60 protein-coding genes (2 of these 60 cut by a window edge) are annotated in these 57671 nt (G+C 31.7%); 29 read left to right on the top strand and 31 right to left on the bottom strand.

All coding sequences use genetic code 11. The features are described from left to right. Positions 1–1459, bottom strand: partial view of an amidohydrolase family protein gene (locus tag MUN68_RS11720; RefSeq protein WP_249996091.1) — the 5' portion only. Its footprint begins 1517 nt before the window's first position; 1459 of the gene's 2976 nt are visible here — the first part of the coding sequence; its start codon is at positions 1457–1459; its stop codon lies off the left edge, out of view. A gap of 87 nt (positions 1460–1546) precedes the next feature. Continuing rightward, positions 1547–2551 (bottom strand): DUF3810 domain-containing protein, encoded by a 1005-nt coding sequence (locus MUN68_RS11715; protein WP_317134777.1) that lies wholly within the window; start codon positions 2549–2551, stop codon positions 1547–1549. Between the two features lie 118 nt (positions 2552–2669). On the opposite strand from MUN68_RS11715, the gene MUN68_RS11710 reads away from it, so the two are divergent. Beyond that, positions 2670–4133, top strand: a complete 1464-nt coding sequence (locus MUN68_RS11710; protein ID WP_249996093.1) for an aminoacyl-histidine dipeptidase — start codon at positions 2670–2672, stop codon at positions 4131–4133. Between the two features lie 182 nt (positions 4134–4315). Here MUN68_RS11710 and MUN68_RS11705 read toward each other — a convergent pair whose 3' ends face one another. From MUN68_RS11705 to MUN68_RS11695, 3 genes are read right to left on the bottom strand one after another with little or no spacing between them, the layout of a single operon-like run. Then, entirely contained in the window at positions 4316–5539 is a 1224-nt protein-coding gene (locus MUN68_RS11705) for a peptidylprolyl isomerase (protein ID WP_249996094.1), read from the bottom strand. A gap of 7 nt (positions 5540–5546) precedes the next feature. Continuing rightward, positions 5547–6083 (bottom strand): gliding motility-associated peptidyl-prolyl isomerase GldI, encoded by a 537-nt coding sequence (gene gldI / locus MUN68_RS11700; protein WP_249996095.1) that lies wholly within the window; start codon positions 6081–6083, stop codon positions 5547–5549. Further along, positions 6083–7099: a DHH family phosphoesterase gene (locus tag MUN68_RS11695; RefSeq protein ID WP_249996096.1), complete on the bottom strand. Its 1017-nt coding sequence runs from the start codon at positions 7097–7099 to the stop codon at positions 6083–6085. The genes gldI and MUN68_RS11695 overlap by 1 nt, the downstream gene beginning before the upstream one ends. A gap of 89 nt (positions 7100–7188) precedes the next feature. Between MUN68_RS11695 and MUN68_RS11690 the strand changes: the two genes are divergently transcribed. The 8 genes from MUN68_RS11690 to MUN68_RS11655 all read left to right on the top strand — a co-directional run bounded on the left by MUN68_RS11690 (position 7189) and on the right by MUN68_RS11655 (position 11989). Continuing rightward, positions 7189–7608 (top strand): nucleoside-diphosphate kinase, encoded by a 420-nt coding sequence (locus tag MUN68_RS11690; RefSeq protein WP_249996097.1) that lies wholly within the window; start codon positions 7189–7191, stop codon positions 7606–7608. A gap of 172 nt (positions 7609–7780) precedes the next feature. Beyond that, positions 7781–8206: a DUF2141 domain-containing protein gene (locus tag MUN68_RS11685; RefSeq protein WP_249996098.1), complete on the top strand. Its 426-nt coding sequence runs from the start codon at positions 7781–7783 to the stop codon at positions 8204–8206. Positions 8207–8219: 13 nt separating this feature from the next. Beyond that, the gene (locus MUN68_RS11680; RefSeq protein WP_249996099.1) at positions 8220–8843 is read left to right on the top strand and encodes a tetratricopeptide repeat protein; all 624 of its coding nucleotides are present in this window, start codon (positions 8220–8222) and stop codon (positions 8841–8843) included. Positions 8844–8849: 6 nt separating this feature from the next. Further along, positions 8850–10196 carry a histidine kinase gene (locus tag MUN68_RS11675; protein ID WP_249996100.1) on the top strand — a complete coding sequence of 449 codons (1347 nt, stop codon included), beginning with the start codon at positions 8850–8852 and terminating at the stop codon, positions 10194–10196. After that, positions 10168–10539 carry a 2TM domain-containing protein gene (locus MUN68_RS11670; protein WP_249996101.1) on the top strand — a complete coding sequence of 124 codons (372 nt, stop codon included), beginning with the start codon at positions 10168–10170 and terminating at the stop codon, positions 10537–10539. Before MUN68_RS11675 ends, MUN68_RS11670 begins: the two co-directional genes overlap by 29 nt. A gap of 6 nt (positions 10540–10545) precedes the next feature. Then, the gene (locus tag MUN68_RS11665; RefSeq protein WP_249996102.1) at positions 10546–10884 is read left to right on the top strand and encodes a 2TM domain-containing protein; all 339 of its coding nucleotides are present in this window, start codon (positions 10546–10548) and stop codon (positions 10882–10884) included. Continuing rightward, the gene (locus MUN68_RS11660; RefSeq protein WP_249996103.1) at positions 10884–11207 is read left to right on the top strand and encodes a 2TM domain-containing protein; all 324 of its coding nucleotides are present in this window, start codon (positions 10884–10886) and stop codon (positions 11205–11207) included. The genes MUN68_RS11665 and MUN68_RS11660 overlap by 1 nt, the downstream gene beginning before the upstream one ends. Positions 11208–11233: 26 nt before the next feature. Continuing rightward, positions 11234–11989: a LytR/AlgR family response regulator transcription factor gene (locus tag MUN68_RS11655; protein WP_249996105.1), complete on the top strand. Its 756-nt coding sequence runs from the start codon at positions 11234–11236 to the stop codon at positions 11987–11989. 40 nt (positions 11990–12029) lie between these two features. On the opposite strand, the gene MUN68_RS11650 is transcribed toward MUN68_RS11655, so the two are convergent. Beyond that, the gene (locus MUN68_RS11650; RefSeq protein WP_249996106.1) at positions 12030–13052 is read right to left on the bottom strand and encodes a hypothetical protein; all 1023 of its coding nucleotides are present in this window, start codon (positions 13050–13052) and stop codon (positions 12030–12032) included. Between the two features lie 70 nt (positions 13053–13122). Continuing rightward, positions 13123–14307 carry an LETM1-related biofilm-associated protein gene (locus MUN68_RS11645; RefSeq protein WP_249996107.1) on the bottom strand — a complete coding sequence of 395 codons (1185 nt, stop codon included), beginning with the start codon at positions 14305–14307 and terminating at the stop codon, positions 13123–13125. 151 nt (positions 14308–14458) lie between these two features. Between MUN68_RS11645 and MUN68_RS11640 the strand changes: the two genes are divergently transcribed. The 4 genes from MUN68_RS11640 (at position 14459) to MUN68_RS11625 (ending at position 17626) form a co-directional block, all read left to right on the top strand. Continuing rightward, the gene (locus MUN68_RS11640; RefSeq protein ID WP_272792368.1) at positions 14459–15151 is read left to right on the top strand and encodes a DUF4331 family protein; all 693 of its coding nucleotides are present in this window, start codon (positions 14459–14461) and stop codon (positions 15149–15151) included. 28 nt (positions 15152–15179) lie between these two features. After that, positions 15180–15752, top strand: coding sequence for a DUF4331 family protein (locus MUN68_RS11635; RefSeq protein WP_272792367.1), 573 nt, complete (start codon positions 15180–15182; stop codon positions 15750–15752). A gap of 86 nt (positions 15753–15838) precedes the next feature. Then, positions 15839–17137, top strand: coding sequence for a tetratricopeptide repeat protein (locus tag MUN68_RS11630; protein ID WP_249996108.1), 1299 nt, complete (start codon positions 15839–15841; stop codon positions 17135–17137). 3 nt (positions 17138–17140) lie between these two features. Then, positions 17141–17626, top strand: a complete 486-nt coding sequence (locus MUN68_RS11625; RefSeq protein ID WP_249996109.1) for a hypothetical protein — start codon at positions 17141–17143, stop codon at positions 17624–17626. 137 nt (positions 17627–17763) lie between these two features. On the opposite strand, the gene MUN68_RS11620 is transcribed toward MUN68_RS11625, so the two are convergent. The 11 genes from MUN68_RS11620 to MUN68_RS11570 all read right to left on the bottom strand — a co-directional run bounded on the left by MUN68_RS11620 (position 17764) and on the right by MUN68_RS11570 (position 26672). Then, entirely contained in the window at positions 17764–18561 is a 798-nt protein-coding gene (locus MUN68_RS11620; RefSeq protein WP_249996110.1) for an anti-sigma factor, read from the bottom strand. Position 18562: 1 nt separating this feature from the next. Beyond that, positions 18563–19093 carry an RNA polymerase sigma factor gene (locus MUN68_RS11615; RefSeq protein ID WP_249996111.1) on the bottom strand — a complete coding sequence of 177 codons (531 nt, stop codon included), beginning with the start codon at positions 19091–19093 and terminating at the stop codon, positions 18563–18565. 167 nt (positions 19094–19260) lie between these two features. Further along, complete coding sequence (locus MUN68_RS11610; RefSeq protein ID WP_249996112.1) at positions 19261–19698, bottom strand: hypothetical protein; 438 nt, start codon at positions 19696–19698, stop codon at positions 19261–19263. 35 nt (positions 19699–19733) lie between these two features. Beyond that, positions 19734–20237 (bottom strand): hypothetical protein, encoded by a 504-nt coding sequence (locus MUN68_RS11605; protein ID WP_249996114.1) that lies wholly within the window; start codon positions 20235–20237, stop codon positions 19734–19736. A 103-nt stretch (positions 20238–20340) separates the two neighbouring features. Beyond that, positions 20341–21882: a phospholipase D family protein gene (locus MUN68_RS11600; RefSeq protein WP_249996115.1), complete on the bottom strand. Its 1542-nt coding sequence runs from the start codon at positions 21880–21882 to the stop codon at positions 20341–20343. Next, on the bottom strand, positions 21879–22103 hold the full coding sequence (locus MUN68_RS11595; protein ID WP_249996116.1) for a hypothetical protein: 225 nt from the start codon (positions 22101–22103) through the stop codon (positions 21879–21881). The genes MUN68_RS11600 and MUN68_RS11595 overlap by 4 nt, the downstream gene beginning before the upstream one ends. A 401-nt stretch (positions 22104–22504) precedes the next feature. Further along, positions 22505–22960: a RidA family protein gene (locus MUN68_RS11590; protein WP_249996117.1), complete on the bottom strand. Its 456-nt coding sequence runs from the start codon at positions 22958–22960 to the stop codon at positions 22505–22507. 5 nt (positions 22961–22965) lie between these two features. Next, a complete protein-coding gene (gene mddA / locus MUN68_RS11585; RefSeq protein ID WP_249996118.1) occupies positions 22966–23703 on the bottom strand; it encodes a methanethiol S-methyltransferase in 738 nt (245 codons plus the stop codon). 103 nt (positions 23704–23806) lie between these two features. Beyond that, the gene (locus tag MUN68_RS11580; RefSeq protein WP_249996119.1) at positions 23807–24994 is read right to left on the bottom strand and encodes an alpha/beta fold hydrolase; all 1188 of its coding nucleotides are present in this window, start codon (positions 24992–24994) and stop codon (positions 23807–23809) included. Between the two features lie 189 nt (positions 24995–25183). Further along, on the bottom strand, positions 25184–25828 hold the full coding sequence (locus tag MUN68_RS11575) for a porin family protein (protein WP_249996120.1): 645 nt from the start codon (positions 25826–25828) through the stop codon (positions 25184–25186). Between the two features lie 202 nt (positions 25829–26030). Beyond that, a complete protein-coding gene (locus MUN68_RS11570) occupies positions 26031–26672 on the bottom strand; it encodes a superoxide dismutase family protein (RefSeq protein ID WP_249996122.1) in 642 nt (213 codons plus the stop codon). A 199-nt stretch (positions 26673–26871) separates the two neighbouring features. Between MUN68_RS11570 and MUN68_RS11565 the strand changes: the two genes are divergently transcribed. Next, positions 26872–27705 carry a universal stress protein gene (locus MUN68_RS11565; protein ID WP_249996123.1) on the top strand — a complete coding sequence of 278 codons (834 nt, stop codon included), beginning with the start codon at positions 26872–26874 and terminating at the stop codon, positions 27703–27705. Between the two features lie 68 nt (positions 27706–27773). Here the strand turns inward: MUN68_RS11565 and MUN68_RS11560 are convergent, their stop codons facing one another. Next, positions 27774–28193, bottom strand: coding sequence for a CBS domain-containing protein (locus MUN68_RS11560; RefSeq protein WP_249996124.1), 420 nt, complete (start codon positions 28191–28193; stop codon positions 27774–27776). Positions 28194–28309: 116 nt separating this feature from the next. Here MUN68_RS11560 and MUN68_RS11555 point away from each other — a divergent pair, with 116 nt between their 5' ends. Both MUN68_RS11555 and MUN68_RS11550 read left to right on the top strand, forming a co-directional pair. Next, positions 28310–30172 carry a CBS domain-containing protein gene (locus tag MUN68_RS11555; RefSeq protein WP_249996125.1) on the top strand — a complete coding sequence of 621 codons (1863 nt, stop codon included), beginning with the start codon at positions 28310–28312 and terminating at the stop codon, positions 30170–30172. A gap of 3 nt (positions 30173–30175) precedes the next feature. After that, a complete protein-coding gene (locus MUN68_RS11550) occupies positions 30176–31336 on the top strand; it encodes a M14 family metallopeptidase (protein WP_249996126.1) in 1161 nt (386 codons plus the stop codon). A 2-nt stretch (positions 31337–31338) separates the two neighbouring features. Here the strand turns inward: MUN68_RS11550 and MUN68_RS11545 are convergent, their stop codons facing one another. The 11 genes from MUN68_RS11545 to MUN68_RS11495 form a co-directional block, all read right to left on the bottom strand. Then, on the bottom strand, positions 31339–31788 hold the full coding sequence (locus MUN68_RS11545; RefSeq protein WP_249996127.1) for a pyridoxamine 5'-phosphate oxidase family protein: 450 nt from the start codon (positions 31786–31788) through the stop codon (positions 31339–31341). An 18-nt stretch (positions 31789–31806) separates the two neighbouring features. Continuing rightward, on the bottom strand, positions 31807–32634 hold the full coding sequence (locus tag MUN68_RS11540; protein WP_249996129.1) for a universal stress protein: 828 nt from the start codon (positions 32632–32634) through the stop codon (positions 31807–31809). Positions 32635–32721: 87 nt separating this feature from the next. Continuing rightward, positions 32722–33423, bottom strand: a complete 702-nt coding sequence (locus tag MUN68_RS11535) for a sulfite exporter TauE/SafE family protein (protein WP_249996130.1) — start codon at positions 33421–33423, stop codon at positions 32722–32724. A gap of 114 nt (positions 33424–33537) precedes the next feature. Beyond that, positions 33538–33984, bottom strand: coding sequence for a FixH family protein (locus MUN68_RS11530; RefSeq protein WP_249996131.1), 447 nt, complete (start codon positions 33982–33984; stop codon positions 33538–33540). Between the two features lie 236 nt (positions 33985–34220). After that, positions 34221–35645 carry a cytochrome c oxidase accessory protein CcoG gene (gene ccoG, locus MUN68_RS11525; RefSeq protein ID WP_249996132.1) on the bottom strand — a complete coding sequence of 475 codons (1425 nt, stop codon included), beginning with the start codon at positions 35643–35645 and terminating at the stop codon, positions 34221–34223. 49 nt (positions 35646–35694) lie between these two features. After that, a complete protein-coding gene (locus MUN68_RS11520; protein ID WP_249996133.1) occupies positions 35695–36633 on the bottom strand; it encodes a cbb3-type cytochrome c oxidase N-terminal domain-containing protein in 939 nt (312 codons plus the stop codon). Continuing rightward, positions 36630–36815: a CcoQ/FixQ family Cbb3-type cytochrome c oxidase assembly chaperone gene (locus tag MUN68_RS11515; protein WP_249996134.1), complete on the bottom strand. Its 186-nt coding sequence runs from the start codon at positions 36813–36815 to the stop codon at positions 36630–36632. Before MUN68_RS11515 ends, MUN68_RS11520 begins: the two co-directional genes overlap by 4 nt. Positions 36816–36821: 6 nt before the next feature. Continuing rightward, positions 36822–39011 carry a cytochrome-c oxidase, cbb3-type subunit I gene (gene ccoN, locus MUN68_RS11510; protein ID WP_249996135.1) on the bottom strand — a complete coding sequence of 730 codons (2190 nt, stop codon included), beginning with the start codon at positions 39009–39011 and terminating at the stop codon, positions 36822–36824. Between the two features lie 6 nt (positions 39012–39017). Then, entirely contained in the window at positions 39018–39206 is a 189-nt protein-coding gene (ccoS, locus tag MUN68_RS11505) for a cbb3-type cytochrome oxidase assembly protein CcoS (RefSeq protein ID WP_249996136.1), read from the bottom strand. A 76-nt stretch (positions 39207–39282) separates the two neighbouring features. Further along, complete coding sequence (hemN, locus tag MUN68_RS11500; RefSeq protein ID WP_249996137.1) at positions 39283–40647, bottom strand: oxygen-independent coproporphyrinogen III oxidase; 1365 nt, start codon at positions 40645–40647, stop codon at positions 39283–39285. Beyond that, entirely contained in the window at positions 40644–43022 is a 2379-nt protein-coding gene (locus tag MUN68_RS11495; RefSeq protein ID WP_249996139.1) for a heavy metal translocating P-type ATPase, read from the bottom strand. Before MUN68_RS11495 ends, hemN begins: the two co-directional genes overlap by 4 nt. Positions 43023–43127: 105 nt before the next feature. On the opposite strand from MUN68_RS11495, the gene MUN68_RS11490 reads away from it, so the two are divergent. Further along, entirely contained in the window at positions 43128–43805 is a 678-nt protein-coding gene (locus tag MUN68_RS11490) for a Crp/Fnr family transcriptional regulator (protein ID WP_249996140.1), read from the top strand. Positions 43806–43853: 48 nt separating this feature from the next. On the opposite strand, the gene MUN68_RS11485 is transcribed toward MUN68_RS11490, so the two are convergent. Beyond that, on the bottom strand, positions 43854–47099 hold the full coding sequence (locus MUN68_RS11485) for a WD40/YVTN/BNR-like repeat-containing protein (protein WP_249996141.1): 3246 nt from the start codon (positions 47097–47099) through the stop codon (positions 43854–43856). 199 nt (positions 47100–47298) lie between these two features. On the opposite strand from MUN68_RS11485, the gene MUN68_RS11480 reads away from it, so the two are divergent. From MUN68_RS11480 to MUN68_RS11425, 12 genes are all read left to right on the top strand, one after another. After that, positions 47299–47799, top strand: coding sequence for a c-type cytochrome (locus MUN68_RS11480; RefSeq protein WP_249996142.1), 501 nt, complete (start codon positions 47299–47301; stop codon positions 47797–47799). A gap of 23 nt (positions 47800–47822) precedes the next feature. Further along, positions 47823–48398 carry a fasciclin domain-containing protein gene (locus MUN68_RS11475; protein ID WP_249996143.1) on the top strand — a complete coding sequence of 192 codons (576 nt, stop codon included), beginning with the start codon at positions 47823–47825 and terminating at the stop codon, positions 48396–48398. 26 nt (positions 48399–48424) lie between these two features. Next, the gene (gene nosZ / locus MUN68_RS11470; RefSeq protein ID WP_249996144.1) at positions 48425–50395 is read left to right on the top strand and encodes a Sec-dependent nitrous-oxide reductase; all 1971 of its coding nucleotides are present in this window, start codon (positions 48425–48427) and stop codon (positions 50393–50395) included. Between the two features lie 114 nt (positions 50396–50509). Then, on the top strand, positions 50510–51109 hold the full coding sequence (locus MUN68_RS11465) for a hypothetical protein (protein ID WP_249996145.1): 600 nt from the start codon (positions 50510–50512) through the stop codon (positions 51107–51109). 30 nt (positions 51110–51139) lie between these two features. Next, positions 51140–51577, top strand: coding sequence for a nitrous oxide reductase accessory protein NosL (locus MUN68_RS11460; protein WP_249996147.1), 438 nt, complete (start codon positions 51140–51142; stop codon positions 51575–51577). A gap of 4 nt (positions 51578–51581) precedes the next feature. Further along, the gene (locus MUN68_RS11455; RefSeq protein WP_394357622.1) at positions 51582–52817 is read left to right on the top strand and encodes a nitrous oxide reductase family maturation protein NosD; all 1236 of its coding nucleotides are present in this window, start codon (positions 51582–51584) and stop codon (positions 52815–52817) included. Continuing rightward, the gene (locus MUN68_RS11450) at positions 52811–53518 is read left to right on the top strand and encodes an ABC transporter ATP-binding protein (RefSeq protein WP_249996148.1); all 708 of its coding nucleotides are present in this window, start codon (positions 52811–52813) and stop codon (positions 53516–53518) included. Before MUN68_RS11455 ends, MUN68_RS11450 begins: the two co-directional genes overlap by 7 nt. Positions 53519–53603: 85 nt before the next feature. Then, complete coding sequence (locus MUN68_RS11445) at positions 53604–54386, top strand: ABC transporter permease (protein ID WP_249996149.1); 783 nt, start codon at positions 53604–53606, stop codon at positions 54384–54386. A gap of 22 nt (positions 54387–54408) precedes the next feature. Next, positions 54409–54861, top strand: a complete 453-nt coding sequence (locus MUN68_RS11440; RefSeq protein WP_249996150.1) for a hypothetical protein — start codon at positions 54409–54411, stop codon at positions 54859–54861. A 44-nt stretch (positions 54862–54905) separates the two neighbouring features. Further along, complete coding sequence (locus MUN68_RS11435; protein WP_249996151.1) at positions 54906–55301, top strand: hypothetical protein; 396 nt, start codon at positions 54906–54908, stop codon at positions 55299–55301. Between the two features lie 103 nt (positions 55302–55404). Continuing rightward, positions 55405–56262 (top strand): hypothetical protein, encoded by an 858-nt coding sequence (locus tag MUN68_RS11430; protein ID WP_249996152.1) that lies wholly within the window; start codon positions 55405–55407, stop codon positions 56260–56262. 108 nt (positions 56263–56370) lie between these two features. Then, positions 56371–57671: the 5' portion of a TonB-copper family protein gene (locus MUN68_RS11425; RefSeq protein ID WP_249996153.1), read on the top strand. The gene runs 700 nt beyond the window's last position; only the first 1301 of its 2001 coding nucleotides appear in the window; the start codon lies at positions 56371–56373; the stop codon falls past the right edge of the window.

Below are 57671 nucleotides of genomic sequence, written 5' to 3'. Positions count from 1 at the left end.
TTGAGGTCATAGAAATAGATAACCAATTATTTTTATAACTCACTTTCGAACCTCGTTTCTTTCCGTTACTAGTAATATCAGCACTTAACTTACTCAATTCTCCTTTTAAAGTCATTTCATAAGATTCACGAGCAACTAAAAATGTATAGTCACCTCTTATATCTTTCGTGTTCATATCATTTATGACAGTTTGTGTGCCTTGAACCCAGTTTTCATAAACAGTTGTTTTCTTTTCAAAAATATCTCCAGAGGTAATTAAAAAGTTAGCATATGCTCCCTTATTAAGATTGCCAATTTCGGATTGTTTTCCTAATAGTTTTGCAGGAGTTGTTGTTAAGGCTGCTAATGCTTTTTCTTTAGAAAGTCCATATTCAATGGCCTTCATAAGTTTCGTTTTAAATTCTTTAGGAGATTTTAAATCATGTGCCGTAAATGCAAAAGTAATATTGTTATCTGCAAGAATTTTCGGATTTGAAGGCTCTTGATTCCAAGCTCTCATATCACTTAATGCTAAAGATTGTGTTAAGTACACATTTTCTACATCATAAGCATCTTGAAAGTTTATCGGAATAATATACGAAGCATTAGTAGCTTTAATTTCATTAATACGCTCGTATTCGTCACCTCCTCCAAGAATCACATATTGAACACCAACTTCATCACCAATTTTGTCTGCTCTCAATCCATTTGCACGACTTCCTGCAGAGAAAATTTGTACCAAGCTTTTATTCTTATTTAAGGCTTCAATTGATAAATCTTTGGTTTTACTGTTGCCTTTCGCATACCAATCTGCATCTAAATAGAGTTGACGTAATAAAGCCATACTTCCCATTATAGAACCAGGATATGATTGTCTAGAAGTAACACTCTTACTAAAAGAAAAATATTGCCCAGAGTTTTGCTCAAGGATAGCCATTTCATTCCCACCTTCAGTATTTAAGGCTACCAAAGTTCCAGTACCTCTTACAATACCGTCTTGTATATGTGTGTTCACTACTCCAAAACCTGCACTTAAAAGTTCTTTAGCTTTTTTGTTATCAAACTTAAATTTTGATAGCGCAGTGTTTTCTGGCATAACATGATCATTCCAATAGTATCCAGTTCGTGACGGATTGTATTGTGGACTTCTGCCACCTCCACTTTCACGTTTAGGTTTTTCTACGCCAAAGTTTGAATACATGTCAATAAATGAAGGGTAAATACTTTTACCTTCAATATTAACTATCGTTGTGTTTTTTGGAATGGTTACTTGTGTTCCAGATGCAACTACTTTTCCATCTTTAATAAGAAGGGTTCCGTTATCTATAACCTGACTTGGTGTAACGTGAATCTTTGCATTAGTAAATGCTGTGAAATTAGAATTAATGGTTTTTACACCATCATTTTTCGGAAAATACTCTTGAGCTAATACAGAAAAACTGCATAAAAAGAGTAAAACCCTTAGAGGAATTTTAGACATATAGTTAGTGGATTAAAATTATGTTTCTAAAGATAAAAATTAAAAGAAAACGATGTCGTATATATTAATATTTTAACGTTTCAGTCTTTAATCCATAGGATTTGATTTGTAGTAATTAACTAATAGAGCTACAATGTAACTATAGCTTTGCATGCCTGAAGATTGATTATTTGCTTTTAGAAAATTATTATACGTGCTTTTAAATATAGGCTCTGTCGGGTTTTCATATGCATTCCAAAAATCACTAACTTCCTTATAATTTTTTAAAACACCTATATTAAGTTTTGGAAGAATGGTTTTATAAACCTCTAAATCTCTTCTATAAATTTCATTTAGACAATGTCGTAAAGCAAAAGCATGTCCAGAGTATTTAAAATATAGATCTGGATGCTGCATAGCTGCCATACTACCAATAAAATTAGCTTCATTTTCAGCAGCGTATCCCAATTGATGTGCGACTTCATGGCTTCCAGTAGTAGGAAACTTGTAAGTAGGAATTAATCCATCTACTTGAGCCTCATTTGTAAACGGATTTAAGTAACCCGAAAATCCCATATAGGTTAATGGTAAACTATAAATAGATGTTTTAATGCTCCTAGGATGATAAGCTAAATATGGAAATGTTTTTGAAAGTTCATCATAGCCATCAGGTATCATCTTTAAGGCTTCAGCTTTTGTAAAAGGCATCTCTACTTTTAAAGAATCATGTGTTGTAATACTTAAATGAATGGTATTAACTTTAGTTATTAATTGTTCTGTTAAACTCACTAATTCTTCAGTCGTATAATCGTTGTCAATGTTTAAAGATTCATGAAGTGGTAACCTATAATAGTTAAAAGCCCACAAGATATGAAAGGCAAAATATCCAATTGATAGCGCCGAAAGTACATCTAAAAACCATTGTTTCGTTTCTTGTATGATTCGCTTTCTGTTAACGATAAACCATCTAATTACATATAAACCTAATAATGTATATAAGACATCACCAACCGAAATTGGCAACCAACCAAACGCATAACGCATCCCTTTAGAAATGTAAATGTAAATACCATGACTATAAATAGATTCTACAAATGTTGGATAGTTCGTCAAAATTTTTAGCAGGATAATCTGAGGAACAATAGAGAAGGCAATAAGGTTTTTTTTGTGTTTCAACATGACTCAAAAATACTAAAAAGATGTACCTTTGCGAAACTAAAAAACGAATAACATGAGCACAGAAATAAGAGGATTAGAACCTAAAGGACTTTGGAATAAATTTGCTGATTTAAATGCAGTTCCAAGACCATCTAAGAAGGAAGAACGTGTGATTCAATTCATGAAAGACTTCGGAACTAGTTTAGGTCTTGAAACGATTGAAGATGAAGTTGGAAATGTCATCATTAAAAAGCCTGCAACCTCAGGAATGGAAGATAGAAAGACCATCGTTATGCAATCCCATTTAGATATGGTGCATCAAAAGAATAACGATACTGATTTTGATTTCGATACACAAGGAATTGAGATGTATGTTGATGGTGATTGGGTTAGAGCTAAAGGAACAACCTTAGGTGCAGATAATGGTTTAGGTGTAGCAACGATTATGGCTATTTTAGAAAGTTCAGAGATTGAGCATCCAGCTATTGAAGCCTTATTCACGATTGATGAAGAAACAGGTATGACTGGCGCAATGGGCTTAAAAGGTGGATTGCTTTCTGGTGAGATTCTTTTAAATCTAGATACAGAAGAAGATGATGAAATAGGAGTAGGTTGTGCAGGTGGTGTTGATGTTACTGCTTTAAGAACGTATGAGCAAGAAGAAACTCCAGAGTTTAAAATTGGTTATAAAGTAACAGTTAAAGGTTTACAAGGTGGTCATTCAGGAATGCAAATTCACGAAGGTTTAGGTAATGCAAATAAAATGATGAATCGTATCTTATTTGACGGTTTTGAAAATTTTGGATTGCGTATTTCTGAAATTGATGGAGGAAGTTTACGTAATGCCATTCCAAGAGAAAGTAATGCTATTGTTGCTATCGATGCTTTGCACGAAGACGTGTTTGTGTCTGAAATGAACGATTTAGCAAACGAGATAAAAACAGAATATAAAACCATGGAACCTGATTTAGTAATCGAGGTTTCAAAAACGGAAACGCCCAAACAAATCATGGATTTAGGTGTTCAAGAAGGCTTAACAAGAGCATTATATGCAGCATTAAATGGCGTGTTTAGAATGAGTCCAGACATTCCGGAATTGGTAGAGACATCTAATAACATTGCTCGTGTTATTGTTAAAGACGGAAACATTAAAGTTGGATGTTTAACACGTAGTTCTGTTGAAAGTTCAAAATGGGATTTGGCAAATGGTTTAAGATCAACTTTTGAATTGACTGGTTGTGAAGTGGAGTTTGGAGGTGATTATCCAGGATGGGAACCAAATATGGATTCAGACATCTTAAAAGTGATGGTGCCTTTATATAAAGAATTAAACAATGATGAAGAACCTCATGTTGCTGCTTGTCACGCAGGATTAGAATGTGGTATACTTGGAACAAATTATCCAAATATGGATATGATTAGTTTTGGGCCAAATATTAAAGGAGCACATTCACCTGATGAGCGCGCACAAATTTCTTCAGCACAAAAATATTGGAACTTTGTTTTAGAGATTCTAAAACGCATTCCTAAGAAATAAAAAACAGTTATAAGTAGAATTATGTATGTCATTTCGAGCGTATATGAAAAATTTCAAGACTAATTTGAATGATTCTTAGTTTTACTCTGAATGACATAAATAAAAAAAGCCTTTCAAAATGAAAGGCTTTTTTTATTAACTAAAATTTTTATTGTCTATTCAATAAAGATTATAACAAGTGCTTATTCTGCTATTTCTGTCAGTTCTAATACGAATGTCAAATCAGTATTTGGAGGTATTCCTCCTCGACCACGTTCGCCATAAGCAAGATGTGCTGGAATATAGAAAAATGCTTTTTCACCAATCTCCATAGATGCAATAGCTTCTTTAAATCCAGCAATCATTTGTGCATCAGGTGTGATTTGCATTTTAGTTGGGCCATAAGCTCCAGCTGCTTGACGCTGTGGATTTAACATTCCATATTTTTCAGCAATGGTTTCTAAATTACTATCAAATAATTTACCATCAACAAAATAACCTTCATAAGCAATCATAGCATATTGACCTATTTTTGGTTTTATACCAGAACCTTCTTTAATAATATGTTTTTTAAGTCCAGAAGCTAGAGTTGTACTTTTAGAATTATAGTCTTCAAGTAGTGGTTTAGTATCTTCGGCAGCTGTAGCAATCTTTAATTCACGTTCTTTTTGTTCCTGTTCAGCCTTTCTTAATCCTTCTGCTTTAATTTCTTCGATACCAGCTTCTACTTTAGGTAAACCATCTTCAAAAACTTTAGCGGCATTAAATGCTTTTGCAGCAGATCCTTTTCTGATGATATTTAATTTTGTAATTACAACATCTACTTCAGGTTTATTACCTGCTCCAACTTTTACATTAGAAATAGAATCTTGAACCTCAATGCCTTTAACTAATTCACCAAAAACAGAATGACAACTCACTCTTGGTTGGTCACATGGTTTTAATGTGCCATCAGGATTGAAAGCATCTAAACTAGGATAAGGCACTTCAGTGATAAAAAACTGACTTCCATTAGTATTAAAGCCACCTCCATTTGCCATTGATAAAATACCAGGTTTGTCATGCTTTAACTCTGAACTAAAGTCTGCAGTAAAACGATATCCAGGAGTGCCAGAACCAGTAGCAGTATGATCACCACCTTGAATCATAAAGTTATTCATAACTCTATGAAATGTTAATCCATCATAATAAGGCTTGCCTTTAAATTCTTCGTCAACCATTGGATGTGTACCTTCAGCTAAAGCAACAAAATTTGCAACAGTAACAGGTACTTTGTCATAAAATAATTTTGCAATCATGGTATCTTTAGTTGTAATAAATTCAGCATAAAGACCATCTTCTAAATCAGGATGATCTTCTTTACATGAGGCTGCTGTAATAAGTAAAAACAGCATAGAAAGCTGTAGAGTTTTGCTAATCAATTTCATAAGTGTATTATTGGTTTTGTTTAATTGTATTTACGGTTACTTTGCAAATTAAAGGAATATTTGTGCCAATACGATTGGTATCTCCATAATAGCCATAGGCTTTTTGAGATGGAAATAAAAAGGTCACGACTTCACCAGGTTTCATGAGTTTTAATCCTTCACGAAGCCCTGTAAATAATTCCTCTTTATCCATGACATAATTTTGAGTTCTTATGTCGTCTTCAGAGTAAATAGTATTCTCATTAAGATCTTTAATATTGTATTTAAAATTGACGATATCACCAAACTGCGGTGTTATCGTATCTAGTTCTATTTTTGAGTTGTAAAAATACCAAAATCCGCTTTTTGAAGCGATGTATTCTTGATCAGGATTACGATCTATTATTTTTTGTATTAGTGCTTGTTCTTTTTTGTTTAGTTTAATATTTCTTTCAGCTGAAACTTCATAGAAAGAACCAGACTGAACAGATTCTGGTCGTCTCGCATCTGGAGATTTACAGCTAAAAATTAAACTTATTATTAGTAAAATGACTATAGGTTTCATTAAAAATAGAGGTCTTTTTTATAAGTTGGCAAGATACTAATAAATTTTTCAATGGTTTCTTTGAGATTTAAGTCACTTTTTCCTCCAGCAGCATTTGTATGTCCACCACCATGAAAATGTGCTCTTGATAATTCATTTACTGAAAAATCACCTTTACTTCTCAAGGATATTTTTATAATTTCATCTTGATGGCTTTCAATAAAAATGGCAGCAAAAATGATACCTTTTAAAGATAATCCGTAGTTTACAAAACCTTCGGTGTCCCCTTTTTTAAAGTCGAATGTGTTCAGCTCTTCTTGAGTTAATGTGATATACGCAGTTCTGTATTCAGGAATTACTTTTAGGTTGCTTAGCGCTCTTCCAAGTAATTGTAATCTTGCATAGCTATTGGTGTCATAAATGTTATTATGTATTTCAGAATTGTTTGCGCCTTTCTGAATTAATTGTCCAATAATAGTATGTGTAGCACTCGTTGTTGAAGCAAAACGAAATGAGCCAGTATCTGTCATGATGCCAGTGTATAAGCATGTAGCAATGTCACTATTAATTTTATTTACATCATTTAGCATCTCAATAAAATTGAATACCATTTCACATGTTGACGACATCGAAACATCAGAATACATGTACTTGGCATAATCATCAGGTTGTTGATGGTGATCGATCATTATTTTGATGGATTCAGAATTCGAAACAACAGTTTCCATGTTTCCAATGCGTCCTAAAGAATTAAAATCTAAAGTAAAAATTAGTTCAGCATTATAGATTAAAGCATCACAGTCTTCCTTTTTATTGTCATATTTTAAAATCGAATGTTCTTCAGGCATCCATTTTAAAAAATGAGGATAATCATTAGGTGCAATAATAGTTACATTGTGATTGTATTGTTTTAAATAGTGATACAATCCGAGTGTAGAACCTATAGCATCTCCATCAGGATTTTTATGTGGAATGATTACAATTGCTTTTGGTGAACTTAAAAGCGTTTTAATACTATTAATATCGTCTTTATTCATAGATGACGAAGATACAATTTTTTAATATTGGTTTATACCGAATTATTAAAGAAATACATTACTTTTGCATCGAAATTTAAAACAAACAAATGGCAACAAATAGAACATTTACAATGCTTAAGCCAGACTCTATTGAAAAAGGGAATATTGGTGCAATTTTAGAAAAAATCACAGCTTCTGGTTTTAGAATCGTAGCTATGAAATTAACACAAATGACAACTGCAGACGCTCAAGCGTTTTACGCTGTACATAATGAAAGACCTTTCTTTGGAGAATTGGTTGAATACATGACACGTGGACCAATCGTAGCTGCAATCTTAGAAAAAGAGAATGCTGTAGAAGATTTTAGAACCTTAATTGGAGCTACAAATCCTGCTGAAGCTGCTGAAGGAACTATACGTAAGTTGTATGCTGCTTCTATTGGTGAGAATGCAGTTCACGGAAGTGATAGTGATGACAATGCTGCTATTGAAGGTGCATTTCATTTTTCTGGTAGAGAGATGTTCTAATTAAAATAGAACTCATAATATATAAAAGCGCAACTCATTGAGTTGCGCTTTTTTGTTACATGTATACTATGTTTTACAATTCATCCATAAAAAAACACAATTCGGTAATTCCTTTTTTAAAAATAGAGACTTCTGCTAGATATTTGTCTCATCAATTAAAAACAAAGATATTATGAGTACACTAGCAAAAATTATAGTTTTCGTTTTATTAAGTCAAACACTTAGTTATGCACAAGAATCAGAAGGACAAAATGTTACAGTAAAAATAGTAAACCTAAATAGTAATGCAGGACATTTATTCATTTCATTATTTAATACTGAAGCTTCCTTTTTAAATAAAGGCTACAAATCAACCATTAGTAGTATTGAAAACAACAGTTGTGAAATTACGTTTAAAGATGTTCCAAAAGGCATTTATGCAATTTCATTTTTTCACGATGAAAATGAGAATAAAAAAATGGATACTAATTTTTTAGGCATTCCTAAAGAAGATTATGGATGCTCTAATAATGCTAGAGGGTTTATGGGACCACCAAAATGGGAAGACGCTAAATTTGAAATCAAAAATCAATCAATAACACAAACTATAACACTTTAATATTATGAATATTATGAAAAATTTAATAATTATCGCATTTGTATTAGTATCAGGATTTATACCAGCTCAAACAAATTTTGAAAAAGGAATGCAAAAAGCATTTTCACTTTGGCAAGAAGGAAATACAGATGAAGCAGAAAATATGTTTGAACGTATTTCAAACGCAGAGATTGATCAATGGCTACCTCACTATTATATTGCACAAATTAATAGTATAAAAAGTTGGGGACAAAAAGATGAAACTATTTTAAAAGCACAATTAGATAAAGCACAAGAACACCTTAACTCTGCAATGGCGATTAGCAAAGATAATCCTGAGATTTTGGTATTGCAAGCACATGTGTTAACCAATTGGGTGTCTTTTGATGGTATGACATACGGAATGAAATATTCTGGAAAAATTACTGAACTATATAGTAAGGCATCTGCTATGGCTCCTGAAAACCCAAGAGTTGTGTTTAGTAAAGCAGAATGGGGAATGGGAAGTGCTAAATATTTCGGACAAGACACAAAACCGTTTTGTACTGAAATAGAAAAATCAATTGAACTTTTTACTAACTTTAAACCTGAAAGTGAATTTCATCCTAATTGGGGAAAAGGACGTGCAGAACAAGTTGTAACATCTTGTAAAGAATAAATTATTATGACAAAATCAGCTAAAAATATCATTATTACTTTAATCATCGGAAGCGTTGTCTACGTTATTGGCAATATGCTTTCTGGAGGATTTGATTATAAGACAGTCAGTGAGTTTTTAATTGATTTTGGATTCTATCAATTGTATGCTTTTGTTTTAGGCTATTCTAATATGGCATTCTTTGATTATATGGAGCGTCGTACATGGAAAAAAGGAGATACCATTAAACGTGTTTTAATAGGAATCGCAGGTTCAACAATGATTACACTTATTGGTTTGTTCTTTTTAAGAGCTTTAACATCTGTCTTTTTATACGATGTTTCTTTTGAAACATTTATTAAAAATGAGACTTGGCAAGGTTACACTTTTGGCGTGTGGATTACGCTAACTATTGTCTCAATATTTCATGTTATATTTTTCTATAATAGATATCAGAAAAATAAAATAAAAGAACAAAAGGTCATTGCTGGAACGGCAAGCGCCAAGTTTGATGCTTTGAAAAATCAATTAGATCCGCACTTTTTGTTTAATAGTTTAAATGTATTAACTAGTTTAATTGAAGAAAATCCAAAAAATGCACAAAAGTTTACAACGTCTCTATCAAAAGTATATCGCTACGTTTTAGAACAAAAGAATAAAGATTTAATTACTGTAGATGAAGAATTAAACTTTGCCAGAACCTATATGTCACTTTTAAAAATGCGTTTTGAAGACAGCATTATATTCGAAATTCCAGATAGAGCTTCAAATTCAGAAAGTAAGGTGGTTCCTTTATCATTACAATTACTATTAGAAAATGCAGTAAAGCATAATATGGTGACGAGTAGTAAGCCTTTGCATATTAAGATTTATGAATCTGAAGGCATGCTCATTGTAGAGAATAACCTTCAACCAAAACAAATCGTGAAAAAGAGTAGTGGTGTAGGTTTAGAAAACATCAAACAGCGCTATCAATTACTATCAAATAAAACAGTATCAATCAATCAACAAGCTAGTAGTTTTGCAGTTGCAATTCCAATGCTTACAAAACAAGTATCAATCATGAGAACAATAGAACCAAAAACACAATTTGACGACAGATATGTTAGAGCACGTAAGCGTGTAGAAGACATGAAAGAGTTTTATTATAGTTTAATCTCATACTGTATCGTCATACCATTTTTAATTTTTATTTGGTTTCGATACACTCCACATACCATTCAATGGTTTTGGTTTCCAATGCTCGGTTGGGGAATGGGATTAGCATTTCATGCCTACAAAGTGTATGTCAATGATGGTGTATTAGGTAATGGATGGGAAAAACGTAAAATTGAAAAATTTATGCGTGAAGAAGAAGAAAAACGTTGGAATTAATTTTAAAGCCATGGGAAATTTTACAGAAGTATATAGATATAAAAAAATAAAAGATAAAGTAGATAATCTAAGAGCGTTTTATATACATTTTATGGGTTATGTTATTTTTAATACAACTATAACGACTATAAAGATCATTGATGATTTAGATGAAGGAAAAACATTACAGGAAGCTTTGTTTGACTTCGGAACAGTAGCAGTATGGCTGATTTGGGGAATTGGAATAACATTTCATGCATTCTCAGTTTATGGATTTGATTATTTCTTAGGTAAAAACTGGGAAAGCAGAAAGCTTCAAGAATGTTTGGAAGAGGAAGCACGTTTTTTTAATCATAAAGAATAAATGATCATGGAAAATAATATAGAACCTTACGAAAACAATAGGGCCGAAAATGCATGGAAAAAAGAAGAGGCATATTTAAGAGCTAAAAAAAGGGTAAAAGCAATCATGGGATTTTACTGGCATTTGGCGTCTTATGTGATTGTGAATATATTTATTATCATTTTAATAACCAGTAATGGAGTGAAGTTTTTTAGCTTCGGAACATTCTCTACAGCATTTTTTTGGGGAATCGGATTAGCCTTTCACTTCCTAGGCGTTTTTGGACCTAATTTTTTCTTCGGAAAGAATTGGGAAGAACGTAAAATTAAGGAGATGATGGAAAAAGATAATAAGTATTGGGAATAATGGATAATAATCATTTTAATCAAAAACAGCGATACCAAATTGCTGAAAAAAGAGTCAAACGAATTAAAGGCTTTTACACACATGCCTTAATTTTTACATTAGTTAATTTAGTTTTTGTTTATATAAATATTCAAAATTTAAATGATGGAGAAAGCTATTTTCAATGGCGTAATTTTATCACATTTTCTTTTTGGGGAGTTGGTTTGCTATCACATGCTGGTTCTGTGTTTTTACCAAGTTTGATTTTTGGAAAAAATTGGGAGACTAAGAAAATTAAAGAACTGATGGACAAAGATTCTAACGAAATTAAGCGTTACGAATAATTATTAATAAAAGATAAATTTAGAGAATGAGTATCATTATTATTGAAGACGAAAAACCTTCGGCTAGACGACTGCAACGTATGTTAACAGAATTGCAAATGGAAGCTGAAACGATGTTACATTCTGTCGAAGAATCTATTGATTGGTTTCAAAACAATGAACATCCTGATTTGATTTTTTTAGATATTCAATTGAGTGATGGTTTATCATTTGAAATTTTTGAAACGATTGATATTAATTCCGCAGTAATTTTTACTACAGCTTACGATGAATACGCATTACAGGCATTTAAACTCAACAGCATTGATTATTTATTGAAACCGATTGATGAAGATGATTTGACAAGAGCAGTTTCAAAATATAAAGAGCGTATACCTGAACAACAATCGGTTACTTTAGATTTTAATGATATAAAAAAGCTATTGGTAAATCCGATAGAACGTGAATATAAAAAACGTTTTTCTGTTAAAGTTGGTCAGCATTTAAAACTCATAAATATTGATGATATCGAATGTTTCTATAGCGAAAACAAAGGTACTTATGCTTATACTTCTGAAGGACGAAATTATTTGTTAGATACCACTCTTGAACAATTAGAAGATGAGTTAGAGCCACATAAGTTTTTTAGAATCAGTCGAAAGTTTTATGTCAATGTGAATGCAATTAAAGATATGGTAAGTTATACAAACTCCAGATTGCAAATAAAACTAAACACCTTTAATGAGCAAGACATAATAGTAGCAAGAGAGCGCGTTAAAGAGTTTAAAGATTGGTTAGCTTAAAATCTCTCGAAGAAATTTCTAAACGAATTTCATAAGTCATCTATCTTGAAAGTAGCTTTTCTACTTTAATTTTAAACGACTGATTATCATCAACAAAAAATAATAGTTTTGTATACGTTTTTGATTTTCCGTAGATAAAATGCAAGTGCTGAGGTGTTTTTAACTGAATGACAACGTTACTGTTTTCTAATTCACCAAGAAGAGATAATGTTTTAGTTGATTTTTCTTTATCAAAATCCGATGAATCTGCCAATGCAATTGTTTCGATGTCTTCAATAGGAATAATTGTTTCACTAAGTATTCCGAAACGGAGTATTAATTCGTTATCATTGATTGCAATTGGTCGTTTTGGAACCGATCTTATAATTCCAATAATTTGTAAAGCTGAGTAGATGCTCAAACCCGTTAAAATCCAAGCAAATGTTGTATTCCATTTTACAGCTAGAAGATGAATGGTTACCATTTCAATTGCAACCAAAAAAATCACTGCAACAAGTGTCGATAAAATACCTGAACCTTTATAATTTGTATACTCATTAGATTTAAGATTAGTTTTTTTTAAATTAAAAAAACCATAATAAATGAGTGCAATTTCATTTGCTGCTAACTTTGCTGGTACTTCAGGAAATATTGATTTACAAGTGTCTTGAAGAATGCTATAGAAATCCTGATGGTTGTTAGCTACTTTTTTATAGTGTTGAATGGCTTTTCTCACCTTCAGAATAATTATGGAAAGCACACTTAATTCTACTATAGGAATCAACCACGTTTTTGCTATTGATAAAGTCTCTTGATTGGCAGCAGGAATGACATAAGAAGCAATGATAACACAGATTATTAAAAATGGTGCAATAGTAAGATTTGAAATTTTAGTTTTTCTAACTATTAAGAAATAGACCAATGGAATCGTAATGATAAAATCAATAGTAATAAAGGTCGATAATATGTTTTGATTGTTTGTGAAAGCTGTTGAATTTAGCAGAAAGATTAATGCTAAAATCAGTGTAATAGGAATTATGAAAGCAATGCTGTTAGCTTTTAAAAACGAAGTTTTACTTGTCATAGATTACACGTTTTCTATTTGACGTAATTTTATGACGATAGTTACGTAATAGAGAATTTAATATTCAAATTTATTTTTCAATGCGATTGTCATCAAATGATGAAGGCAGTAAATTAGGAATTAGTTTTGCAAATATTGGTAATAAAATCGCACCACCAGGAAGTAAGAAAATAGCTAAACTAGGAATGGTTTTTAATACATCTACAAGTTGTGCTTGTAACTTTTTTTGTTCCTCTTTACTTAAATCAGAATGTGTAGATTTTGTGATTAGTAACATCAATTCCTTACTCTGCCTAATTTCTTTTACAATACGTTTGCTATTCCTTCTGATTAGCTTTGTAACCAATTGCGATGAGTTTTCGTAAAAGTTTGAAATGGGATTTTTCTGCTGAAATAAAAGTACTTCCTTTTGATGCGTAGTATGAAAGTTAAACACACACAAAATGGAATCTTGAATAACACTCACTTCAATATTTAAGCGTTTTGCAAGCTGTACTAAGAATTGATATTCTGATTTTTCAAGAATTTCATCATCCCAAATGGACAAACACATTAAATCAATTAGGTATTTTTTTTCATTGGTATTGATATTATAATCAATATCATAAATAAGATCTTCTATATCAACATCTAAATCTGGTAAAGATGATGACGTTTCAATCACATCAATAATCTCCTTGTCATAGTCTGTAATCTTACTTTTAGAATTTAACGATTTGTATAGCGTTCCAATTATAATACTTTCAAGATGTGCAGTATATGATTTTGGTTCTATTGAAGTTGATAAATAACTATCAAAGGCTAAGACATCAACAAATAATAAAGAATTGGTAATGGATTTATTAAAGCTTCTTGTAATGATGTTATCATCAATTTGAACGCGATCATGTATTAATCGTTCTAGCATTGAAGTTTCACTTTTACCAATGACCAATTTGTCCCAAAGGGATAAATCAGACACTTCAAGCGATTTGTAAAAGTCAAGTAAGATTTCAATAAAAGCTTTTGTTGTAACCTCTCCTTTATGAAAGTAATACACATGATATAATCCTGTAATGAGATTGGTCTTGGCTAATTCATCTTCAGAATATGTAAGAGTTCCATCAACCTTATCCGTCATACTAATATTAACACCATAAATAAACCCATAGCTTTTTAAGCTACTATACATGGTATGGTAGTTTTCAAAAGGAATGCCTTTTTTAGAAATTTGCGAGCAAAATTTTTCTATCCAGCCAGCAGTAGATGGATTCATACTTGAGTTTTAATGTCTCTACAAAGTTAATTTTTTATCTGTTCGTTCGACGATTTTATTTTTAATTACAAAAATTAAATAAAACCGTACCTGTGATTTTTACGTAAGTGTTTCCAGAGACAAATAAATAATTAACAAAAACCTCATTATTATGAAAAAATCAAAAATCTTAATTGGAACTGCAATTATCGCAATTGCAGGCTATTTTGCAATTTCAGCAGATCATATCGATGCGCCTGCAGTTGCAGGTGGTACAAGTGATATTACTGACATCTACGGTTTTCAAGGGCAAGACACTAACACTATTGTTTTTGTAGCAAATGTTCAAGGATTAATAAGTCCTGCAAATACATCTTCTGCTGCATTTGACGAAAATGTGCTCTTCGAATTTAATATTGATAACAATGGAGATGCTGTTGCAGACTTAGTAATTCAAGCTACTGCAAGGGATGGTAAAATGTATTTCTTTGGTCCAACTGCGCCATCTCAAACGGGATTAAATAGTTCAATTGTAACCACAGCAACCACAAACGCTGTTGCGATTACTAATTATGGAGACGATGCTATTATTGAATCTAATAATGACATGCGCTTTTTTGCTGGACCTAGAGATGATCCTTTCTTTATGGATTTTGTTCGCTATACACAAATTGTAACTCCTGGTGATGATGATAATGATGGGATGGAAGAAGGTGCTTTTTTACCTGAAGGAACTGGGGATGGTTTTGCTTCAGACACATTCGCTGGAACAAATGTACTTTCAATTGTAGTTGAGTTGCCAAAAGCTATGGTTGGTAGTGGAGATTCAGTGAATCTATGGGTTGAGTCAAAGAGAAAACAATAAAAAATTTAAACTTTTAAAATTCAAAAACATGAAACTTAACAATATAAAATTAGTAATAATTGCAATGCTTGTATCGTTTACAGCATTCAATTGTAGTAATGACGACGATAACGGATCTAATGATCCAATGCAACAAACACCTCCAGACTTTTCTGGAACGTTTACACAGGAAGATCAAATGGGTCGACCAGCTATAAACACGGTATTTGTAGATATGGCAGATAAAAACATTTACAATGTTACGCTGCCTTCAAATCAAGGTGCAGCTTTTCAAACAAAATTTCAAAATAAGTTAGAAGCTTTAAATCCTGCGCATACAGACCCAATGTATACAAATGCCTTAGGATTCAATGCTGAGCAATTTACTGGTGCATTAGCTACAGATGTTTTAACAGTGTCTTTAGTTGGCACAACTACATTTTTTGATGGAACTAATATATTAACAGGTCGTGCATTAGATGATGATGTGATTTCAACAGAATTACTCTTAATATTTGGTGGACCAGCTGGAGCTGATAATCCAGGGTTAACAAATGATAATGTTAGTGCTAATGATAAATCATTTTCTGCAACTTTTCCTTACTTAGCTTCGCCTTGGTAGATTATATTATAGGCTCCAAAATGGAATTCTTAGAGTTCTATTTTGGAGTTTTTTAACAAAGAATACTCACTCAAAAACATTCAAAAATGAACTCTAAATACAACATATTAATTTTCGTATTGATAGCTGCTTTATTTGCTAACTGTAAAGAAGCTACTAAATCACAAATAACAAATGCAAATGATTATAATGCTTACTTAAATGTTTCAGAAAATGAAACACTTGAACGTGCCAGACAGAACGAAGTGTTTTGGTTTCAAAAGCTAGAACAAACTCCAAATCAATTTCCTTATATCGGAAAATTAGCATCAACCTATTCTAATTATTTTTCAGCTACTGGTAATATTGATTATCTTAAAAAAGCTGAAAATCATTTAATAAAGGTAAACGAGATTACCAAGTATAACAATCCGTCGTATCTTAAAAGTCTTGCTTATAATTATATCTCTCAACATAAATTTAAAGAAGCTCTCGAGCATTTAACTAAAGCAGAAATTTTGGGAGAAAACCTTCAGGAAACTCAAAAAATGTTATTTGATGTACATCTTGAACTTGGTAATTATGAAATGGCTCATATGTATCTTTTAACTTTTGAAAATTTTAGTGATTTCGATTATCTCATTCGTTTATCAAAATGGAGCGATCATAAAGGAAACTTAGTTGCTGCTATTAATTACATGGAAAAAGCAATGCTCATTGCTGAGGCCTCTAATCTTACTCCTTTGAAACAATGGTCATATACCAATATTGCAGATTTTTATGGTCATGCAGGCGACATTGAAAAATCGTATGCATACTTTCTAAAAGCATTGGCTTTAGATCCAAATGATGCTTATGCAAAAAAGGGAATCGCTTGGATTGTGTTTTCACATGAAAAAAATCCAGAAGAGGCTTTACGAATTTTAAATGCAGTTACCGAAACTTATTTTGCTCCAGATTACTTTTTATTGAAAGCTGAAATTGCTGAATTTATAAACGATGAAACTTTGGTTAAAGAACAATTGGATTTGTATGAAAATGCTATGAGAAATAAGACATATGGAGACATGTATAACAAATATAATGTGTTGTTATATGTGGATTCTAAAACGAATTTAGAGGAAGCAATATCCATTGCTAAAACTGAAATTGAAAACAGACCTACACCTCAATCATATGATTTATTGGCTTGGACTTATTTTAAAAATGGAAAAATAAACGAAGCGCTACAAATTGTAGAAAAGCATATCATCAATAAAACCTTTGAACCTGAGACCTTATATCATATTGCTGAAATTTATAAAGCAGCTGGGAAAAACAAAGCTATGAAACCGTTAAAAGAAGAATTGTTAACCAGTATTTATGAATTGGGTCCAGGTATGGAGGTTAAAATATTAAATCTTTAAAAGGTGAAAACAAGAGTAATCACATATCTATCGATTTTTTTGTGTTTCGGACACGTGTTTTCACAAGAATTAAGACCAATGCCATTGGATTTAGAAGCATTGACTAATCAAGAAATCGATTTTAATTTTGAGGAAGACATGCAATCTAATGTACTTTCTTTTTTGCAAGTTTATGATGCATATACGATGCAGATATTAAAATTTGAGCAAGATGATTTTTCAGTTGGAATGTATTCAAGAGTAGAAGAGGAGTTGCCTTTTGAAGAAGGTAATTATGATTATGATGCGTTTTATTATTTAGATTTAGGTTTTTCTTATGCAATTAATAAGTTTAGTTTTAGTATGTCGCTTGAGAATTTTTTGAATCTGAAAAATAGCAATTTTGGTATTGATCCTATGTTAGAATCATCTAAGGGAATTATAGATGCATTCTATTTTTCGCATGAAGCTGATACCATATTGAAACTTATGATTACTTATAGTTTTTGAAAATTAAGATCATGCTAAGTGAATTAACAGCAATCCATCTATAATTTATAAGGTTTACCATATGGAGATATGGTAGTTTTAGGGTTTTTTTGTTGATAGAAGACACTTGTTCAAGAAATTGAACAGGTGTTTTTTTTCTAAGGCGTAACGACTCCTAAAGTATGCAGTTGTTCCATTGTAGGCGTTGGACTTCCTCCAGTTGGTTCTAAAGTGATACCAAATGCTTCACTTTCGTTAGCATTGGCAATAGTAAAAATCTTATTCTCGTCAGTATTAAAGTCTGTAATTGTCCCTAAACTTTTTGGTGTTAATGGGTTAAGTGTTAAAGACCAAACTTGCCAAACTTTACCTTCTGGAGCTTCAGGCAAACCTTGTGCGTCTAAGTAAATATTATTATTGGATTTATTCCAATATACTTTGGCATAGGAGTTTGCAAAACTTCCTTGACCTCCAAGTGGTACAGTAATAATGTCTCGATCACGTAAAACGTTTAGTAAGTTTTCTTTTACTGCCAAATTTGTTTTTGCTTGTTCAATTTGTGTTTCTAAATAAGCCTTTTCTGTATCAACATCAGAGAGTTGCGCTTCCAATTCTTTGTTTTGATTTAGTGTCCATAATAATCCTGCACCAATAAATAATGCTGCAGCCCATCCTGTGTATGTAAACCAATTGGTTTTCGGTTTAGACATTTGAACCACTTTAGAAGCGTTACCAAATTTTAATTGATCTTTAATACGTTGTAACGTGTTCTCATTTTTATTTGAAGATGTTGCAGCAGTAAGTTTTATTATTGCAGCTTCAATAGATAATACTTCTTGTAATAGTTCTGGATGTTTAAGCATAAGTTCATATACCTCCTGGTTTTCTTGTTCAGAAAGCTGACCAGCAACATACAGTTCTAATACTCCAGATTCTATGTAAGCGTTAATATCCATTTTATTTTAGTACCATTTTACGTAACTCTTTGATACAATTTCTGTTTCTTGTTTTTATGGTTCCAATTGGCATCTCTAAGGTTTCAGAGGCTTCCTTTTGAGTGTAGCCTTTAAAGTAGAGTAATTCAATCACTTCAATACATTTTTTTGCTAATTTCCCTACGAAATTCTTAATTCCAATAGCATCAGTTTTATCGTTTAAACTCTCACTTGTTTCCAAAATATCTACGAAAAATTGCGCATCGAGGTTTTTACCAGAATTTTTAAACGCTTTAGAACGTGTCTTATCTATAGCTGCATTTCTGGAAATATTTAGGATCCATGTAAAAAATCGTCCTTTACTCGCATTATAACTACTGGCATTATTCCAAACTTTTACAAATACATCTTGCATGACTTCTTGAGCAATGTCATGATCTCTTACAATATTATAAATCACACCATGCATACTATCACTATACATGTTGTATAGCTGCTCAAAGGCTTTCTCGTCTTTCTGTTGAAATTGAGAAATTAGTGTTTCTAATTGCATGTAGTGATTTGAATTATGTATTTGTAAAGATAAAAAGAAAAGCGCTTTATTGCTATAATAAAGTGCTTTTCTAGTATTTACTATTTTAGTAAATTGATTGTTATTAATGCATGTTTAAATGCTTAATTTATTTCTATGAGATTTTAATATCTGTTATAATTTGCTTTTCAATTTATTCTCGTATAAACAAATTGATGATTGTTTACACCTCCATTTCCATTAGAATCTGAACTAATTAAATTAAGCGTATTATTTTCATTTTCAAAGATTACTGTTTCGGTAAATGAAAAACCATTTTGAGTAAACTGATAGGAATCGTTTTCTAAATATTCCCAAGTCATATTTACAGTGTCGACAACGATACAATCTCCTGAGTAGTCGTCGTAATATAAATCCGTTCGGTTTCCAGATGTGGTGAATTCTATGGTTGACAACTGACAATCATTAACAGTAGTTTCTACATCATTTAAAAACTGTGTAGAATATTCCCACATTCCTATTATTGGATCATCAATATCATTATTTCCGTCATTATCAACTGTATTACAAGATGCTATTATTAAAATTGAAAATAGTAATGAGATTTTTTTAAGTGAGTTATACATTGTTGTTTTGGTTTTTAGGGTGTTGATATTACTATTTAAATAGCACCATCTCTTATTATAAGTATATAAAGGATAACACCATAAATGATGTCTAACCAGAAAAAATGCAGCATTCTTGCCAAATAAATGATTGCTACTAATGGAATTCCAATAATTGCAAGATAATTTCCACCTTTAATTTCGGAAATACTACTTTTCCAAAGTAAATCTCCCATAACAGTATTAGGAAAAGAATGAGCAGCTACTGAAATACCAAGCCAAATAAATATAAATTCTATACTTGGAAAAAGATAATTACCTATATAAAATACAGCAATTGCTATCATCGACATGATTACAAAAGGATAAATTGCAATGCCAAATGTTTTCGAATATTCTTTTGGAATTTCATGAATCACAGGTAATTCTTCTCCTGCAATAGAAAAATAGTTTACTTGGTATAATTCAATATTTAAAAATTGACATGTCTTTTTATTAATAAGGGCATCTAACATTACTCCTGGGAAAGTAAGCATTCGTATGAGTAATCCTATAATCATAGCTATTCTAAGGTGTTAAAATTGTTTGTGTTTGGTTTCCTCTAAATTAACAAAAGAAAACGAATCTAGGATTAAAAATAACAATTGCTAAAATTTTTTAAAATCACAAAATGTCTTTAGGTAATATTTTTCGGGTCCAAGTTTTTAAACGCTTATAGTTATTTACTTTAGAATCTGGATTAAATTCTAATGTGGTTTCCCAAGAATTTTCAGGTTTAAATTCTTGTTCCATTCCTTTTAAAACACCTTTTGATATTTTATCAGAATGAACAATAACAATACATTCCGTATTTAAATTCGCGCTTCTGGGATCAAGGTTAAATGTACCAATAACTGTTGTTTGTTTGTCTATAACCATCGATTTAGCATGAAGCCCAAATATGGGTTTATGATCTAACTGTTCTTGTAATTCTCCTGTCATTATTTGTGTTCGTTCTGCTGCATCAGGTCGGAATTCAAAAATTCTAACACCAGTGTTTAATAATTTTTTTCTATCTGATTGATAACTACTAAACGCTTCTATATTATCTGTTGAAGCTAAACTGTTAGTGAGAATTCTTATGTTTACACCACGATCTACAGCATCTTTAAAAAGGTTTTGAGATAACTCTGTAGTAATTAAATATGGTGTTTGAATGTCTATTGATGATTTAGCATTTTTTACTAAATCAATTAATGCAGTCGTTGAAATTCCGCTACCACCTAAACCGTTTTTGCCATCATTTTTACCTGGAGCATCTGAAATAAAATCGACATCATCCAACCAAACTAATTCTCCAGATTTTTTTATGGTATTAAATGTACTTGGTAATCTTGCAATTCTTTCGCGTATTTGAGGCCAGAAGTTATTAGGATTGCAAGCGTATTCATGAAGGTTGTCAAATCGCTGATCTGAATTAATGTTTTCAGGTTTTTCATTAATAATACTGGTCACGTTTTTGCTCAAATCGCTATTCCAAAAGTCGTTAAATGAATTATTTACTTTTTCAGAAACTTTACCTAGCAATAAAATATCTCGATCTCTAAAATTATATTCATGGTCGTAGTCAAAATATTCATCTGCAATATTTCGTCCACCAGTAATGACTACTTTTCCATCGACAATAAAGGTTTTATTATGCATACGTTGATTTGCAGATCTAAAATCTGTAGCAAATTTTGTAATTTTACTAATGATGTTTTTTCCTAAATTTACGCCTGGATTATAGATTTTTACGTTAATATTTTCATGAGAATCAAAAGTTAATATGTCCTGAATATCAGAATCTACCATAATATCATCAACAATAATTCTAATTTTGACACCTCGATCTGCTGCTCTTATCAAATAATCACAAGCAATTAGTCCAACATTATCTGTTGAGAAAATGAAGTATTGAATGTCTATTGTTTGTTCAGCATATTCACTTAGCCATGCTCTAGCAACCATGGAGCCGCTTCCATCTTCTAGCACATAAACACCAGTTTTAGTAGTCATAAGTTCAGCAACGTCTTCGAGTTCTTTAGAAAGTGAAGTAGTTTGGTTTCTATGAATTGTTGTGCAAAAATCTGTTTCAATTGTAGTATTTTTGGTTTTACTACAAGACATCAAAACTAGTAAGGCAACTATATAATAATATTTGAAAATTATTTTTATTTGGTTCATTCTATAATTTCGTAGTCAATACTTAGTTTTCGTAAAGCTCTTAACGTAGATCCCGAATTTTTGTCTTTTACCTCAATATCTACTGCGTCACCTTCTAAGAGTATATCTGTAAGTTCAATTGATAAGGATTCACTAATGTTAGGTGAGACCTCTGCGATGCATTTTGCTATCGCTCTTCTATCTGGACTTTGAGCATCGCAAGACAATAAGTTTAATTTCATAATTTATTATTTCAATAGACTAGAGTTAAGATCTCTCTGATTTTTATTTTACCAGCTCTAAATTAATAAAAGAAAATGAATACAGGCAAAAGATATAATTAATTATACTAATAATTGTAGGGAGAATCTGTCTTATTCTTTAGTGTTTTGTTAATGTTTGTTAACTAAGGTTAACAACTGTAACAATTTTAGAATAGCATCGTCTATAGAGTATAAACAATCAAAATAATCATAACCATGAGAACATTAAATACAAATAAAATTACAGCGACATCAAACAGTACGAAAACATATGTTTGGAATACCAAAAGACGATACAGTTAGTAGCAGATTATTTAGATATTACACATCAATCAAGATAATCAGTAAACACCCTTGTTAATTTATATTTTCAAGGGTTTTTATTTTTCAATTTCAACAACCATATAAACAGAAGCTGCAATATTATGAGGCACACTAACACCAACTGCTGTTCTAGTGTGTTTTCCAAGGTCGCCAAATACTTCAACAACAAAATCGGAAGCACCATTCATAGCATCTGCTTGTTCAGTGTTTTCTAAAGTAGAGTTTACTAAGCCATGCATAGCGACAATGCTAGTTACTTTATCTAGTGGGCAAATAGTTTTTATTGCTGCTAAGCAGCCAATAGCACAAAGTTTTGTGGCATATTTACTTTCTTCCAAAGATAAATCTTTACCAAGCCTGCCTTTTTTTATGATGCCATTTTCTACCGGAATTTGACCAGCAACATAAATCAAATTGCCTGTACGCTTAGCAGGAATATAATTTGCAACAGGTTTTTGGACTTCAGGTAATTGAATTCCCATCTTAGTTAGTCTTGATTCTATTTTACTCATTAATCCTATGATTTTATTTTTGTAAAAGGAACAATCATAGGGACTTCTTTTTGGTAAGTTTCATAATCTTCTCCAATGAATTTTTTAAGATCTTTTTCTTCTAAATACTTAACTGCAATAATAATGTAAAGTGTCGTTACAATACTAAATAATAAATGTCCTATTGTCATGACTGGTGTTGCCCAGAATGCAATTAAAAAACCTAGCATTATTGGATGCCTTACAAGTTTATATAAATAATTTGTTTGAAATTTAGGATGAGCCGTTTGTTTATTTTTTAGATTATCAAAAATTTGAGCTAATCCAAAAAGTTCAAAATGGTTAATCATAAATGTAGAAAGTAATACGATAAGCCAACCTAAAAAGAATATTCCAGTCAAAATATAACCACCAATTTCATTTTCGACGTCCCAAACTATAGTTGTTATGGGTTGCCATTGCCAGTAAATTAAAATTAAAGCTAAACTAGATAGTAGAACATAAGTACTACGTTCCATAGCTTGACTAAAAATTGCGTTAAACCTTTTTTTAAATGCAGGTCTAGCCATAATGCTATGCTGAAGTGCAAATACACTTAATAAAACCAAATTGATTAAAATGGCATTCATTATTGAGGGTTCTGTTCCAGAGTCTATTGTTTTAGGGACGTAAATGTTACCTACAAATCCAATGGCGTAAAGAAAGGCAATTAGAAAAATAATATATGCTATTGCTCCGTAAATAAAGATAACTACTTTTTTCATTTTAGTTTAGTGTTTGGTTGTGTAACAAAATTCAACTAAAAGAAAGACATTTGATATCCTTAAACATTCAAAAAGTGTTCTCTAAGGTTCAAATCTAGTAGATTTAAGTGTTCATTTTGAATTGGTTAGGAGGTAATTTGAACTTTTCTTTAAACGATTGGATAAAATGTGAGTTGTTTTTAAAACCACTTTCATAGCATATTTGGTTAACGTTTAAATCACTTTCAAGAAGAAGCATTTTAGCATAGTCTAAGCGTTTCTCTTTTAACCATCGATATGGTGTTGTGTTGTAATGAGTATTAAAATCTCTTTTAAATACAGACAAACTGCGTCCACAAAGTTTTGCAAAATCTTCAATTTTTAAATTGTATTGAAAATTATCTAACATTGTTTTTTCAATATCTATTTTAGTGTAATTATTTTTTGAATGAATAGACAGTTTGGTTTTACTTAAAGGTCGTATTCCTGTAACGAATTCTTCAATTTCATCGAGTACTGATTTGGAATCACCTACCCAAAAACAATGATCGTTGCCTGGTAATTCAACAAATTTTGAATTAGAAATTCGGTTTGCAATATATTTAGCTTCTTCTACATTTACATCTAAATCATCAGTTCTATGAAGGATTAAAGTTGGAATTTTGATGGTTTTTAAAATATCGGAAATATCTGTTTCTGTATTCATTTTAGCGAGTGCAAGAGCAGCTCTAGGACTAGCAGCAGATCTTAAATAACTTGCAAACCAATCGTAATAGTCGGGATTATTAGCCATAGAAGGCATTATTATTTCTAATCCCATTTTTTTACCATTTCCCCATTCTTTTTGAATGGTTTCATAAAAAACGTCTCGTTCATTTGGTTTTGGTGCCCAAGGATAATCGATATCATATTTTCTTTTTGCAAAAATGCTGAATGTGATTAAAGACTGGATTCGTTTTGGATATCTAGATGCAAAAAGACTTGCTATTGTTCCGCCTTCAGAATGCCCAAAGAAAATTGCTTTTTCACATTTTGCTGCATTCATGACGCTCAAAATATCATCCATTCTTTCATCGAGAGAACATAATGGATTTACTCTATCTGAAAGTCCAGTACCTCTTTTATCAAATATTATGAGTCTTGAAAATTGAGTAAGTCTAGTTAGAAATTCGGCCAATTTATAATCTAGCCACATCATATCAATATTTGAAACCCAACCAGGAATAAAAATAAGGTCAACAGGACCATTTCCAACGATTTGATATGCAATATTTATATCATTGTTTATTGCATATTTTGTAATTGGTTTCATTTTTAGTAAAATGTATTTTGACTTTCTATTTTTATAAGTGACTTCAACGGATTGTTATTGAAACAGATAACTACGTGATTGTGAAAGTTGGAAACAAGTTAATAAAAGAAAACTAAGCAGAAGGACATTTTTTGAGTTTTCTGTGTATGTCTTTAGTAATTAGTTGTTTGTATGTGTTGGTGGTAAGTGTTAGATTCCCAAATTCCAACCTAATATAAATTTTACAGCATTTGTTTTTACTGTTCCTTTTACGCTCTTTGGAACATATCCTGTATCTATAATTCCTAAATCATCTCTTATTTCAATGGTTATGTCATTTTTTTCATTAAGAGATATATTAGTTCCAATTCCTAAGGAGAATCCGAAGTCAATTTTTTTCTGTTCTGTATATGAGTCACTATCCTCATTAGGGAAATCTGGCTCAATTTTATTGTTTAATAAATAGTTGAAGAATGGTCCTCCATTTACAAAAAATGTTGAATTTCCAAATTCGTATTTTAGTAGAATTGGAATATTTATGTATTCATATATTTCACTGAAATTTTCGGTGCCAATTTCTTCTGAAGTATAACTAAAGTAAGTCAGTTGTAGTTTTTTGATTTTCCTTTCGTAGTTAATATTAGTCTTTAAGGATAAATTTTCTTTTAAATAATAGTCAATGGAAACGCCGAATAAGTATCCTACTTTAAAATTATTGTATTTAGCATACTCGTGTCCGCGAACTTTTGGATAGTTTATACCAACATTTATTCCAATTTTAAAATCATTTTGTGCATATAAATTCAAAGAAAAAATGAATCCAATAGCGATTAATAATAATTTAATTTTGTTCATATAGGTATGGTGTTTTGAGTAATCTTAATATGTATTAACTTGATATATTGAAACCTTTATATCTGGAGAATCTACTTTATTTCGTTTTTTATTATTGGTAAATTTAAATAAAAATAAAACACGGTTTAATATAAAAAAAAATTAAAAAAAAAGAGCCATAACATCAAGTTATCGCTCTTTATAAATTTGTATTCTTAGTGCATTATTCAATAATACCACCACAACTTACTCGTGCTCCAGCAGCTCCAGAAGGTTGAGACGTAAAGTCATCTGTACCTTGGTGAACAATAATGGCTTTTCCTAAAATATCTTTGGTAGCGTCACCACAACCAATACACCATTCGTCAGTGATTTTAGTGATGGTTCCTTGACCTTCTGCATTGGCTGTAAAGTTTCCAATATCTCCTTTGTGATAGCCTTTTGCATCTCCCCATTTTCCGTGTGGTTGTGCTGTAGGATTCCAGTGTCCACCAGATGAACTTCCATCATCAGAAGTACAATCTGCTTTGTCGTGAATATGAATGGCGTGTTCTCCTGGTGTTAATCCACTAAGGACAGCAATCATAGTAACAGTACCTTCTTCTTGTTTAAACACAAGATTACCTGTAGTAGTACTTCCGCTTTTAGATTCTAAACTCATTGTTACTTTTCTTTTTTCAGAAAAGTAAGCTGGTTTTTCTTTGACTTCCGTTGGCTCTCTTCTATCTGTAGTTGTTTCTGTCGATTCAGTGCTTGTTTCTGTAACGGCTTCTTCGACAATAGTTTCCGCTTCCTTTTTATCGCTTTTACAGGAAGCAACTAAGCATAGTGCAACAACTGCAAGTCCTAAAATTTTGTGTTTCATTGTATCGTTTTTAAGTAGTTAATTCAACTTGAAAGATACTGATTATTTAATTCCAATTAAAATTAATTAAAGTTTAAATAACAGTATGATAAATGTCATTTTTATTCTGAAGGTTAGCCAATACCTTTATCGTGTAATTAAACGTTAAACATTTCTAAAGATGGAAATGGTTTTATAATAAATCACTAAAACTATAAATATGAACAAAATAATAGTACCAATTGACTTTTCTAAACATTCTGAATATGCACTTGAAACTGCAGCAATTTTGGCAAAGAAAAATAATGCTGAAGTTATTGCATTGCACATGTTAGAAATGGCTAATACTATGCTTGTAGATTCTAATGATGAACAACAAATGCAAACTGTATTCTTTTTGAAACTTGCTGAAAAGAAATTTAAAGAGTTTCTAGAACGAGATTATTTAAAAGACATTACTGTTACTCCAATAGTAAAGCACTTTAAAGTATTTCGTGAAGTTAGTGATGTTGCTAAAGAACACAATGCAGATTTAATTGTTATGGGTTCACATGGAGCAAGTGGTTTTACCGAAATTTTAGTTGGCTCGAATACTGAAAAAGTAGTAAGGCATTCTGAAATCCCTGTTCTTGTTGTAAAGCAGAAACCAGCTAATGTGAAATTTGAGACGGTTGTTTTTGCTTGTGATTTTTCAGAAGAAATGGTAGAACCTTATTTAAAAGCATGTCAGTTTTTTGAAAATACGTCTTCTAACTTAAAACTTTTATATGTGAACTTGCCAGGTGAACGTTTTAAAAGTTCTACCGAAATGGAAGCAACAGTCGCTAAATTTCTTGAAAAAGCAGATGGGAACTTAAATAAGTTAAACGAGATCCAATACATTTCCGATTATACTGTAGAAGAAGGTGTACTCACTTTTGCAAATATTGTAGGTGGTGATTTAATTGCAGTACCAACACATGGTCGCAGAGGAATATCTCACTTTTTTAGCGGAAGCATTGGTGAAGATATAGCTAATCATTCAACGTTGCCAGTGATTACATTTAGAATCTAATTGAACTAAAGTTAAGGCATAAAAAAAGAGTTAGGAAACTAACTCTTTTTTTATGGTTGTGATTTTGATTAAAACTGATCAATTAAATAATTTATTAAATCTGTTGTGGTTACAATACCTACAAGTTGACCTTCATCAACAACTGGTAAAGCATGGAACTCATTTTTAGCCAATAATTCAGCAACCTCTTTTATTGTAACTTCTGAACTAATTGTTACTACATTTTTACTCATCACTTGATTTATAGTAAACATGTTGTAAACAACAGTGTCTACTTCTGTTTCATTTTCATTTACTGCATCAGCAAAACTAATGCGAAGTAAATCTGTATAACTCAACATCCCAATAATTACATCTCCAGAAACAACTGGAATATGTCTAATATGATGTTGTTTAAAAAGTTTCTCTGCAGTCTCTAAATCATCTGTTCTGTTTACTGCAATAATATTCTTGGTCATAATAGCTGACACTGGTGTACGTTTTTTCATAATGTTAGGTTTTATTTTATCTATTAAAGTTAGCCATATACAAGGCTAAAAACTATGATAAAAGTCATAAAACCTACGCTAGTAATGTGTTAAATTTGAGAACATTGCATAAAATTATGGGGTCACAATCGGTTAAGCCAATAACTAATAAAACTGAAAGAAAGGTGTTTATAAATCATTTGTTAAATGATATAGAAGCATTAGACATGATGATTAAATCTGATGCCTTCGAAAAAGGAATTCAGCGTATTGGTGCTGAACAAGAATTTTGCATTGTAGATCAATATTATAGACCATCATTTAATGCCTTAGAAATCTTAGCAGAAATTAATGATGTTCATTTTACAACTGAGCTTGGGCTTTTTAATTTAGAAGCCAACTTAGATCCATTAGAATTAAAAGGAACTTGCTTTTCACAACTCGAAAAAGACCTTTCCGAATTGGTAGAGAAAGCCATAAAAGCTGCAGATGCTATAGACTTCAATAAAATCATACTCACAGGTATTTTACCAACCTTTAAACGTAAAGATCTCGTGTTTGAAAACATGACGCCTTTTCAACGTTATAAAGTGTTGAATGATGTCATGAAAAAAGTTAGAGGAAATAATTTTAGAGTGAAAGTAAGAGGAGTTGATGAGCTAATATTAGACCATGAATCTATTTTATTTGAAGCATGTAATACAAGTTTTCAAGTGCATTTACAAATTGACTTAGATGATATAGTCGATCAGTATAATTGGTCTCAAGCTATTGCTGGTCCAATTTTGTCAGTTATGACGAATTCTCCTATGCTTTTAGGACGTGAGCTTTGGAGCGAAACACGTATTGCTTTGTTTCAGCAGAGTATAGATTTACGAAATAGATCACAATTACTTAGAGAGCAAAAGGCAAGAGTGAACTTTGGCAATGATTGGATTAAAGATTCAATTATTGAAGTCTTTACAGATGATGTTTCACGATATGCACCTTTAGTGACTTCAGAGCTTGAAGGCAATCCTATAGAAGATTTAAAAAACGGAATCAAACCAGAATTAAAGGCTATTGGTTTGCATAACGGAACACTTTATAAATGGAATAGAGTCTGTTATGGCGTTCATAAAAATGTGGCGCATTTACGAATTGAAAATAGGTACATACCATCTGGACCAAGTATTAAAGATGAAATTGCAAATGCTATGTTTTGGATTGGTGTGATGTTAGGCATGCCTGAAGATTGTAAATCGATATGGAAACGTATGGCTTTTAAAGATGCAAAAGGTAATTTTATAAAAGCGGCAAGAACTGGCTTAGATACTTATTTTAATTGGTTTGGAAAAGGTGTTTCTGCAAAAAAATTAGCAAAAAAAATCTTGTTGCCAATGGCTCATGATGGACTTTTAAAAGCTAATATAAATATTGAGGATATTGAGTTTTACCTCAATATAATAAAAGAACGAATAGACAAAAATACAACTGGAAGTAAATGGTTGGTAAGAAGTAGTAGAATGCTTCAAGAAGATGTTTCTAGAGAAGAAGCCAACATCTTATTAACCTATCATATGCATAAAAATCAACAAGAAAATTTACCTGTAAGCGAGTGGGAATTAGCAAAACCTTTAGCAAGAAAAGATGCTAGCTCTAATGATAAAGTACATAAAGTGATGTCAACTCAAATTTTTACAGTCCATGAAAATGATTCAATGAGACTTATTAAGAATATTATGCAATGGAAAGATATAAATCACATTCCTGTTATTAATGAAGAGCATAAAATTGTTGGTATTATTTCAACAAGTGACATTTCTAATGTGGATAAGTTTGATGACCATTCTGCATCTCAAGTCATGCAAAAAGATATTAAGTACGGAACTCCAGACATGCATATTGAAGAAGCTAAATCTATAATGCTTGAGAATAATATACGATGCCTCCCAATTATAGATCACAATGAGTTGGTTGGAATATTAACCAAAACAGATTTAGAGAAACTTAATTCATAAGTCATGATAAAAGAAAGCGCCAAACCTAAGACATATATAACTGAAGATAGAATTTTTTATAGCCAAAATAATGATGTCAATGGTATAACATTAATCTGTATTGGAGGTATTCATGGAAATGAACCTGCTGGTGTCTATGGATTACAAAAAGTGATTAGTGATATTATTGTAAATGATATTAAATTTAAAGGTAATTTTTATGCACTATTGGGCAATATGAATGCTTTACAATCTGGTGTACGATATAAAGATTTTGACTTAAATAGATTATGGACGACCTATGAAATTGAATCCTTAAGAGATGATAATCAATATGAATTTGATGAGCAGAAAGAACAATACGAATTATACACAACCATTAAAGAAATTTGTAATAGTAATCATGGTGACTTTGTATTTATAGATTTGCATACCACATCGTCTCCTACAGTGCCATTTATAACTATTAGTGATTCATTAAACAATAGAAGTTTAGCAGATAAGTTTCATATTCCTATTGTTTTAGGTATTGAAGAATATCTCGATGGACCATTGCTGTCTTACATAAATGAATTTGGACATGTATCATTAGGTTTTGAAGCTGGACAACACGATGATGAAAAATCTGTGTTGTATTGTGAAGCTTTTATATGGTTAGTTATGGAAAAATTAGGATTGACTTCAAAAAACAAGTTTGATTATAAACGTTTAAGTAGAGTGCTGAATTTTAATAAAGGATTTTATGAAATTATTTATAGACATGCTTTATCAGAAATGAATCAGTTTAAGATGAAACCTGGTTTTATAAATTTTAAACCAGTATTGAAGTATCAAACTCTAGCTAATGAAGACGTAAGAGAAGTTAAAAGTGCATTTAACGGATTGATTTTTATGCCATTATATCAAAAACAAGGTGAAGACGGTTTTTTCATCGTAAGAAAACTATCTAAATTCTGGTTATTGTTTTCAGTAATATTACGGAATTTGAAATGTCATCAGTTTTTAAGGCTACTACCAGGAATTAAAAAACACCCTAACAATGATTATTGTTTAATAGCTAACAGAAGAATCACTTTGTTTCTAACGACTAAAATATTTCATTTATTTGGGTATAGAAAGAAGGTGATAATAGAAGATAAGATTCATTTCATGAAACGTGATCGAAAAGTGATACCTTTTATTTAATACTATTTGCGTCGCACTTTTCCAGTGACATCTTCAATATTGATAACGAATACAATTGGGAGATCATTCTTCGCTATTTTGGCTGAAAATTCACTTATAAAGTTTAAGTCTCTATGTTCTTTATTTAAAATAACATCTTTAATTCCTAATGAAAAATCATGAAGCAAAGCTTTGGCTGCACTGCCTTCAAATTCTTCATAATTTCCATGTACTGCAATAGATTGCCAATGGTCAACAGATGTTATATCTGAAACTTCTAAGGTTATTGGTCCATGTTTTCTCATGGCAATAATTTTATGGCCTTCACCAGAATAGCAAATAATTCTATTGTCTTTAAAAAAATACGTTATAGGAATCACAAAAGGTCTATCTCTATAAATATAGCCCAAATGACCTATGTAATTTTGTCTTAAAATCAGTTGACAATCTGCTTTGTCTAAATTTTTAATCATAACTAATTACGGTTTAAATTAAATGTCTCTACTATGAAATATCATTAAAGGTAATTTAATGACCTTGCTTAATTCTATACTTGGTGATTCTGTGAAAAATCGTTTTATAAATGATTTGTCATGAACAATCAAACCTGTCAAATCAATTGCATTTGTTTTTAGATAATTTGTTACTGCATTATAAAATGAAGTTTCTTCTTCAAGAGAATACTTGCAGTTAAACGCATCTAGCATTTCTTGGTCATTTGAAATACTGTTTGTTTCATTTTTATCACATACTCTCAATACATGTAATTTAAGGTTATGGTATTTTGTAAAATCATTTATGACATTTATTTGCTCACTTTTAATAGCGTCATCAAATTGTAAAGGCAATAAAAAATTTGAAATCGGTTTAAATGAATATTCATTTGGAACGATTAACGTTTTACAAATCACTTGTCTAATGACATTAATGGTATTGCTACCAAAAACAACTTCAATGGCACCTGTAGCACCATTTGATCCCATAACAACATAATCGATAGAATTATGCTTAATGGCTTGATTTACAGCATCAGTAAATACATCGAAATCTACTATAATTTCAAATGTATGATTTGGGTTGTTGTAGTTGGTTTTTAAATCTTCAACAAGTGTATTAAGTTTCTGTCTAGGAACTTTTGTAAATGATTCATAAATGTTTTCAGTAGAAGAAGTCATCAAATCATCTGAAATAAATGAACCTGCTTTATGTACATTCATTATGTAGAAAGTACATGTTTCAGATTCAAAAAAGTGCATCGCATAATGTATTGCGTTTGTTGCATTATTAGAAAAATCGGAGAGTAATAGAATCGTTTTCATATCTCTTAACCTTATGAACTAAAGTTACTGAAATTAACTAAAATAAACTATGATGAAAGTCAGTTTTACACAACGAATTTAAAATCATTAATGACAATCAATTGTACTAGAACTAACATCAATTATTGGAGCAGGAGAGAGGTAAGGAATACCTAATCCCATACCACGAACAATAAATAGCAATCCGATAATTACAACAAAAACAGGAATGGCTTTTTGAATGCGTTGCTTAACTGTTGCGTTTAAAAATTTCCCTAAATATATTGCTGTTGTCATCAACGGAATCGTTCCTAAACCGAATAGCATCATATACAGGCTACTCTCAATTGCGCTTGACATTGTTAATGATGCAAAAACAGCCATGTAAACCAAGCCACAAGGTAAAAAACCATTTAAGAAACCTATGGTTAAGAACGTATCTGCTGTTTTCTTTTTGAGCGCTTTACCAAGTGATGATTTTACTTTTGAAATAATTCTGTATAACGGCTTAGAAAAGTTGTATTTATTAAAGGTGTGCACAGGAATAAGAATGATAACAATCATTAATATACCAATGACTATTGATAATTGTTGTTGAATTCCAAAGATATATAGACTCTTTCCAACCAAACCGAAAACCAAACCAATTAGTGCATATGCCAATAATCTTCCTAAGTGATAGGTTGTAATTTGAGAGACTTTTTTTAAAGAGTTACTTCTGTCAACAGGTAACATAAAGGCAATAGGGCCACACATTCCAACGCAATGGAAACTTCCTAGTAAACCAAATATGAGAGCAGACCAAAGCATAAATTATGTTGTATATGTGTTAGGTCGAGCACAGTCGAAACCTCTTTATTAACCTCTCGTTTCTTTCAATATAAACATGTTTTAATTGCTGTATTGCTCGAGGAGACATTCTATTTAATACACGATCTCTTTTTTGTAGAGATAGGATTTTCCGTTATATTGCCAATCAATTTTAATGTTCCAACGACCATCCAACAAACGTTTGTCAGGTATGAGCAAATTGTGATCAGACAATGAAATTGAGCTTTCAAAGTCTACTTGTTTGTTAGATGGTCTATATAGGAACACTTTTCCTTCAATGTTTTGAGATTTTAGATCTTCGGGAAATATAATGAGTAAACCTTCTGAGGTTTTTTTCCAAGTAATATCAGACCTTAAGGTTTTAGAGTTTTCCTCTTTATTAATATCATTTTGATATTCTAATTCGGCTTTGTAATAATTTTCGGTAACCAAATCATGATCAAATTTATTATCTGTATTCATACGAATAACAAAGAACATTATAAAGCTAATAAACCCAATAAATGCTAGTACGATGCCTGTTCCCCAATTTATTTTCATAACCTATTTATTTTGTCATCCTGAACTTATTTCAGAATCATATTGTTTGTTTTAGGGCATTACCCTTTTTCATTGCAATCAAAAGCGTCAGGCTTTACACTGTATCTTTTTATTTGACAACTTCTCGACTGCGCTCGAAGAGACAAATAAAAAGGATGCCGTTTCAATCCTTAATGCGACTTTCAATTGGAAGTTTAAGGGCAAAAGTTAAAATTCCTAATGCCTTTTAACTTTTGTTAATTATAACTTCTCGGTCCTAAAAAGTTAACTGTTGTCGTTTCAATGAGTTCTTCTCCACTGTAAACTTCAATCATGAGTTTGTTTTTATCGCCTTTTAATTCACTTTTGTCAATCTCTATAAATAAAGTGCCTTCAGCTAATCCTTGCTCAGGAACTTCAACCTTGCCTGTATTTGAAACCAATTTAATTTCTCCTTGGTATGCTCTCAACTTAAAATTGACATCTTCAATTTTTTCAGTGGTTTTATTTACAAGTTTATAGGTGAATACATTACTAATTATAGATTCACCTTTGTGTTCATAAAGTTGACCAGGTAACCGTAATACTCTAGCCTCAACATCATTTCTTAATAACAACATGCCGCATAAAACACCTGTTAAAATAAATAATACTGCCGAATAGCCTTTTAGTCTAGGTGTAAATTCAAATTTCTTTCCCTTTTCAATATTATCTTCACTTGCATATCTGATCAACCCTTTAGGAAGATTAATACTTTCCATAATATGATCGCATTCATCAATGCATGCAGTACAATTAACACATTCTAATTGCGTACCATTTCTAATATCTATTCCAGTCGGACAAACATTTACACATTGTAAACAATCAATGCAATCGCCATGACCAAGTGCTTCTCTGTCTTCATTTTTTCTAAATTTCTTTCTTCCATTTTCGGCTTCACCACGTTTATGATCATAAGCGACTATAATAGATTTATTATCTAGAAGGACGCCTTGAAGTCTTCCATATGGACAAGCAATAATACAAACTTGTTCTCTAAACCATGCAAAAACAAAATAGAATACTCCAGTAAAAATAATCAAAGGAAATAGCGTACCTAAATGTTCAAATGGCCCATCAATGATATATCTTAAAAGCTTGTCACTTCCAATAAGATAGGCCAAAAAGATATTAGCAATTAAAAAGGATATGACTAAAAATATGAACCATTTAAAGATGCGTTTTCTGATTTTTTCAGCATCCCATTTTTGTCTTTGTAGTTTTCGTTGTTTATTTCTGTCGCCATCAATCCAATACTCAATTCTACGGAAAACCATTTCCATAAAAATGGTTTGCGGACAAATCCATCCACAAAAAATACGTCCGAAACCAACCGTGAATAATGTGATAAAAATGACAGCAACCAACATTGAAATCACAAACAAATGAAAATCTTGTGGCCAAAAGGGGAATCCGAAGATGTTAAAACGTCGTTCTAAAACATTAAACATCAAAAACTGATTGCCGTTAATTTTAATAAAAGGTGCAGCAAAAAGAAATGCTAATAAGGCATAACTTACAATTTTACGTTTTTCATAATACCATCCACTTGGTTTTTTAGGATACACCCAAGCACGATTTCCATCTTCATTGATGGTTCCAATAGAATCTCTAAATGTTTCGTTTTCAGGTGTGTTCATAACAGTCTTATTTTGAAACTTAGCAGTTCTTATCTAAGAATCAATAAAATTAATCTTCTTTTATGTCTTGAACTTCAACTGATTCAGTTACAACGTCTTCGGTTGGAGCATTTTTATCGATCCAAATATCACCTTCAGGAGCTTTCGGTTCTGCAGGTGTTGTGCCTTGAAATTGGAGTAGATAACTAGCTACTTGAGCGATTTCTGCTGGTTTCAAACTTTGTTTCCAAGCAATCATACCTTTTCCATCACGACCACCTTCTGAAACTGTTTTGAAAACGTTATTAATTCCACCACCCAAGATCCAATGTTTATCGGTAAGGTTCGGGCCAATTCCGCCTCCACCATCAGCTTTATGGCAAGCCACACAGTTCATTTCAAATAGTTTTTGTCCAGCTTTTAAATCACTAGTTTCAGTTAATAATTCTACGGTATTAAAGTCGACCAAATCTTTTGCATTTTTCTTATATTCTTCGATGTCAATTTTAGCTTGAACTAAGTCAGATTCGAGTTCATCATACTGATTTTCCCCATTAAACACATGGAAACGCACTAAATAAATTGCTGCAAAAACGATACTTGCATAAAACCCATAGATCCACCATGGTGGAAGATTATTATCTAATTCTTTTATGCCATCGTAATTATGATCTAAGACAATTTCATGTTCTTCTTCCATAGGTTTGCTACCTAGTAATTTTTGGTATGCTTCAGAAGTCCAACTTATAAGTTTTGGTGTCTTTGATTTTTGAGCATTATAACGTGCTTTTGCTGCTTCATCTAAACTTTGATATAATACATTGTTAATTGAAGACACTATAGCTTCAATAGCAATAATTATTAATAGTACTAATATTAAGAATAGTAATACCATTGGTTTTTCAATAAACGCGGGTTTATCACCAGAATCTATAGTATATTCTACGATACCAGCAATAATAAAGAATACTGCAGGTACTCTTATCCAAGAAGGAATGAAATTTCTCATAATTCTGTAGTGTTTTGGTTGTCTAAAGGAAGGTTACTCACGGTGTTGATATAGTCTTTTTTTGCGGTAATTACCCACCAGAAAAGGACGACGAAAAAACTGAAAAATATGAGTAAGGAGATCATAGGATATATTTCTATTCCAGTGATACTTTCCATATGGTTTTTTACAAATTTTAGCATGATAAATTAGTTTTTATTTGATGTTACTTCGTCATCTTTTACTTTAATATCTGTTCCTAATCGTTGTAAGTATGCGATAACAGCAACGATTTCACGATTGCGCATTTCAACGAAATCTTGTCCGCCAGCTTTTTTGTCGGCTTCATAAGTATCAGCAAAATCTGGATCTGAATACAAGTTTTTCTCAATTTTAGTACCTTGTTCAGTCATAGATTGTTGCGCATTGGCAATATCATCTTCAGTATAAGGTACACCTAGACTTACCATTGCTTTCATTTTAGTCTCAGTTAGAGATTTATCAAGTTTGTTTTTTATTAACCATTGGTAAGCAGGCATTATAGAACCTGAAGAAGTACTTTGTGGATCATACATATGGTTTAAGTGCCAATTGTCGGAATATTTCCCACCAACACGATGTAAATCAGGACCAGTACGTTTACTTCCCCAAAGGAAAGGATGATCATAAACAAATTCTCCAGCTTTGGAGTATTCACCATAACGTTCAACCTCACTTCTAAATGGTCTTACCATTTGCGAGTGACAGCCAACACAACCTTCACGTATATAAATATCACGACCTTCTAACTCTAAAGGTGTATATGGTTGTACACTACTAATTGTTGGGATATTTGATTTAACCATTATGGTTGGAACAATTTGTACAATACCACCAATTAGAATCGCAATAGTTGCATAAATTGTTAATTTAATCGGCTTTCTTTCTAACCAAGTATGCCATCCTTCACCAGCAACACGTCTTTTAGATACGTTTTGTAATGCAGGAGCTTCCGCTAATTCATCAGTTACAGCGCTACCTTTTCTAATGGTTGCTATTATATTGTAAACTAAAATTAACATTCCTGCAATAAAAAGTGTTCCTCCAATAGCGCGCATCCAATACATTGGCATAATTTCGGATACGGTTTCTAAGAAATTTCCATACACTAAAGTGCCGTCAGGATTAAATTGTTTCCACATACTTGCTTGTGTGAAACCAGCAACATACATTGGAAGAGCATACATGATGATACCAAGTGTACCTATCCAGAAATGCAGATTAGCTAAGGCAGTTGAGTATAATTTTGTTTTTACTAAACGAGGTATTAAATAATAAATCATACCAAAGGCAAGAAAACCATTCCATGCTAGTGCTCCAACATGAACGTGAGCAATAATCCAATCAGTAAAGTGTGCAATAGCATTTACATTTTTAAGAGATAGCATAGGTCCTTCAAAGGTTGCCATACCATAACCAGTAATTGCGACTACCATAAATTTAAGAACAGGATCTGTTCGTACTTTATCCCAAGCACCACGAAGTGTTAGAAGTCCGTTAATCATTCCACCCCAAGATGGCATCAATAACATTACAGAGAATGCGACACCTAAATTTTGAGCCCATTCAGGTAAAGCGGTATATAATAAATGGTGAGGTCCAGCCCAAATATAAATAAAGATTAATGACCAGAAATGTACAATAGATAAACGATATGAATACACTGGTCTGTTAGCTGCTTTAGGTACGAAGTAGTACATTAAACCTAAGAAAGGTGTTGTCAAGAAAAATGCAACCGCATTATGACCATACCACCATTGTACTAAGGCATCTTGAACACCAGCATATACAGAGTAACTTTTGAGTCCACTAACAGGTAATTCCAAACTATTAAAAATATGAAGTACAGCAACGGTTACAAACGTTGCTAAGTAAAACCAAATGGCAACATATAAATGACGTTGTCTTCTTTTGAGCAATGTTCCAATCAAGTTCCAACCAAAAACTACCCAAATCAATGCAATAGCAATATCAAAAGGCCATTCTAATTCGGCATATTCTTTAGATGTAGAATAACCTAATGGAAGAGTTATTGCAGCTCCAACAATAATTAATTGCCAACCCCAAAAATTAATTTTACTTAAAAGGTCGCTAAACATTCTCGCCTTAAGTAAACGTTGCGATGAGTAGTATACACCAGCAAAAATGGCATTACCAACAAAAGCAAAGATAACTGCATTGGTATGCAATGGTCTAAGACGACCAAAACTTAACCAGGAAATTCCATCAGTTAAATTTGGGAATAAAAACATAAATGCGAGTAGTAAACCTACTAACATTCCTACAACTCCCCAAAGCATTGTTGCATAAAGGAAATTTTTGACGATTTTGTTATCGTAATAAAATTGTTGGACTTCCATAATAATTTAATTAGTCTTTTTTGATTTAATAGATGGTTTAGGTTGCTCTTTAACGAGTTCGTCTTCAAAAAGCATTCTAACAGATGGAGTATAACTATCGTCGTATTGTCCACTTTTTACAGCAGTTATAAACGCTATAAAAAACACAATGGCAACGATAATGCTGATACTCAGTAAAATATATATAACACTCATACCTATTAGAAGTTATGATTCAAAATTACGTTCGTTTAAGCTTTAAGAATATGATATTTGTCATGTTTAAAAAAAATTATATAGTCATTGAAAATACTTGCGTTTCTGGTCGACTTTCATGAAGTCTTAAATCAAATCCCATGCATATATTTCTTATAAATGGCTTAGCTTCTTCATAAACTTTTAAAGCGTTTTTATCAACTAGAATTAATCCATCTTTTTCAGCTTCTTTTAAGGCTTCTAAAACGGTATTCAGCTTTGAGAATTTTAGACTTTCATCGCTCCATGAGGTTCCTAAATGACACATAATATTAAGAATATGTTGTCTAATAACCAAATCTTCATCGGTTAAAATATGACCTCTAAATATTGGTATTTCTTTTGAAGTCACAATAGCTTCATATTCTTTAACAGTTTTAACATTTTGAGCAAAGCCATACCAACTATCACTTATAGCAGACATGCCTAAACCAATCATTAGTTGTGTTGTATTTGCGGTGTAACCCATGAAATTTCTGTGTAAGGTTTTATTGATGATAGCTGTATATAGATGGTCGGTTTTTAATGCGAAATGATCCATGCCAATTTCTTCATAACCTAAACCGGTTAAGAGTTGTTTGCCAGTTTCATATAAAGCGCGTTTTTCATCACCTTTAGGCAAATCATCTTCATTAAAGCCACGTTGACCAACACCTTTTACCCATGGTACATGAGCATAACTATAAAACGAAATACGATCAGGACGTAAGCGTTTCGTTTTGTTAATACTCTCGGTCATAGTCTCAATGTTTTGAAATGGCAATCCGAAAATTAGATCATGACTAATAGAGGTATAGCCAATTGATCTTGACCATTCGGTTACTTTTTGAACTTGTTCAAAGGATTGGATGCGATGAATGGCTTTTTGCACAGTTTCGTCATAGTCTTGAATCCCAAAACTGACACGCGTAAATCCTAAATTATAAAGTGTTTGAAGGTGTTCTTTGGTTGTATTGTTTGGATGTCCTTCAAAACTAAATTCATAATCATTATGCAATTCTGAGGGTTCTAACAAACCATTAATCAGTTTACTTAAATTGTCACTTGAAAAGAAGGTTGGTGTTCCTCCACCTAAATGAATTTCTTTTATAATAGGTTTAGAAGACATTAATTCAACATATAAATGCCATTCTTTTAAAACGGTTTCTATATAAATGTCTTCCATTGAATGTCGTTTTGTAATATGCTTATGGCAAGCACAAAACGTGCATAAACTTTCGCAAAACGGAAGATGAATGTATAGGCTGATGCCTTGTTCAGAATTGCTTTCTTCAAATGATGCTTTAAACGTTTTTAACCACTTTTCTTTAGAAAATTTTGCTTCATCCCAAAATGGTACTGTTGGATAACTCGTATATCTTGGACCAGGAATGTTATATTTTTGGATTAGAGATGTGTTCATGATTTTGATAATTTTCTGCCAATAATATTTGTAGTAATAGTTGTAAATACGACAATGCTTATAGAGCTTAAAGGCATTAGAATTGCAGCGACAACAGGAGCTAATTGACCTGTAACCGCAAAGTAAAGTCCGATTATATTATAGATAAACGATAACACAAAACTCCATTTTATGATTGTAATAGCACTCTTTGATGCTTTTATAAAGTTGTATAGTTGATTAAATTTAGTTGCATCTAAAATGGCATCACAAGCAGGAGAGAAAACGTTCACATTTTCTGAAATTGCTATGCCAACATTGCTTTGTGCTAATGCTCCAGCATCATTAAGTCCGTCACCAATCATAAGCACTTTTGCTCCTTCGGTTTGATGATATTTAATATATTCAAGCTTGTCGTCTGGCTTTTGATTAAAGATTAATTTTGTTTTTGAAGGCAATAACTTCTTCAGATTTTCGAATTCCCCTTCATTGTCACCAGAGAGAATGACTAAATCAAAATGCTTTTTAAGTTTGTTAAATAGTTTCGATAGTCCTTTTCTATAGCTATTATAAAACGTATACTTTCCTTTATATTGATTATTTGTGCTAATATGAACCGTTGTATTTAACACTGAAGGTTCTTCAGCGCCTACAAAACTTGCAGACCCAATTTTGATGTGTTCATTATTATGTTTAGCTTCAATACCTTTGCCTAAATGTTCTTCAAAATGATTTAAAGTGATAATACAATGTTCATCTAAAATATCATATAAAGTCCTGCTTAATGGATGATTAGAGCCTCGAAGCGTGTTTTTTAGTAACAGTTCTTCGGAAGGTGTTAATGCAACACCATCATAATTTGCTGTACTACTTTTACTAGAGGTTATGGTCCCAGTTTTATCAAAAATAATGGTATTAATTCCTGCTAACTGTTCTATAACTGAAGCATTTTTGACATAGAATTTCAACTTTCCGAAGATGCGAAGCAAATTACCAAACGTAAAAGGAGCAGATAATGCAATAGCACATGGACACGCTATTATCAATACTGCGGTAAATACATTCATAGCTTTTGAAGCATCAGTAAATAACCAAAAGGTAGTCGCAATAATTGCAATACTTAAAACGATGTATGTGAAACGTTTACTTATTGTATTGGTTAGTGTTGTAAATCCATCTTCTTTATTTTTACTAAAAACATCATTACTCCACAATTGAGTGAGGTAGCTTTGTTCAACAGATTTAAGAGCTTCCATTTCAATAACACCAGAGGTTTGTTTTCCTCCAGCGAATAATTTGTCTCCAGATTCTTTGCCAACCGATTCAGATTCTCCAGTAACAAAGCTATAATCAATTTTTGCTTTTCCGTTAATAAGAATACCATCAACAGGAATTAATTCTTCGTTTCTAATAAGTAAGCGATCACCTTTTTCAATATCATAAACCTGAATTGGCGTTTCATTGCCTACCGAATTTATTTTGGTTATTGCTATTGGAAAATAAGATTTGTAATCACGTTCAAAAGATAAAAATGTATATGTTTTTTGTTGGAAGAACTTTCCGAGTAATAAAAAGAAAATGAGTCCAGTTAAGCTATCAAAAAATCCAGATCCTAAATCAAATATAATTTCAGCTGTACTCCTAATAAATAGAACAGTAATACCAAGTGCAATAGGCACATCAATATTTAATAATTTAGAACGTAATCCTTTATAAGCAGAAACGAAATAATCACTTCCAGCATAAAAAACTACAGGAATAGAAAAGGCAAACATCAACCAACGGAATAAGTGTTTATATTGTTCTAGCCAAAACTCACCAACTTCAAAATACTCAGGAAAAGATAAAAACATAACATTACCAAAGGCGAAACCAGCTATTCCTAATTTATAAATTAGACTGCGATTAACGTCCTGTTTTCCAGTTTTAAAATCGTCTAAAGAAATATAAGGTTCATAGCCAATAGAACTTAATAGAAGTACAACATCTTTAAGCGAACAATTTTCAGATTTATAAGTGACACGAACCGTTTTCTTTCCGAAATTAACTTGTGATGAGGTGATATTCGGATTTAATTTGTTTAGGTTTTCTAAAATCCATATGCAAGAACTACAATGAATGTGAGGAATGAATAATGTAGCGATTTGTGTATTTCCATCATTAAACTCTGTAAGTTTTTCAATAATAGTTTCCTGTGAAAGAAAATCGTATTTCCCTTCAATCTCTTTTGGAATTGTACCAGGAGAAGATTGTAAATCGTAATAACAGGTCAAATCATTTTCAGAAAAAATCTCATAAACAGTTTTGCAACCATTACAGCAGAAATTTTTATCATCAAAGGATATTATTGTTGTATTACAATCGTCACCACAGTGGAAACAAGTTGTTTGTTCCATATTATTTGCTCATTTATACCTGATACAAAGGTTGGTAAAGAGACCGTTTTAAACTATGATTTTTATCATGTTTTTAGTATTTTTGAAGATAAACATTTTTTAGGTATGAGCAAATGCGAACAATGCATTATTAGACAGTTTAATTCTCTAAAAGCCTTAACAAAAGAGGAGTTAGTTCGGATTTCCGGTTGTAAAACATCAAGAGTCATCAAGAAAGGTGAAGTCATTTTTGAAGAAGGAGAAACAGTAAATGGCGTGTTTTGTGTTAAAGATGGTGTTTGTAAATTATCAAAATTAAGTGCTAATGGTAAAGATCAAATTGTAAAATTAGTAGTTAAAGGTGATTTATTAGGACAACGTTCGCTAATAGGTGAGGAGTCGGCAAATTTAAGTGCTGTAGCTCTTAATGATATGGAAGTTTGTTTTATTCCTAAGAGTGAGATTATGACAGATCTTCAAAACAATCCTAAGTTTACTTTAGACGTTTTGCAAAAAATGGCTCATGATTTAAAAGATTCTGATAATGTCATCGTTGATATGGCTCAGAAATCTGTTAAGAATCGATTAGCTGATGTTTTAATCTATTTGAATGCGCATTTTGGAGTAGATGAAGATGGATACTTGTCCATTACACTTTCAAGAGAAGACTATGCTAATATTGTTGGAACAGCAACAGAATCTGCAATTAGAATCCTGTCACAATTTAAAAAGGAAAATCTAATTTCTACAAAAGGGAAACAGATTAAGATTGAAAATATTGAAGGTTTGAAGCGTATTGAATAAAAAAAAGCTCTAAAATTTTAGAGCCTTTTTTAGTTTAAGTTGTTTTATTTAATCTAGTTTAAACGTACTAATCTCTTTAAAGGGATTCGTTTGCAGTGCTTCCATTTTAGTTTGGTAAGTTGTCCAAGATTTATTAAAGAAAGTATTTGTTTTTTCAAGCACATCATTTATTGCATCTTCAGCTTGTTTTATTAATGAGTTTTCAGTTTCTGTTATCCCATTTTGTCTAGAACTAACATACCAATCAGCAATACCTAACCTATCGTCAACAGAAACAACAGATGTATTAGTGATTCCTTGACGTTTGTCTTGTTTGCCTAAATACAAGTCGATGAGGTCATCAATTTCTTTAATTAAATCTTTAGAAGCTTTAATGTCATCTTTGTATTTGCCTTTATCCAACTTGGTCAAATCACCTTTGAATTTAGTCGCTATTTGTTTGCTTTCCACTAATTGTTTAACAGCATTAGAAACCGTTTCTTGCATCTTTTCTAGCTTTTTAGAAGCGTGATACACTTCATTAGTTTTAGCGATAGAAACATCTAATCTTGGATCAGATAGAACTGTAATCATTTCTTCAGAGCTTTGGTCTCCAAAATGTAAAACAGCTTTATAGGTTCCAGGTTTAACCGAAACACCACTTGGCTCTCTTTTTTCTTTTCTAATCGTTCTTGAAGCATTTGAAACTCCAGCTTCATCCATATACCAAGTCCATTTATGAATTCCAGTAGAATCAGGAGCTTTTTGTTTTAATGTTCTCATTAAGCGTTCACCATCATAGATTTTCATAGTTAATGAATCCCATTTTACTTTTGTGTCTTGAGATTCTTTGCTATCATTCTGAATGACATCATCTTCATCATTTTCTTTTTCTTCGTCCTCAGTTTTTTCGTTTTTTTTAATTTCATCTATTTTTACATAATATGAAAACTGTGCACCATAACCTCTATTCTCACCATGATACATAGCATCTGCTCCAAAACGACTTCCAGTTGGTTGTTGATATGCTGCTTGATACGCAGTTGGAGGTGTAAATAATTCTAATTTCTGATTAATAATTTGTTTGTTTTTAGCCATTGCTCTAAGTGGACGTATATCATCTAAGACCCAAGCTGCACGTCCAAATGTTCCAATAATTAGGTCATGTTCTCTTGGATGAATGACTAAATCTTTCACTGAAACTGTTGGAAAACCTTGAGTCCATTTTGTCCAAATATTACCTGCATCAATAGACACATATAAGCCATCATCAGTACCTAAGAAAACTAAATTTTTCTCAATTGGATCTTCAATAATGGATAACGCATAGCTTTCTACATCATTGCCATCTGCAATACGTTGCCATGTTTTACCATAATCTTTTGTGCGAAACACATAAGGTGTATAATTAAAGCGTCTGTAATCATTGGCAATTAAAAGGGCTTCACCTTTATTTTTATTAGATGCTTTTATTTGAGGAATCCAGCTTCCTGCAGGTAAGCCTTTGATATTATTTGTAACATCAATATAGGTTTGTCCACCATTTTGTGTGTAATGTACTTTTCCATCGTCAGTTCCAACCCAGAACATATTTCGTTCTATAGGAGAAGGTTCAATAACTAAAATAGAGCAATGGTTTTCGGCTCCAGTAGCATCCATTGTTAGGCCACCACTTTCGTTTTGTTTTAATTTTTCAGGATCATTAGTAGTTAAATCTTTAGAAATGACAGTCCAAGTTTGTCCTTTATCAGTTGATTTATGAACAAACTGACTTCCGAAATACAAGGTATTATTATCAAACGGATCGATGTTAATTGCAGAATTCCAATTAAAACGCAATTCAACTTCAGGATCAGAATGTATAGGTCTCACTGTATAGTTGTTTCCTGTTTGCCAATCGTATCGACTAACATAACCTTGTTGGCTCATCGTCCAACCAAAACGAGAATCGTCTTTATCTGGTACGACATCAAATCCATCACCAAAACTAATTTCTTGCCAGTAACTATTTCTGATGCCTTGAACACGCCATACATAGGCAGGACCTCTCCATGATCCATTATCTTGCATGCCTCCATACACATTATAAGGAATTTCATTATCAACATTTATATGATAAAATTGTGCGACAGGTAAATTACCAATAAAGCGCCAAGATTTCCCACCATCTTTAGTGATATTCATTCCGCCATCATTACCATCTATCATAAAGTCACCATTTGTAGGATGAATCCACCAAGCGTGATGATCTGGATGAATTCCGTTGTTAACACCATATGCAGGCATTAATTGACTAAAACTTTTTCCACCATCTTCAGAGACATTTACATAGGTAAATATTGAATAGACACGATTTTCATTTTGAGGGTCTACATAGATTTCGGCATAGTAAAACGGACGATTGCCAATACCACCACTTCCTCTACCTGAAGAATTATCATTTATTTTTTTCCAATTAAAACCACCATCTTCACTTTTATATAAAGCATTCTTTTTGGCTTCTACTAGAGCATATACAATATTTGGTTTATTTGGAGCAATTGCAACTCCAACACGACCTAAATTTCCTTCAGGAAATCCCTCTTTATCCGTAACTTTTTTCCATGTTTTACCACCATCGTATGTGATGTGTACACCAGAACCTTCACCACCAGAATTAAAAAACCAAGGGTCACGTTTATGTTCCCATAAGGCAGCAATCAACTTATTAGGGTTTGTAGGATCCATTACTAAATCTGCAGCTCCAGTTTTAGTATTTGCAAATAGAATTTTTTTCCATGTTTTACCACCATCAATTGTTTTAAAAATTCCACGTTCAGGATGTTCTCCCCAAGGTGAGCCAATTGCAGCTGCATAAACTACATTAGGATTAGTAGGGTCAATAATTACACGATGAATATGACGTGTGTTCTTTAAACCCATTAATTGCCAAGTTTTACCAGCGTCTAATGATTTATAAATTCCATAACCACCATTTAAACTATTTCTTGGGTTCCCTTCACCTGTTCCAACCCAAATGACACTTGGATTAGATTGTTGAATAGCTACAGCACCAATAGAAGCAGTCGCTTCTTTTTCGAAAATAGGATTCCATTTTATACCACCAGAAGTAGATTTCCATAAACCACCAGAAGCTGTTCCAACATACATTATATCTGTGTTTTTATGAACTACATCAATACTTGTAACTCGACCAGACATACCTCCTGGACCAATATTACGAGGTGTCATGTTTTTGACTAAATCCATAGATAATTCTTGAGCGAAAAGAGAAAAAGATGCTAAAAGCATCAATAGATGAATTGTTTTTTTCATGTGTGAAAAGTTTGCTTTTTTTTAAAGTTGCATAAAGATAATCAAAAGTTATTGGATGTTGATTTACACATAAACCTTTAACAAAAATGAGAGTTTGAAAGTTATAAATTTTAAATAGGATAATTTTATCCGAAATATGATAATTGTCATATTTTTTGACAGTTATGAGCTTTATTTTTGTTGAATAAAATCAAAACAAATGAAGACAACACTAAAACTAATGACTGTATTATTTGTAACACTACTTTTAAGTTGTGGAGGCAAAGAAGAAAAGAAAAAAGAATCTATCTCTTATGGCAGAAAAGAAGCTCCTGCAAAAAAGGAAACTCCTAAGGAGAAAGCTATACTAGCATCAAAAAAAATTGACTTAACGAATAAAGGATTAGGTCCAATCACATCAGTGACTTTAGATTCTGAAATTGACCAAAAGATGGTTAAACATGGAGAAGAAGTTTACAAAAAAATGTGTACGGCTTGTCATAGAGCAGACAAAAAATTTATTGGACCTGCACCAACAGGAATTCTAGAACGACGTACTCCAGAATGGATTATGAACATGATATTAAATCCAGAGCAAATGGTAAAAGAGGATCCTTTGGCTAAAGAATTATTGATGGAATTTAATGGCTCTCCAATGGCAAATCAAAACTTATCTAAAGAAGATGCTAGAGCTGTATTAGAATATTTTAGAACATTATAATACTAACTAAATACTACTAACCAATGAAAATATTAAAAAAACTATTTTTCGGATTAGCCTGTGCTACACTAATTTTTTCTTGTAAAACAGACAACAAAGAAGTGATATCGAACTCTACAGTTTCAGTTGCTGAAAATGAATCAACAGATCGAACTGGTCAAGCCTTTATTGAGGGAGACGAAAGTACAACTGTTTTAAGTATAGCCATTGGATCTAAAGATCATACTACGTTAGTAGCTGCAGTTCAAGCTGCACAATTAGAAAATGCTTTAGTGAATGCTGGACCACTCATGGTTTTTGCTCCAACTAATGAAGCTTTTGCCGCCTTACCTGAGGGAACTGTTGAGAATTTATTGAAACCAGAAAACAAAGATCTGTTAGCTAATATTTTAAAGTATCATGTGACACCTGGAAACTATTCAAAAGACTTTTTAAAGAAATTTAAAAAACTTGGACAAGCTAATAATGGTTATGTAAAAGTAGAAGTTGTAGATGGAGAACCTATCATTGGAGGTGCTAAAATACTAGGAAGCGTGAAAGCAGGTAATGGTATTGTACATGTTATAGATAAAGTATTATTACCACCTTCAGAAGAATAAAACACTAATCAAATTTAAAATAAAACATGAAAAATTTATTAAAACTAACACTTGCTCTTGTATTTGTATTGTTTACTTATACAAGTTGCAATAATTCAAAATCATCTGATAATAAATCTGGTGCATTGGCAAGTAATGTTGCCGAAAAAGTATACGTTGCTCCTGGTGAACATGATGAATTTTATGCATTTATCTCTGGAGGATATAGTGGTAACTTAACTGTTTATGGCTTGCCTTCTGGAAGAATGTTTAAGGAAATACCTGTATTTTCTCAATTTGCAACTTCAGGATATGGCTATTCTGAAGAAACGAAACCTATGTTGAATACATCTCACGGATTTATTCCTTGGGGAGATTCTCACCATCCTGATATTTCTCAAACAAAAGGGGAAATTGATGGTCGTTTTGTTTTTATTAATGAAAACAATACACCAAGAATTGCGAAAATAGATTTAAAAACTTTTGAAACAACTGAAATCATCGAAGTACCTAATAGTGCTGGTAATCACAGTTCTTCTTTTGTAACTGAAAACACAGAGTATGTGGTTGCAGGTACACGTTTTTCTGTGCCAATTCCTCAACGTGATATGCCAATTAATGAGTATAAAGGCAACTTTCAAGGTGCACTATCTTTTATAAGCGTCGCACCAGAAACGGGAAATATGGATATAAAATTCCAAGTTCTAATGCCAGGATTTAACTACGATTTATCACATCCAGGAAGAGGGAAATCTCATGGTTGGTTCTTTTTTACAACATATAATACAGAAGAAGCAAGTAGTTTATTAGAAGTTAATGCTTCGCAAAATGATAAAGATTTTATTGCAGCTGTGAATTGGAAAAAAATTGAAGATTATGTAAATAATGGTGGTGGTACAATGATGCCAGCCGATTATGCACATAATGTATATGATGAGCACACTCATACTGCAACGTCTACAATGAAAAAAGAAGTGCGTGTTGTAAACCCTGTTGATGTTCCTGGAGCTGTATTTTTCTTGCCGACTCCAAAATCTCCGCATGGCTGTGATGTTGATCCTTCTGGAGAATATATTGTTGGTAATGGAAAGTTGTCTGCTAACTTAACAGTGCATTCATTTACAAAAATGTTGGCAGCTATTGAAGGAGAAAAATTTGATGGTGAAGCATATGGAATTCCTATTTTAAAATTCGAAGATGTATTGGCAGGTTCTGTAGAGCAACCAGGTTTAGGGCCTTTACATACAGAGTTTGATGGTCAAGGAAATGCATATACAACATTCTTTATTTCATCTGAAGTTGTAAAATGGAAATTAGGAACTTGGGAAGTTATTGATAGAAAACCTACCTATTACTCTGTTGGTCATTTAACCATTCCTGGAGGAAATTCTGGAAAACCACAAGGTAAATATATGTTCGCGATGAATAAAATCACCAAAGATAGATACTTGCCAACTGGTCCTGAAATGGAGCACTCAGCTCAATTGTATGATATCTCAGGCGAAAAAATGGAATTGCTTTTAGATTTTCCAACACATGGAGAACCTCATTATGCTGCAGCAATGAGAGCAGACTTGATTAAGGAACGTTCTCAAAAAATCTACAATTTGGAAGATAACAAACATCCTTATGCTGCTTTTACAGATGATGATACTAAAGTAGTTCGAAAGGGAAATGAAGTTCATATATATATGACTACCATTAGAAGTCACTTCTCTCCAGATAATATTGAAGGTGTTAAAGTAGGAGACAAAGTATATTTCCATGTGACTAATTTAGAACAAGATTTTGATGTGCCACACGGTTTTGCTGTACTTGGTCAAAACACTTCTGAACTATTAATCATGCCAGGACAAACGAAATCTTCAGTTTGGGAACCAACAAAAGTAGGCGTTTGGCCATTCTATTGTACAGATTTCTGTTCTGCACTTCATCAAGAAATGCAAGGTTATATTAGAGTTTCTCCTGCAGATAGCAACACACCGATAAAATGGTCTTTAGGAGAAGATATTGAATAAAGAAACTAGGGAAATTTTGTTTTAGTGTTTATTTTCCTATAAAAAGGCGAGGGTTAATTTTTTCGCTCTCGCCTTTCTTTTCAAAACACTATAAAAACCACTAAATCCTTTAAGATGAAAAAGTCAAATATCATCATGTTACTCGCAGCAATTCTGCCTTTAGGACTATTTTTGTTTCCATTATGGAAGATCACTTTAGAAGCACCACAATATCCAATACCTTTAGGAATGTATATCCATATCAATGATTTTTCGGATGCCAATCCTCATGACATTAAAAACATAAACTTGATGAATCATTATGTTGGAATGAAATATATTCCAGATGCGATTCCTGAGTTTAAAATCTTTCCGATAGGAATAATTATCACAAGTGTTATTGGACTTTTGATTGCATTTAAAGGGAATTATAAATGGTTTTTAGGATGGTTTATTTTGATGATTGCTATAAGCGCTGCAGGAATGTATGATTTTTATTTATGGGAACATGATTATGGTCATAACCTCGATCCAAAAGCGATTATGAAATTCACCAATCCAGATGGTACTCAAATGGGATTTCAGCCACCACTTTTTGGAAGTAGAGATATCCTGAATTTTAAAGCACATTCTTATCCGCAATTAGGAGCTTTATTTTTAACTCTTGGTATTGCGACAGGATTAATAGCTTACTTTATTGGAAAGAAAAATCATAAAAAATCTTTATTGATGTAGACAAGATCAAAACACTAAAACACTAAAATCATGCAAACACTAAAACACTATTCAATCTTTGCATTGCTATTGTTCTTTTTCAACTGTAATGTGTCACCAAAGCCTATAGATTATGGTAACGATGGCTGTCATTTTTGTAAAATGACTATTGTCGACAAAGTTCATGCTGCAGAAATTGTAACCCAAAAAGGAAAAGTATATAAATTCGATGCTACCGAATGCATGATCCATTTTATGGATGAGTTTGACACTTCTGAAATAGCATTGTATCTCTCAAATGACTATGCAAAACCTAAAACACTTACCGATGCTACAAAAGCTACATTTTTAATAAGCAAAAATATTCCTAGTCCAATGGGAGCATTTTTATCGGCTTTTGAAGATAAAAGCAAAGCTCAACAAACACAAACTGAAAAAGGAGGTGAATTATATACTTGGAATGAATTATTAGTACATTTTAAGGACTAGTACTATGAAACATAGATTCATTTTTTTAGCTGTCATTTTTATGACCATTTCTAATTATGCTTCACAAATAGAAGTTTGTAATGATTGTTCCATTTCAACATTGCAAAATGCTATTTTAAAATCAAAAGATTTTGATACTATTTTAGTTAAAAAAGGCACTTATAAAGAATACGATATTTTAGTTAATAAACCTTTAACGATTATTGGTGAAAATTACCCCATAATTGATGGCGAATTAAAAGGTGAAATCATTACAATTATATCTGATAATGTTACTGTAGATGGCTTGTTTATTATCAATGTTGGTACAAGTTATACAGAAGATTATGCTGCGATTCGTGTTAGAAAAAGCAAGCATTTTGTAATCAAAAATTTGGTGCTTGAAAAATTATTCTTCGGAATATATATCGAAAAGTCAAGTTATGGAAAAGTGTTTCATAATAAAATTATTGGTGATGCTATTGAGGAATATAATTCTGGAAACGGAATACAATTATGGTATAGCAACCATATTGAAATAGAACATAACTATGTTGAACATGTTCGCGATGGTATTTATTTAGAGTTTTCTGATGACTGTATAATTAAGAATAATGTGAGTGCTTTAAATATAAGATATGGTTTGCACTTTATGTTTTCAAATGATGATACTTATCAAGACAATACGTTTGAAAATAATGGAGCAGGAGTAGCTGTGATGTTTTCTAAAAAAATTAAAATGTATAATAATACATTTAAAGAAAATTGGGGAACTGCATCATATGGTTTATTACTTAAAGAAATTAATGATGCCGAAATTGAAGGTAATATCTTTGAAAATAATACCATAGGAATTAATATAGAAGGTTCAAATCGCATCACTTATAAGCATAATGATTTTTCAAATAATGGTTGGGCAATAAAAGTAAAAGGCGCTTGCTACAAAAATACTTTTATCGAAAACAATTTTTTATATAATTCTTTTGATATTGCTTACAATAGTAAAATTAATGATAACGTATTCGACAGAAATTATTGGAGTAATTATACAGGCTATGATTTGGATAAAAATGGAGTAGGAGATGTGCCTTACAGACCTGTAAAATTATTTTCATATATCGTAAATCGAACTCCAGAAACCATTATTTTATTGCGTAGTATGTTTATTGATATCATTGATTTTTCTGAAAAAGTATCACCAGTGTTTACGCCAGATAACCTTCTAGATAATAACCCGTTAACAAAGAGAATCGTATGGTGAGTATTGAAAATTTATATAAAAAATTTGGTAAAAATCCAGTGCTAAGTGGTTTGGATTTGACCATAAGTGAAGGCGGAATTTTCGCTGTACTCGGACCAAATGGCTCTGGAAAAACAACATTGATTAAATCTGTTTTAGGAATGGTTATTCCAGATAAAGGCATAATCAATGTACTAGGAGAAAACATTAAGAAAAACGCTGAGTATCGACACAAAATTGACTATTTGCCACAAATTGCTAATTTCCCTAGTAATCTAAGAGTAAGGGAGTTAATTAAAATGATTAAAGATTTACGTCATCATACTAATGAAGAAGAGCGATTAATTGAACTTTTCAAATTAGAGCCTTTTTTAGATAAAAAATTAGGAACACTTTCTGGTGGAACAAAACAAAAAGTAAATATCGTTTTAACTTTTATGTTCGATAGTCCGTTAATTATTTTAGATGAGCCAACTACTGGTCTAGATCCTATTTCATTAATACGTTTGAAAGATTTAATTCAAGCCGAAAAAGCCAAAGGAAAAACTGTTTTAATCACCTCACATATTATGAGTTTTGTAGAAGAGGTTTCAGATGAAATTGTCTTTTTGCTTGAAGGCAAAATCTACTTTAAAGGCTCAATTTCAGAATTAAAAACCAAGACCAATCAACCAGATTTTGAACATGCTATTGCGTCTATATTAACCAATAATAATAGTTAGGTCTCGACTGTACTCGACCTGACAAATAATTAATAAAATGTCACTTCGAGTACAGTCGAGAGGTAAATAAACCATAAAAACAATCATGCTTAAAATATTAAAATATAGTTTTTTCGATTTAATGCGTAGCCGTTGGAGTTACGTCTATTTTGCATTCTATTTATTACTCGGAGTTGTACTCTTGTTTTTAAATAATGATTTATCAAAAGCGGTCATCACTTTAATGAATGTAATTATCGTTTTAGTACCTTTAATTGGAACCATTTTTGGCGTCATGTATTATTATAATTCTAAAGAATTTACCGAACTCCTCCTTGCACAACCTTTAAAACGATCTTCCATATTTCTTGGACAATATTTAGGTGTAGCATTATCACTTTCTATTAGTTTGATTCTCGGACTTGGAATTCCTTTTGTTTTCTATGGCTTATTTGAAAGTAGTGCCATTTGGGATTTTTCTTTACTGTTAATTACAGGAACATTTTTAACGCTAATCTTTACGGCTTTGGCGTTTAATATTGCGCTGTCAAATGAAAATAAAATTAAAGGATTTGGTTATGCAATTCTGTTATGGCTGTTTTTAGCTATTATTTATGATGGCTTGTTTTTAATGACTTTAATTATGTTTGAAGATTACCCCTTAGATAAATTATCATTAGTTGGAACCATGCTAAATCCTATAGATTTATCAAGAACTCTAATTCTTTTAAAATTAGATATTTCAGCTTTATTAGGATATACAGGAGCAGTTTTTAAACAATTTTTCGGAACTAGTTTCGGACTTATAGTATCATTTGTTATGTTGACAGTTTGGGTTGTTTTACCTGTATTTCGAATTATTTTTAAATCTCGTAAGAAAGATTTTTAGAATTAATTAATACCTTTGAATTATGATTAGATTTTTTATAATTACATGCTCACTAATTTTTATTATTGGCTGTAAAAGTGATACAAAAAAAGGTGATTCAGGTTATAATCCTGATATTGAAACCATTTCAATTGTAGATTCCCTACCATTGAAATTGAATGCTAACAAAAAGTGGATTGCTAATGTGGAAACACACAAAGGCCTAACCAAAATGAATTCTATTATTTCAGCATTTAAAGCTGACAATAGTACTGATTATAAAACCTTAGGGGAAAACCTTGCTCAACAAACAGGTTATATCATCAAACATTGTAGTATGAAAGGTGAGTCACATGATCAATTGCATATCGTTTTAATTCCTATGCTTGATGAAATTTCTGTGTTAAGAGAGGAAGATGATGATCAAAAAATTAAATCCGCTTTTTATAATTTAGAACAACTTATTAATGCCTATTTTAAGTTTTTTGAAGTATGATAGTAGTCAGCTTTTATAAAATAGCAATGGCTTAGATTTGTTATATGATACCAACAGTAATCAATAGAATAACCGCATTCGTTTTGGTATTTATATTATTTTCACATAATATAAATACACTGGCTATTATTGGTGACTTTTTAATAAATCAAGAATTTATAGCAAAGACGTTATGTATTCAAAAAGAAGCACAAAAAGGCTGTAATGGTAAATGTCAATTGCGTAAAGAGTTAACTGAAAGTAATGCCAATTCAAACACTGAAACACCATTTCAGGAAAATAAACCACTCGTTTTAGATGCGTTCTTTATATCAGATATAAATCAAATTGTTCCATCTAATCAAGAATTTCAATCAAGGCTTCAAGAATTGATAATTTCTACTCCCAAAATAATAAAAATGTATCTCGAAATAGATACACCTCCACCAAACTTTTGTTAGTTTTTTAAAATTATAAAATCATATTGATTTTACTTCAGTTCTTACTTTAATATACAAGTGAGCACGGAGTTTTATATTCTATTTTAATATTAAATCTAACATTATGAATTCACTTAAATATATGTTTTTATCAGTATTGTTTTTATCTGTACTGACCACGTCATGTTCAAATGACGATGACAATGACGAACCAAAAATCACTAACGAAGTTGAAGGTCTTTTTAAAATTCAAGACATCACGAACGCAACGCATACAGTTGAATTATTTAACAAGGAAGGTGATTTTTATACAGGCTATAATGCTGTTAGTATGAGGTTAAAGGATAATGCAACAGATTCATACATAGAAGATGCATCATTCTCATGGATGCCAATGATGCAAATGCCTATGATGGAGCATTCATGTCCAAGATCTACTATCGCTAAGGCTTCAGGAAAGAATACTGTTTTTGAAGGTTATATCATATATCAAATGACAAATACAGATGGCTCTGGTTGGTCTATAACAGTAAATTACACAATTGATGGTGTAGATTATACTGCAAGCGATGCGATTTCTGTTTGGCAAAATGACAATCAAAACGTCACTAGTTTTATGGGAAGTGATGATAATCGTTATATCATTTCAATGATTAAACCTAACAATCCAATTATTGGAATTAATGATTTAATGGTTGGTGTTTACAAAATGGAGAGCATGATGTCATTTCCTGTTGTTGAAAATTTTTCAATCGCATTAGATCCTAGAATGCCTGGAATGGGAAATCATAGCTCGCCAAATAATACAGATTTGTCATATAGTATGTCTGATGATATGTATCATGGAAATTTATCTTTAACAATGACTGGCTATTGGGTTCTTAATTTAAAATTAATGAACACTAATGATGATGTGCTTAAAGGTGAAGATGTCACAGAAGAGAATACACAAAGTTCTCTGTATTTAGAATTAGAATTCTAAAAAGACTCTCAACTGACATATTGAGCGTAGTCGAATAATTTTAAGATTAATGTATTTCGGATACGCTCAATAAACAGTTGTTTTCTTTCATTTTTTAAATACATATCAATGAAAAAATTCATTATATATAGTGTTTGTTTACTTTTTTGCGGAATTATTTCCGCTCAAGAAGAAGAACCTGTTGTTAAAAAAGACACAACAAAGTTAACTGAAGTTATCATTTTAAGTAGACGTAAATTGAATAACCATCGACAAGAAAAAACCTTGTCAAGTATTGATGATTTTTTAGAGAAATCTAACAAAATTACCATGATAAAACGTGGTAATTATGCTTGGGAACCTTCTTTAAATAACATGAATAGCGATCGTTTAAACGTTACTATTGATGGCATGCAAATTTTTGGTGCTTGTACAGATAAGATGGATCCTATTACATCGTATGTAGACGTTTCAAATCTTGAACAAGTAAATATTGGTTCTGGGCAAACAGGAACCGAAAATGGACATTGCGTTGGTGGTGGAATCGATTTACAATTGACTTCTAGCAAATTTTATCAATCTGGATTAAAAACCAATTTCGATTTGGGTTATGAAACGAATGGAAATTATAGAGTAGTTGGTTTAGATCTTGAATACTCAGGAAATTCATTTTATTTAAATGCTGATGGTATTTTTAGAAAATCAGATAATTATGATGCTGGTGGAACGAATGAAGTAATGTATTCTCAGTTTCAAAAGTATAATGTCTCTTTGCAAACAGGGTTTAAACTTTCTGAAAAGCATTCCATAGATGCAAATATTATTTATGATAAAGCCACAGATGTTGGTTATCCAGCCTTACCTATGGATGTGTCTTTGGCTGAAGCTTTAATAACTTCGGTGACACATAATTATGTAAATGATTCTACGTTTTTCAAAACTCTAGAAACTAAGTTTTATTTTAATACCATTACGCATATTATGGATGATTCCAAACGTCCAGATGTTCCAATTAGAATGGATATGCCAGGTTGGAGTGATACTTACGGATTTTATTCTAAAGCAACCACAACACGTAAAAGGCATAACTTACTATTTAATATAAATGGCTATTATAATAAATCATTAGCAGAGATGACGATGTATCCAAATGATTCTAATCAACCAGCAATGTTTATGTATACTTGGCCAGATCTTAGAACGTTTTATACTGGAGTTTTTGCAAAAGATATAGTTGTGTTGAATGAAAAAAATCAACTTTCGATGTCCTTACGATTGGGTTATCAAAACAATAGAATCGCTGAAGAATCAGGACTGGAAAGTTTGCAAATATTTTACCCTGAAATTGATGATTCTAAAAGTAGATTTTTAACCAGCCTATCATCAGATTATACTTATAAAACAACAGACTATGATTTGTCTTTTGGTTT

Source organism: Psychroserpens ponticola (genome assembly GCF_023556315.2).
Taxonomy (GTDB): domain Bacteria; phylum Bacteroidota; class Bacteroidia; order Flavobacteriales; family Flavobacteriaceae; genus Psychroserpens; species Psychroserpens ponticola.
This window is presented reverse-complemented; position numbering and strand designations above follow the sequence as displayed.

What these genes read in the sequence shown, in the direction of transcription:
- ccoS (WP_249996136.1), bottom strand. Translation starts at nt 39,206, where the DNA reads ATGAGTGTTATATATATTTTACTGAGTATCAGCATTATCGTTGCCATT.
- MUN68_RS11555 (WP_249996125.1), top strand. Translation starts at nt 28,310, where the DNA reads ATGGGGTCACAATCGGTTAAGCCAATAACTAATAAAACTGAAAGAAAG.
- MUN68_RS11655 (WP_249996105.1), top strand. Translation starts at nt 11,234, where the DNA reads ATGAGTATCATTATTATTGAAGACGAAAAACCTTCGGCTAGACGACTG.
- MUN68_RS11620 (WP_249996110.1), bottom strand. Translation starts at nt 18,561, where the DNA reads ATGGATATTAACGCTTACATAGAATCTGGAGTATTAGAACTGTATGTT.
- MUN68_RS11660 (WP_249996103.1), top strand. Translation starts at nt 10,884, where the DNA reads ATGGATAATAATCATTTTAATCAAAAACAGCGATACCAAATTGCTGAA.
- MUN68_RS11495 (WP_249996139.1), bottom strand. Translation starts at nt 43,022, where the DNA reads ATGGAACAAACAACTTGTTTCCACTGTGGTGACGATTGTAATACAACA.
- MUN68_RS11645 (WP_249996107.1), bottom strand. Translation starts at nt 14,307, where the DNA reads ATGAATCCATCTACTGCTGGCTGGATAGAAAAATTTTGCTCGCAAATT.
- MUN68_RS11450 (WP_249996148.1), top strand. Translation starts at nt 52,811, where the DNA reads ATGGTGAGTATTGAAAATTTATATAAAAAATTTGGTAAAAATCCAGTG.
- MUN68_RS11480 (WP_249996142.1), top strand. Translation starts at nt 47,299, where the DNA reads ATGAAGACAACACTAAAACTAATGACTGTATTATTTGTAACACTACTT.
- MUN68_RS11650 (WP_249996106.1), bottom strand. Translation starts at nt 13,052, where the DNA reads ATGACAAGTAAAACTTCGTTTTTAAAAGCTAACAGCATTGCTTTCATA.
- ccoN (WP_249996135.1), bottom strand. Translation starts at nt 39,011, where the DNA reads ATGGAAGTCCAACAATTTTATTACGATAACAAAATCGTCAAAAATTTC.
- MUN68_RS11690 (WP_249996097.1), top strand. Translation starts at nt 7,189, where the DNA reads ATGGCAACAAATAGAACATTTACAATGCTTAAGCCAGACTCTATTGAA.
- MUN68_RS11575 (WP_249996120.1), bottom strand. Translation starts at nt 25,828, where the DNA reads ATGAACAAAATTAAATTATTATTAATCGCTATTGGATTCATTTTTTCT.
- MUN68_RS11475 (WP_249996143.1), top strand. Translation starts at nt 47,823, where the DNA reads ATGAAAATATTAAAAAAACTATTTTTCGGATTAGCCTGTGCTACACTA.
- MUN68_RS11565 (WP_249996123.1), top strand. Translation starts at nt 26,872, where the DNA reads ATGAACAAAATAATAGTACCAATTGACTTTTCTAAACATTCTGAATAT.
- MUN68_RS11675 (WP_249996100.1), top strand. Translation starts at nt 8,850, where the DNA reads ATGACAAAATCAGCTAAAAATATCATTATTACTTTAATCATCGGAAGC.
- MUN68_RS11610 (WP_249996112.1), bottom strand. Translation starts at nt 19,698, where the DNA reads ATGTATAACTCACTTAAAAAAATCTCATTACTATTTTCAATTTTAATA.
- MUN68_RS11560 (WP_249996124.1), bottom strand. Translation starts at nt 28,193, where the DNA reads ATGAAAAAACGTACACCAGTGTCAGCTATTATGACCAAGAATATTATT.
- MUN68_RS11490 (WP_249996140.1), top strand. Translation starts at nt 43,128, where the DNA reads ATGAGCAAATGCGAACAATGCATTATTAGACAGTTTAATTCTCTAAAA.
- MUN68_RS11705 (WP_249996094.1), bottom strand. Translation starts at nt 5,539, where the DNA reads ATGAAATTGATTAGCAAAACTCTACAGCTTTCTATGCTGTTTTTACTT.
- hemN (WP_249996137.1), bottom strand. Translation starts at nt 40,647, where the DNA reads ATGAACACATCTCTAATCCAAAAATATAACATTCCTGGTCCAAGATAT.
- MUN68_RS11460 (WP_249996147.1), top strand. Translation starts at nt 51,140, where the DNA reads ATGCAAACACTAAAACACTATTCAATCTTTGCATTGCTATTGTTCTTT.
- MUN68_RS11640 (WP_272792368.1), top strand. Translation starts at nt 14,459, where the DNA reads ATGAAAAAATCAAAAATCTTAATTGGAACTGCAATTATCGCAATTGCA.
- MUN68_RS11435 (WP_249996151.1), top strand. Translation starts at nt 54,906, where the DNA reads ATGATACCAACAGTAATCAATAGAATAACCGCATTCGTTTTGGTATTT.
- gldI (WP_249996095.1), bottom strand. Translation starts at nt 6,083, where the DNA reads ATGAAACCTATAGTCATTTTACTAATAATAAGTTTAATTTTTAGCTGT.
- mddA (WP_249996118.1), bottom strand. Translation starts at nt 23,703, where the DNA reads ATGAAAAAAGTAGTTATCTTTATTTACGGAGCAATAGCATATATTATT.
- nosZ (WP_249996144.1), top strand. Translation starts at nt 48,425, where the DNA reads ATGAAAAATTTATTAAAACTAACACTTGCTCTTGTATTTGTATTGTTT.
- ccoG (WP_249996132.1), bottom strand. Translation starts at nt 35,645, where the DNA reads ATGAACACACCTGAAAACGAAACATTTAGAGATTCTATTGGAACCATC.
- MUN68_RS11535 (WP_249996130.1), bottom strand. Translation starts at nt 33,423, where the DNA reads ATGCTTTGGTCTGCTCTCATATTTGGTTTACTAGGAAGTTTCCATTGC.
- MUN68_RS11540 (WP_249996129.1), bottom strand. Translation starts at nt 32,634, where the DNA reads ATGAAAACGATTCTATTACTCTCCGATTTTTCTAATAATGCAACAAAC.
- MUN68_RS11595 (WP_249996116.1), bottom strand. Translation starts at nt 22,103, where the DNA reads ATGAAATTAAACTTATTGTCTTGCGATGCTCAAAGTCCAGATAGAAGA.
- MUN68_RS11445 (WP_249996149.1), top strand. Translation starts at nt 53,604, where the DNA reads ATGCTTAAAATATTAAAATATAGTTTTTTCGATTTAATGCGTAGCCGT.
- MUN68_RS11520 (WP_249996133.1), bottom strand. Translation starts at nt 36,633, where the DNA reads ATGAGAAATTTCATTCCTTCTTGGATAAGAGTACCTGCAGTATTCTTT.
- MUN68_RS11515 (WP_249996134.1), bottom strand. Translation starts at nt 36,815, where the DNA reads ATGCTAAAATTTGTAAAAAACCATATGGAAAGTATCACTGGAATAGAA.
- MUN68_RS11440 (WP_249996150.1), top strand. Translation starts at nt 54,409, where the DNA reads ATGATTAGATTTTTTATAATTACATGCTCACTAATTTTTATTATTGGC.
- MUN68_RS11665 (WP_249996102.1), top strand. Translation starts at nt 10,546, where the DNA reads ATGGAAAATAATATAGAACCTTACGAAAACAATAGGGCCGAAAATGCA.
- MUN68_RS11550 (WP_249996126.1), top strand. Translation starts at nt 30,176, where the DNA reads ATGATAAAAGAAAGCGCCAAACCTAAGACATATATAACTGAAGATAGA.
- MUN68_RS11455 (WP_394357622.1), top strand. Translation starts at nt 51,582, where the DNA reads ATGAAACATAGATTCATTTTTTTAGCTGTCATTTTTATGACCATTTCT.
- MUN68_RS11580 (WP_249996119.1), bottom strand. Translation starts at nt 24,994, where the DNA reads ATGAAACCAATTACAAAATATGCAATAAACAATGATATAAATATTGCA.
- MUN68_RS11600 (WP_249996115.1), bottom strand. Translation starts at nt 21,882, where the DNA reads ATGAACCAAATAAAAATAATTTTCAAATATTATTATATAGTTGCCTTA.
- MUN68_RS11590 (WP_249996117.1), bottom strand. Translation starts at nt 22,960, where the DNA reads ATGAGTAAAATAGAATCAAGACTAACTAAGATGGGAATTCAATTACCT.
- MUN68_RS11615 (WP_249996111.1), bottom strand. Translation starts at nt 19,093, where the DNA reads ATGCAATTAGAAACACTAATTTCTCAATTTCAACAGAAAGACGAGAAA.
- MUN68_RS11605 (WP_249996114.1), bottom strand. Translation starts at nt 20,237, where the DNA reads ATGATTATAGGATTACTCATACGAATGCTTACTTTCCCAGGAGTAATG.
- MUN68_RS11530 (WP_249996131.1), bottom strand. Translation starts at nt 33,984, where the DNA reads ATGAAAATAAATTGGGGAACAGGCATCGTACTAGCATTTATTGGGTTT.
- MUN68_RS11630 (WP_249996108.1), top strand. Translation starts at nt 15,839, where the DNA reads ATGAACTCTAAATACAACATATTAATTTTCGTATTGATAGCTGCTTTA.
- MUN68_RS11695 (WP_249996096.1), bottom strand. Translation starts at nt 7,099, where the DNA reads ATGAATAAAGACGATATTAATAGTATTAAAACGCTTTTAAGTTCACCA.
- MUN68_RS11680 (WP_249996099.1), top strand. Translation starts at nt 8,220, where the DNA reads ATGAAAAATTTAATAATTATCGCATTTGTATTAGTATCAGGATTTATA.
- MUN68_RS11430 (WP_249996152.1), top strand. Translation starts at nt 55,405, where the DNA reads ATGAATTCACTTAAATATATGTTTTTATCAGTATTGTTTTTATCTGTA.
- MUN68_RS11685 (WP_249996098.1), top strand. Translation starts at nt 7,781, where the DNA reads ATGAGTACACTAGCAAAAATTATAGTTTTCGTTTTATTAAGTCAAACA.
- MUN68_RS11635 (WP_272792367.1), top strand. Translation starts at nt 15,180, where the DNA reads ATGAAACTTAACAATATAAAATTAGTAATAATTGCAATGCTTGTATCG.
- MUN68_RS11570 (WP_249996122.1), bottom strand. Translation starts at nt 26,672, where the DNA reads ATGAAACACAAAATTTTAGGACTTGCAGTTGTTGCACTATGCTTAGTT.
- MUN68_RS11710 (WP_249996093.1), top strand. Translation starts at nt 2,670, where the DNA reads ATGAGCACAGAAATAAGAGGATTAGAACCTAAAGGACTTTGGAATAAA.
- MUN68_RS11465 (WP_249996145.1), top strand. Translation starts at nt 50,510, where the DNA reads ATGAAAAAGTCAAATATCATCATGTTACTCGCAGCAATTCTGCCTTTA.
- MUN68_RS11485 (WP_249996141.1), bottom strand. Translation starts at nt 47,099, where the DNA reads ATGAAAAAAACAATTCATCTATTGATGCTTTTAGCATCTTTTTCTCTT.
- MUN68_RS11545 (WP_249996127.1), bottom strand. Translation starts at nt 31,788, where the DNA reads ATGATTAAAAATTTAGACAAAGCAGATTGTCAACTGATTTTAAGACAA.